Source organism: Quadrisphaera granulorum, assembly GCF_003149145.1.
GTDB lineage: Bacteria > Actinomycetota > Actinomycetes > Actinomycetales > Quadrisphaeraceae > Quadrisphaera > Quadrisphaera granulorum.
In genome coordinates this window covers 1-56,895 of sequence record NZ_QGDQ01000013.1, presented here as the reverse complement: position 1 = coordinate 56,895, position 56,895 = coordinate 1, and the positions used below count along the sequence as shown (strand labels likewise).

General features: G+C 72.8%; 57 protein-coding genes. 40 read left to right on the top strand and 17 right to left on the bottom strand.

Annotation, left to right across the window (positions count from 1 at the left end; translation table 11 throughout):
- The first annotated feature begins 118 nt into the window (after positions 1–118).
- The 4 genes from BXY45_RS11560 to BXY45_RS11545 all read left to right on the top strand — a co-directional run bounded on the left by BXY45_RS11560 (position 119) and on the right by BXY45_RS11545 (position 4,073).
- Complete coding sequence (locus BXY45_RS11560; protein WP_211319480.1) at positions 119–1,090, top strand: ABC transporter substrate-binding protein; 972 nt, start codon at positions 119–121, stop codon at positions 1,088–1,090.
- Between the two features lie 239 nt (positions 1,091–1,329).
- Positions 1,330–2,100 (top strand): hypothetical protein, encoded by a 771-nt coding sequence (locus BXY45_RS11555; RefSeq protein WP_109774652.1) that lies wholly within the window; start codon positions 1,330–1,332, stop codon positions 2,098–2,100.
- Between the two features lie 51 nt (positions 2,101–2,151).
- On the top strand, positions 2,152–2,637 hold the full coding sequence (locus tag BXY45_RS11550; protein WP_109774651.1) for a PH domain-containing protein: 486 nt from the start codon (positions 2,152–2,154) through the stop codon (positions 2,635–2,637).
- Complete coding sequence (locus BXY45_RS11545) at positions 2,634–4,073, top strand: PH domain-containing protein (protein WP_109774650.1); 1,440 nt, start codon at positions 2,634–2,636, stop codon at positions 4,071–4,073. Before BXY45_RS11550 ends, BXY45_RS11545 begins: the two co-directional genes overlap by 4 nt.
- A 6-nt stretch (positions 4,074–4,079) precedes the next feature.
- Here BXY45_RS11545 and BXY45_RS11540 read toward each other — a convergent pair whose 3' ends face one another.
- Entirely contained in the window at positions 4,080–4,829 is a 750-nt protein-coding gene (locus tag BXY45_RS11540) for a methyltransferase domain-containing protein (protein ID WP_109774649.1), read from the bottom strand.
- Between the two features lie 55 nt (positions 4,830–4,884).
- On the opposite strand from BXY45_RS11540, the gene BXY45_RS11535 reads away from it, so the two are divergent.
- Both BXY45_RS11535 and panC read left to right on the top strand, forming a co-directional pair.
- Complete coding sequence (locus tag BXY45_RS11535; protein ID WP_109774648.1) at positions 4,885–5,826, top strand: Rossmann-like and DUF2520 domain-containing protein; 942 nt, start codon at positions 4,885–4,887, stop codon at positions 5,824–5,826.
- Positions 5,823–6,752 carry a pantoate--beta-alanine ligase gene (gene panC / locus BXY45_RS11530; protein ID WP_109774647.1) on the top strand — a complete coding sequence of 310 codons (930 nt, stop codon included), beginning with the start codon at positions 5,823–5,825 and terminating at the stop codon, positions 6,750–6,752. Before BXY45_RS11535 ends, panC begins: the two co-directional genes overlap by 4 nt.
- A gap of 57 nt (positions 6,753–6,809) precedes the next feature.
- Here the strand turns inward: panC and BXY45_RS11525 are convergent, their stop codons facing one another.
- On the bottom strand, positions 6,810–7,682 hold the full coding sequence (locus BXY45_RS11525; RefSeq protein ID WP_245961767.1) for a class I SAM-dependent methyltransferase: 873 nt from the start codon (positions 7,680–7,682) through the stop codon (positions 6,810–6,812).
- Between the two features lie 149 nt (positions 7,683–7,831).
- On the opposite strand from BXY45_RS11525, the gene lysS reads away from it, so the two are divergent.
- The 3 genes from lysS to BXY45_RS11515 are packed head-to-tail and all read left to right on the top strand — an operon-like array spanning position 7,832 to position 9,869.
- Entirely contained in the window at positions 7,832–9,316 is a 1,485-nt protein-coding gene (lysS, locus tag BXY45_RS11520; RefSeq protein WP_211319495.1) for a lysine--tRNA ligase, read from the top strand.
- 48 nt (positions 9,317–9,364) lie between these two features.
- Positions 9,365–9,538, top strand: a complete 174-nt coding sequence (locus BXY45_RS23265) for a hypothetical protein (RefSeq protein ID WP_170131459.1) — start codon at positions 9,365–9,367, stop codon at positions 9,536–9,538.
- A 1-nt stretch (position 9,539) separates the two neighbouring features.
- Entirely contained in the window at positions 9,540–9,869 is a 330-nt protein-coding gene (locus BXY45_RS11515) for a histone-like nucleoid-structuring protein Lsr2 (RefSeq protein ID WP_109774645.1), read from the top strand.
- On the opposite strand, the gene BXY45_RS11510 is transcribed toward BXY45_RS11515, so the two are convergent.
- Positions 9,845–10,864 (bottom strand): GGDEF domain-containing protein, encoded by a 1,020-nt coding sequence (locus BXY45_RS11510; RefSeq protein WP_109774644.1) that lies wholly within the window; start codon positions 10,862–10,864, stop codon positions 9,845–9,847. The genes BXY45_RS11515 and BXY45_RS11510 overlap by 25 nt on opposite strands.
- Before the next feature lie 269 nt (positions 10,865–11,133).
- Here BXY45_RS11510 and BXY45_RS11505 point away from each other — a divergent pair, with 269 nt between their 5' ends.
- Together BXY45_RS11505 and BXY45_RS11500 are read left to right on the top strand one after the other, a co-directional pair.
- Positions 11,134–13,662, top strand: coding sequence for an ATP-dependent Clp protease ATP-binding subunit (locus BXY45_RS11505; RefSeq protein WP_109774643.1), 2,529 nt, complete (start codon positions 11,134–11,136; stop codon positions 13,660–13,662).
- A gap of 244 nt (positions 13,663–13,906) precedes the next feature.
- On the top strand, positions 13,907–14,401 hold the full coding sequence (locus tag BXY45_RS11500) for an amino-acid N-acetyltransferase (RefSeq protein WP_109774712.1): 495 nt from the start codon (positions 13,907–13,909) through the stop codon (positions 14,399–14,401).
- 192 nt (positions 14,402–14,593) lie between these two features.
- Here BXY45_RS11500 and BXY45_RS11495 read toward each other — a convergent pair whose 3' ends face one another.
- On the bottom strand, positions 14,594–15,511 hold the full coding sequence (locus BXY45_RS11495) for an A/G-specific adenine glycosylase (RefSeq protein WP_172601948.1): 918 nt from the start codon (positions 15,509–15,511) through the stop codon (positions 14,594–14,596).
- Between the two features lie 277 nt (positions 15,512–15,788).
- Here BXY45_RS11495 and chvE point away from each other — a divergent pair, with 277 nt between their 5' ends.
- From chvE to mmsB, 3 genes are all read left to right on the top strand, one after another.
- Entirely contained in the window at positions 15,789–16,937 is a 1,149-nt protein-coding gene (gene chvE / locus BXY45_RS11490) for a multiple monosaccharide ABC transporter substrate-binding protein (RefSeq protein WP_109774642.1), read from the top strand.
- Positions 16,938–17,097: 160 nt separating this feature from the next.
- Positions 17,098–18,750 (top strand): multiple monosaccharide ABC transporter ATP-binding protein, encoded by a 1,653-nt coding sequence (gene mmsA / locus BXY45_RS11485; protein ID WP_109774710.1) that lies wholly within the window; start codon positions 17,098–17,100, stop codon positions 18,748–18,750.
- Positions 18,747–19,976: a multiple monosaccharide ABC transporter permease gene (gene mmsB, locus BXY45_RS11480; RefSeq protein ID WP_109774641.1), complete on the top strand. Its 1,230-nt coding sequence runs from the start codon at positions 18,747–18,749 to the stop codon at positions 19,974–19,976. Before mmsA ends, mmsB begins: the two co-directional genes overlap by 4 nt.
- A gap of 67 nt (positions 19,977–20,043) precedes the next feature.
- Here mmsB and BXY45_RS11475 read toward each other — a convergent pair whose 3' ends face one another.
- From BXY45_RS11475 to BXY45_RS11445, 7 genes are all read right to left on the bottom strand, one after another.
- Entirely contained in the window at positions 20,044–21,882 is a 1,839-nt protein-coding gene (locus BXY45_RS11475; RefSeq protein WP_211319479.1) for a DUF7800 domain-containing protein, read from the bottom strand.
- A gap of 100 nt (positions 21,883–21,982) precedes the next feature.
- On the bottom strand, positions 21,983–22,333 hold the full coding sequence (locus tag BXY45_RS11470) for a DUF1801 domain-containing protein (RefSeq protein WP_109774640.1): 351 nt from the start codon (positions 22,331–22,333) through the stop codon (positions 21,983–21,985).
- Positions 22,330–22,773 (bottom strand): VOC family protein, encoded by a 444-nt coding sequence (locus tag BXY45_RS23260; RefSeq protein WP_170131463.1) that lies wholly within the window; start codon positions 22,771–22,773, stop codon positions 22,330–22,332. Before BXY45_RS23260 ends, BXY45_RS11470 begins: the two co-directional genes overlap by 4 nt.
- 5 nt (positions 22,774–22,778) lie before the next feature.
- A complete protein-coding gene (locus BXY45_RS11460; RefSeq protein ID WP_109774639.1) occupies positions 22,779–23,591 on the bottom strand; it encodes an AraC family transcriptional regulator in 813 nt (270 codons plus the stop codon).
- Positions 23,592–23,701: 110 nt separating this feature from the next.
- Positions 23,702–24,802 carry a DNA integrity scanning diadenylate cyclase DisA gene (disA, locus tag BXY45_RS11455; protein WP_109774638.1) on the bottom strand — a complete coding sequence of 367 codons (1,101 nt, stop codon included), beginning with the start codon at positions 24,800–24,802 and terminating at the stop codon, positions 23,702–23,704.
- Positions 24,803–24,877: 75 nt separating this feature from the next.
- A complete protein-coding gene (gene radA / locus BXY45_RS11450; protein ID WP_109774637.1) occupies positions 24,878–26,314 on the bottom strand; it encodes a DNA repair protein RadA in 1,437 nt (478 codons plus the stop codon).
- 101 nt (positions 26,315–26,415) lie between these two features.
- On the bottom strand, positions 26,416–26,793 hold the full coding sequence (locus BXY45_RS11445) for a hypothetical protein (protein WP_146211164.1): 378 nt from the start codon (positions 26,791–26,793) through the stop codon (positions 26,416–26,418).
- A gap of 132 nt (positions 26,794–26,925) precedes the next feature.
- Here BXY45_RS11445 and BXY45_RS11440 point away from each other — a divergent pair, with 132 nt between their 5' ends.
- The 15 genes from BXY45_RS11440 (at position 26,926) to BXY45_RS11370 (ending at position 41,330) form a co-directional block, all read left to right on the top strand.
- The gene (locus BXY45_RS11440; protein WP_211319478.1) at positions 26,926–27,999 is read left to right on the top strand and encodes a LacI family DNA-binding transcriptional regulator; all 1,074 of its coding nucleotides are present in this window, start codon (positions 26,926–26,928) and stop codon (positions 27,997–27,999) included.
- A gap of 82 nt (positions 28,000–28,081) precedes the next feature.
- Entirely contained in the window at positions 28,082–28,762 is a 681-nt protein-coding gene (locus BXY45_RS11435; RefSeq protein WP_109774635.1) for an L-ribulose-5-phosphate 4-epimerase, read from the top strand.
- A gap of 64 nt (positions 28,763–28,826) precedes the next feature.
- On the top strand, positions 28,827–30,365 hold the full coding sequence (gene araA, locus BXY45_RS11430) for an L-arabinose isomerase (RefSeq protein ID WP_109774634.1): 1,539 nt from the start codon (positions 28,827–28,829) through the stop codon (positions 30,363–30,365).
- 107 nt (positions 30,366–30,472) lie between these two features.
- Positions 30,473–31,063, top strand: coding sequence for a hypothetical protein (locus BXY45_RS11425; protein ID WP_109774633.1), 591 nt, complete (start codon positions 30,473–30,475; stop codon positions 31,061–31,063).
- An 84-nt stretch (positions 31,064–31,147) separates the two neighbouring features.
- A complete protein-coding gene (locus BXY45_RS11420) occupies positions 31,148–31,933 on the top strand; it encodes a sugar phosphate isomerase/epimerase family protein (protein ID WP_109774632.1) in 786 nt (261 codons plus the stop codon).
- 106 nt (positions 31,934–32,039) lie between these two features.
- Positions 32,040–33,221, top strand: coding sequence for an acetoin utilization protein AcuC (locus BXY45_RS11415; RefSeq protein ID WP_245961765.1), 1,182 nt, complete (start codon positions 32,040–32,042; stop codon positions 33,219–33,221).
- 387 nt (positions 33,222–33,608) lie between these two features.
- The gene (locus tag BXY45_RS11410) at positions 33,609–33,815 is read left to right on the top strand and encodes a helix-turn-helix domain-containing protein (protein WP_109774631.1); all 207 of its coding nucleotides are present in this window, start codon (positions 33,609–33,611) and stop codon (positions 33,813–33,815) included.
- 103 nt (positions 33,816–33,918) lie between these two features.
- Positions 33,919–34,017, top strand: coding sequence for a 30S ribosomal protein bS22 (locus tag BXY45_RS11405; protein WP_003792170.1), 99 nt, complete (start codon positions 33,919–33,921; stop codon positions 34,015–34,017).
- 113 nt (positions 34,018–34,130) lie between these two features.
- Positions 34,131–34,373 (top strand): glutaredoxin family protein, encoded by a 243-nt coding sequence (locus BXY45_RS11400; RefSeq protein ID WP_245961764.1) that lies wholly within the window; start codon positions 34,131–34,133, stop codon positions 34,371–34,373.
- A 253-nt stretch (positions 34,374–34,626) separates the two neighbouring features.
- A complete protein-coding gene (locus BXY45_RS11395) occupies positions 34,627–35,400 on the top strand; it encodes a redox-sensing transcriptional repressor Rex (RefSeq protein ID WP_245961763.1) in 774 nt (257 codons plus the stop codon).
- A complete protein-coding gene (locus BXY45_RS11390; protein ID WP_109774629.1) occupies positions 35,397–36,887 on the top strand; it encodes a glutamyl-tRNA reductase in 1,491 nt (496 codons plus the stop codon). Before BXY45_RS11395 ends, BXY45_RS11390 begins: the two co-directional genes overlap by 4 nt.
- Positions 36,884–37,957 carry a hydroxymethylbilane synthase gene (gene hemC / locus BXY45_RS11385; protein WP_218566920.1) on the top strand — a complete coding sequence of 358 codons (1,074 nt, stop codon included), beginning with the start codon at positions 36,884–36,886 and terminating at the stop codon, positions 37,955–37,957. The genes BXY45_RS11390 and hemC overlap by 4 nt, the downstream gene beginning before the upstream one ends.
- On the top strand, positions 37,954–39,708 hold the full coding sequence (locus BXY45_RS11380; protein WP_218566919.1) for a bifunctional uroporphyrinogen-III C-methyltransferase/uroporphyrinogen-III synthase: 1,755 nt from the start codon (positions 37,954–37,956) through the stop codon (positions 39,706–39,708). Before hemC ends, BXY45_RS11380 begins: the two co-directional genes overlap by 4 nt.
- Positions 39,709–39,728: 20 nt before the next feature.
- Positions 39,729–40,709 carry a porphobilinogen synthase gene (gene hemB, locus BXY45_RS11375; RefSeq protein WP_109774628.1) on the top strand — a complete coding sequence of 327 codons (981 nt, stop codon included), beginning with the start codon at positions 39,729–39,731 and terminating at the stop codon, positions 40,707–40,709.
- 141 nt (positions 40,710–40,850) lie between these two features.
- The gene (locus BXY45_RS11370) at positions 40,851–41,330 is read left to right on the top strand and encodes an Hsp20/alpha crystallin family protein (RefSeq protein WP_109774702.1); all 480 of its coding nucleotides are present in this window, start codon (positions 40,851–40,853) and stop codon (positions 41,328–41,330) included.
- A 70-nt stretch (positions 41,331–41,400) separates the two neighbouring features.
- Here the strand turns inward: BXY45_RS11370 and BXY45_RS23255 are convergent, their stop codons facing one another.
- Positions 41,401–41,922 carry a M15 family metallopeptidase gene (locus BXY45_RS23255; protein ID WP_170131462.1) on the bottom strand — a complete coding sequence of 174 codons (522 nt, stop codon included), beginning with the start codon at positions 41,920–41,922 and terminating at the stop codon, positions 41,401–41,403.
- 13 nt (positions 41,923–41,935) lie between these two features.
- On the opposite strand from BXY45_RS23255, the gene BXY45_RS23250 reads away from it, so the two are divergent.
- Positions 41,936–42,118 carry a hypothetical protein gene (locus tag BXY45_RS23250; protein ID WP_170131461.1) on the top strand — a complete coding sequence of 61 codons (183 nt, stop codon included), beginning with the start codon at positions 41,936–41,938 and terminating at the stop codon, positions 42,116–42,118.
- Between the two features lie 282 nt (positions 42,119–42,400).
- Here the strand turns inward: BXY45_RS23250 and BXY45_RS23245 are convergent, their stop codons facing one another.
- Positions 42,401–43,192, bottom strand: a complete 792-nt coding sequence (locus BXY45_RS23245; RefSeq protein ID WP_170131460.1) for a TetR/AcrR family transcriptional regulator — start codon at positions 43,190–43,192, stop codon at positions 42,401–42,403.
- A gap of 87 nt (positions 43,193–43,279) precedes the next feature.
- On the opposite strand from BXY45_RS23245, the gene BXY45_RS11355 reads away from it, so the two are divergent.
- Entirely contained in the window at positions 43,280–43,801 is a 522-nt protein-coding gene (locus tag BXY45_RS11355; protein WP_109774626.1) for a nitroreductase family deazaflavin-dependent oxidoreductase, read from the top strand.
- 126 nt (positions 43,802–43,927) lie between these two features.
- On the opposite strand, the gene BXY45_RS11350 is transcribed toward BXY45_RS11355, so the two are convergent.
- The gene (locus tag BXY45_RS11350; RefSeq protein ID WP_109774625.1) at positions 43,928–44,479 is read right to left on the bottom strand and encodes a YceI family protein; all 552 of its coding nucleotides are present in this window, start codon (positions 44,477–44,479) and stop codon (positions 43,928–43,930) included.
- 120 nt (positions 44,480–44,599) lie between these two features.
- On the opposite strand from BXY45_RS11350, the gene BXY45_RS11345 reads away from it, so the two are divergent.
- Positions 44,600–45,100 (top strand): MarR family winged helix-turn-helix transcriptional regulator, encoded by a 501-nt coding sequence (locus tag BXY45_RS11345; RefSeq protein WP_109774624.1) that lies wholly within the window; start codon positions 44,600–44,602, stop codon positions 45,098–45,100.
- An 18-nt stretch (positions 45,101–45,118) separates the two neighbouring features.
- Here BXY45_RS11345 and BXY45_RS11340 read toward each other — a convergent pair whose 3' ends face one another.
- Positions 45,119–46,246: a VIT1/CCC1 transporter family protein gene (locus BXY45_RS11340; RefSeq protein WP_109774623.1), complete on the bottom strand. Its 1,128-nt coding sequence runs from the start codon at positions 46,244–46,246 to the stop codon at positions 45,119–45,121.
- A gap of 37 nt (positions 46,247–46,283) precedes the next feature.
- Positions 46,284–47,036, bottom strand: a complete 753-nt coding sequence (locus BXY45_RS11335) for a hypothetical protein (protein WP_109774622.1) — start codon at positions 47,034–47,036, stop codon at positions 46,284–46,286.
- A 54-nt stretch (positions 47,037–47,090) separates the two neighbouring features.
- Here BXY45_RS11335 and hemL point away from each other — a divergent pair, with 54 nt between their 5' ends.
- The 7 genes from hemL to ccsB all read left to right on the top strand — a co-directional run bounded on the left by hemL (position 47,091) and on the right by ccsB (position 54,439).
- Positions 47,091–48,470 carry a glutamate-1-semialdehyde 2,1-aminomutase gene (gene hemL / locus BXY45_RS11330; RefSeq protein WP_109774621.1) on the top strand — a complete coding sequence of 460 codons (1,380 nt, stop codon included), beginning with the start codon at positions 47,091–47,093 and terminating at the stop codon, positions 48,468–48,470.
- A 155-nt stretch (positions 48,471–48,625) separates the two neighbouring features.
- Positions 48,626–49,540 carry a transglutaminase family protein gene (locus tag BXY45_RS11325; RefSeq protein ID WP_109774701.1) on the top strand — a complete coding sequence of 305 codons (915 nt, stop codon included), beginning with the start codon at positions 48,626–48,628 and terminating at the stop codon, positions 49,538–49,540.
- Positions 49,541–49,644: 104 nt separating this feature from the next.
- A complete protein-coding gene (locus BXY45_RS11320; RefSeq protein WP_109774620.1) occupies positions 49,645–50,292 on the top strand; it encodes a histidine phosphatase family protein in 648 nt (215 codons plus the stop codon).
- The gene (locus tag BXY45_RS11315; RefSeq protein ID WP_109774619.1) at positions 50,289–50,951 is read left to right on the top strand and encodes a TlpA family protein disulfide reductase; all 663 of its coding nucleotides are present in this window, start codon (positions 50,289–50,291) and stop codon (positions 50,949–50,951) included. The genes BXY45_RS11320 and BXY45_RS11315 overlap by 4 nt, the downstream gene beginning before the upstream one ends.
- Positions 50,948–51,700 (top strand): cytochrome c biogenesis CcdA family protein, encoded by a 753-nt coding sequence (locus BXY45_RS11310; RefSeq protein WP_109774618.1) that lies wholly within the window; start codon positions 50,948–50,950, stop codon positions 51,698–51,700. Before BXY45_RS11315 ends, BXY45_RS11310 begins: the two co-directional genes overlap by 4 nt.
- 28 nt (positions 51,701–51,728) lie before the next feature.
- Positions 51,729–53,423 (top strand): cytochrome c biogenesis protein ResB, encoded by a 1,695-nt coding sequence (gene resB, locus BXY45_RS11305; RefSeq protein ID WP_109774617.1) that lies wholly within the window; start codon positions 51,729–51,731, stop codon positions 53,421–53,423.
- Positions 53,420–54,439 (top strand): c-type cytochrome biogenesis protein CcsB, encoded by a 1,020-nt coding sequence (gene ccsB / locus BXY45_RS11300; RefSeq protein WP_211319475.1) that lies wholly within the window; start codon positions 53,420–53,422, stop codon positions 54,437–54,439. The genes resB and ccsB overlap by 4 nt, the downstream gene beginning before the upstream one ends.
- A 194-nt stretch (positions 54,440–54,633) precedes the next feature.
- On the opposite strand, the gene BXY45_RS11295 is transcribed toward ccsB, so the two are convergent.
- Positions 54,634–56,439, bottom strand: coding sequence for a PucR family transcriptional regulator (locus BXY45_RS11295; protein ID WP_109774616.1), 1,806 nt, complete (start codon positions 56,437–56,439; stop codon positions 54,634–54,636).
- Positions 56,440–56,644: 205 nt separating this feature from the next.
- Between BXY45_RS11295 and BXY45_RS11290 the strand changes: the two genes are divergently transcribed.
- The coding region (locus BXY45_RS11290; RefSeq protein WP_119700377.1) for an aldehyde dehydrogenase family protein at positions 56,645–56,895 on the top strand (251 nt) is incomplete at its 3' end.

Genomic DNA, 56,895 nt, shown 5'->3' with positions numbered 1-56,895 from the left:
GCGCGGGCTGCGGGGGCTCACGCCGCCGGATCGCCGAGCACCTCGGCGGCCGTCGGGCATGCTTCCGCCCGACACGCGCGGCCCATCCCGGGTCGCGGGACACAGAAGGCGGTCACCCGTGACCTCGTTCCGCACGCGCTCGCGCGCGTCCCTCCTGCTCGCCGGTGTCGCCAGTGCGGTCCTCGCGCTGAGTTCGTGCGCCGCGAACGACGTCCAGCAGGGGTCGACGGCGACGTCCACCAGCGGTGGCGCCACGCAAACAATTGTCGTTGGGGGTCCCGACTTCACCGAGGCCTCGATCATGGAGCAGCTCTATGCGCAGCTGCTGCAGGGCGCCGGGTACAAGACCCAGCTCGTGACCTCGAAGAACCGCGAGGTGTATTTCGGTGAGCTGGCCAAGGGCAACATCGACGTCGTCCCCGAGTACGCCGCGACGCTCGCCGAGTACCTCAACCAGCAGAAGAACGGCAAGAGCGCTGCGCCCATCGCCACCAACGACGCTGCCGCGACCGTGGCCGCGGCGCAACCGCTGGCCAACGCGCAGGGCGTCACCCTCCTCGAGCCCGCGAAGGCGGCCGACCAGAACGCCTTCGCGGTCACCCAGAAGTACGCGAGCCAGAACAACCTCAAGACCCTGTCCGACCTCGGCGCGCTGGGGCAGCCGGTGGTGCTGGCCGCCACCGAGGAGTGCCCACAGCGCCCGTTCTGCCAGCCCGGCCTCCAGGGCACCTACGGCATCAAGATCTCGTCCGTCCTGCCGACGGACTTCGACTCACCCGCTACCAAGCAGGCCGTTCAGAACGGCGAGGCCCAGCTGGGACTGGTCGCGTCGACCTCTGGGACGCTCGACCAGTACGGCCTCGTGGTGCTGGAGGACGACAAGAAGCTCCAGCTTGCCGACAACCTCGTGCCGGCGGTGAGCAAGGAGGTCGTCAATGACCCCCGGCTCACGGAGGCGCTCAACAAGCTGGCGTCGGTGCTGACCACGGCCGACCTCAAGGCCCTCAATGGCCAGGTCGACGGCGAGCGTCTGCTCCCGGCCGACGTCGCCAAGACGTACCTGCAGGACAAGGGCCTCATCAAGGGCTGACCGGGCTTCCCTCGGTCGCTCCGTCTCCCTCCCTTGAAGGGCACGGGGTGGCCCTGTGCCACTCCTACTGGCACGGGGCCACCCGGTGCCATTGAGGGAGTGGCGTGGGTCTACCCAGTCGGGTCGCCGGAGCGCAGAATCCGACGCGCCCGACCGCGTTGCGGATGTGACTCATGAGATGTCAGTGACGCGTGGCGTGTCGTGAGCCTTGCGGGGCGCACGAGTCCTATGTTTCACACATGGCCTCCACCGCCCGCCACCGCGCATCCACCGCCCCCCTCACCTGGGCCGCGCGCAGCCTTGTCACCGCCACCACGGTCCCCGTGGGCGCTCTCGCCGGCTGCGTCGTCGCAGCCGTCGCCGCCACCGCTCAGAACCCCGTCCTCGGTGTCGCCGGCCTCGCTGCCGCCGGCGTGCCGCTGACCCTTTCCGGTCTGCGGGCCCGCCACCGCGCGCGCAGCGGCCGTGTCCGCGGCCGCCACGTCGCCGGGTTCGAGCAGCTCTGGCCCGCTGCTCCGATCGATGCCCGCACCGCCTCGGGTGACGACGTCCTTGTCCTCCACGACGACGACGCCCTGGTCAGACTCGACCCCGCCGTCGACGCCGCCGCACCCTCGCCCGCAGCGTTCCGCGCCCTGGCGGTGGCGCCGGTGGCGCGCGCCGAGGCCACCCTGACCGGCCCCGCGGCGGCCGCCGCCATCCTGCCCGCCCTCATCCCGGCGCCGCGCAGCGCCGCCGAGGCCGAGGCGGACCACCAGGATGACGGCGACGACGACGAGCGCGTGGCAGCCGTCGCCGACACCCGCCACCTCGACGTCGTCGTCGGTCGTCCCGAGGTGCTGGTCCGGATCGGTGCGCAGGACGGCGAGGTGGAGGTCCACGTCAGCTCGCCGACCTCCCTCGTCGCTCCGGAGCAGAGAGCCCTGGAGATCGCCCAGCTGCAGCGGCTGTGGAGCGTGGGCACCGGCCCGGACACCGGGTCCTTTCGGGCGACGGCGCCTGCCGCCTGACGGGGGGCACCCGTCTGGCGTCCTCGAACGAACGGGGAGGACGCTGGTGGGGTGAGCAGCCCGTTCGACCTGCCCGGCGTGGAGTGGACGTCGGTGTCCCCGCGGTTGGTCGTCGCTCGTCGCGTCGTCTCGACCGCGGGGACTGTGGTGTCTCTGGTGGTTGTCGCGGTGGTGGCCACGCTGTGGTGGTCACCGTGGTGGATCGCGGCGGGCGCGGCGCTGTTCGCGCTGGGCGCCTGGCAGTGGTGGTTGGTGGGGCGTCAGGTGAGAGCCATCGGCTACGCCGAACGCGAGGACGATCTGCTCGTCCGGCGCGGCATCCTCTTCCGCTCCCTGTCGGTGGTGCCCTATGGGCGGATGCAGTACGTCGACGTGTCCGCGGGGCCGCTGGAGCGGTGGCTGCGCATCGCCACCGTGCAGTTGCACACGGCGTCGGCCAGCAGCGATGCCACGATCCCGGGGCTGCCGCCCGAGGAGGCGGCGCGCCTGCGCGACAGGCTCTCCCGCCGCGGCGAGGCGCGCCTGGCGGGGCTGTGAGCAGCCCTGAGACGTCCCGCTGGGAGCGTCTCCACCCGATCACGCCGGTCCTGCGGAGCTGGCGTGTGCTCGTTCTGCTGCTGTTCCTCTACGCCCAGGAGCGCGGCCGTAGCGCCTTCGCGGACCGGGGGCTTCCCGGCCACGTCGAGCTGCTCATCGCGGTGGGGGCTCTGGCGGCGTGCGTCGTCCTGGCGGTGGCCCTGTCGGCGCTGTCCTGGCGCGCGACCCGCTTCACGGTGGACGACGAAGCGGTGCGCCTGCACAGCGGCGTCATCGCCAAGCGGCAGCGGGTCGCGAGGCTCGACAGGCTGCAGGCCGTCGACGTCGTGCAGCCGCTCGTGGCCCGGCTACTGGGCTTCGCGGAGCTGCGCGTGGAGGTGGCCGGCGGCGCGGGCTCCCAGGTGCGGCTCGCGTACCTGCGCGAGGCGGACGCCCAGCGACTGCGCAACCTCCTCCTGGCGCGCTCGGCGGGGCTGGACTTCGAGGGCGACGCCGCCCCCGAGGCCCCCGAGCAGCAGGTGGTGGAGGTGCCCTTCGGGAGGGTCGCCGGTTCGGTGGCACTGTCCGGCGCCACGGTGACGCTCGTCGTGCTGGCCGTCGGCGTCGTCGTCGGGGTGGTGACCACGCAGGAACTCGGCGTGGCCTTCGGGGCCGCGGCACCCCTGATCGGCGTTGCCGGCAGCGTGTGGACGTCGCTGTCCCGGAGCGCCAACTGGCGGGTGGCCACCTCGCCGGACGGGGTCCGGCTGCGCTCGGGGCTGCTGGAGAGCCGCACCCAGACCGTGCCCCCCGGGCGCGTGCAAGCGGTACGCCTCAGCCAGCCGCTGCTGTGGCGCGCCTTCGGGTGGTGGCGGGTGCAGGTCAACGTCGCGGGCTTCGCGGGGGAGGGCGAGCAGAGCCAGGACGCCAGCACCCTGCTGCCGGTGGCCAGCGTCGACGAGGTGCGCCGCGTGCTGTCCCTCGTCCTACCGGCCCTCCATGACGATCTCCACGCCCCCGGCCTCAACGCTGGCCTGAGTGTGGGCCAGAACTCGGGCCAGAACTGGGGCCTCGACGAGGGCCTGCGCGGCACGTCCCCCGACGGCGGCTGGCTCGTCGCGCCGCGCGCCGCCCGCTGGGTCGACCCCGTCTCCTGGCGGCGCCGCGGTGCGCTGGTCACCGAGCACGCGCTGCTCCTGCGCAGCGGCCGGCTGCGCCGCGAGCTCGACGTCGTCCCGCATGCGCGCACGCAGTCGCTCGCGGTGGAGCAGGGCCCTCTGCAGCGGCGCCTGGGCCTGGCCACGCTGGCGCTGCACTCGACGCCGGGGCCGGTCCGCCCGCGTGCGGAGCACCTCACCCAGGAGCAGGCGGTCGCGCTGCTCGACGAGCAGGCCCTCCGCGCCCGCACCGCCCGTGCCGCGGCTGGCCCGGAGCGGTGGATGGAGCAGGCGGGCTAGCTCGGGCTAGCTGTCGTCGCGGCGCAGGACGACGGCGACGTCGGTCACCGTGAATAGGAACTGGCCCGCCGCCGCCAGCCCCCGCAGCTCTTCCATCCAGCCCGCGGCGCGCGCGGCGAGCACCGGGTCGCTCTGAGCGGAGGCCAGGACGCCGGTGGCGACCTTCCACGCCAGCGACCCCTGGTCGAACCGCCGGTGCGGGTCAGCCCACGACGTCGCGGTCTCCACGGTCCACCCCGCTCCGCGGCGCGCGGCGGTCGCCGCGAGCGCCAGCAGCTTGCGGCCCATGAAGCCGTCGGAGCGGCCTGGCCCGTGCGCGGCGGCGGTGAACCTGTCCACGAGGGTGCGGGTGAGCTGGTCATCGGTGCTGGTGAACAGCGCGGTGTCCCAGTCGGAGTGCGCGAGCACGCACAGGCCTCCGGGGCGCAGCACGCGGTGCACCTCGGCGAGGTGAGCGACCGGGTCGCCCAGGTGCTCGGCGGTGTTGAGCGAGACCACCCGGTCGAGTTCGCCGTCGCGCCACGGCAGCGGCCCGTCGAGGTCGGTGATGCGGCTGCGCACGCGGGCGTCGGCGAGCAGGTCGTCGTCGAGGGCGGAGACGTGGTCGAGCGCGTGGACGAGTCTCGGGGCATGCCGGCCCGGCGCCGCGTCGAGCAGCGCCCGCACCGTGCGGCCGCTGCCGCAGCCGATGTCGGCCACGACGAGCCCCTCGACGTCCAGGCGTGCCAGCTCGGCCACGCGCTCGTGCCGTCCCACGTCGGCGACCCTAGCCGCAGCAGGCCCGCCGCTGGCCCGACCGTAGGCTCGAGGGGTGCTCGACGACGACGACGCAGGTCGCCGCGCCCGCCGCCGTCCTGCCCCGGGCCGCCTGGGCGTCGGCGTCGTGGGTGCCGGTCGGGTCGGTGCCGTGCTGGGCGCGGCCCTGCGCGCCGCCGGCCACGCGGTGGTCGGGGTCTCGGCGGTGTCCGAGGCCAGCCGCGAGCGCGCCGCGGTGCTGCTGCCGGGGGTGCCGGTGCTGGAGGTGCCGGAGGTGGTTGAGCGCGCGGAGCTCGTGCTGCTCGCCGTCCCGGACGACGTCCTGGGTGACCTGGTCGCGGGCCTGGCGGCCACCGGCAGCTGGCAGGCGGGACAGCTCGTGGTGCACACCAGCGGCCGGCACGGCACCGCGGTGCTCGAGCCCGCGCGCGCCGCGGGGGCGATCCCGCTGGCCCTGCACCCGGCCATGACGTTCAGCGGCACCAGCCTCGACCTGGCGCGCCTGGCCGATGCCGTGGTGGGCGTGACGGCCGCGGCGCCGGTGCTGCCGGTGGCGCAGGCGCTCGTGGTGGAGATCGGCGCCGAGCCGGTGGTGGTCGAGGAGGCCGACCGTGGTCTCTACCACGCGGCCCTGTCCCACGGCAGCAACCACCTCGTGACGCTCGTGGCGCAGGCCGCCGAGGTCCTGCGCGCGGCAGGGCTGGAGCGCCCCGACCGGGTGCTCGGCCCCCTCCTGCAGGCGGCGCTCGACGGCGCCCTGCGCTCCGGCGACGGTGCGCTCACCGGCCCCGTGGCGCGCGGCGACGCCGGCACCCTGCGCACCCACCGCGCCGTGCTGGCGGAGGCCGCCAGCGAGGGCGCCATCGGGTTCGACGTGCCCGCCACCCACCTCGCCCTGGCCCAGGCCACCGCAGCGCGCGCCCGCGCCGACGGCCGGCTGACCGGCCTGGCCGCCGACGACGTCGCCGACGCCCTCGAGAGCGGAGAGACCCGATGACCACACCCGCAGCGGCCCGCGCAACCGACCACACGGCCCAGCACACGGCCCAGCCCGGCGCCGTCTCCCGCGACGGCGCCCCCCTGCTCGTGCGCACGCGCGCCGAGCTGGCGGCGGCCCGGGCCGAGCTGCCCGGGCCGGTCGCCGTCGTCATGACCATGGGGGCACTGCACGCCGGCCACGCGGCGCTCGTGGAGGTCGCCCGCGAGCGTGCGGCGAGCGTCGTCGTGACGATCTTCCTCAATCCGCTGCAGTTCGGGGCCGGCGCCGACCTCGCGCGCTACCCGCGCACGCTCGACGCCGACCTGGCCCTGCTCGGCGACGTCGGCGCCGACGTCGTGTTCGCGCCGTCGCCCGACGTGGTCTACCCCGACGGCGACCCGGCGGTCCGGGTGTCCTCCGGGGAGCTGGGCACCGTGCTCGAGGGTGCCGCGCGGCCGGGGCACTTCGACGGGGTGCTCACGGTGGTGGCCAAGCTCATGCACCTGGTCCGCCCCGACGTCGCGCTGTTCGGGCAGAAGGACGCCCAGCAGCTGCTGCTCGTGCGGCGCATGGTGCGCGACCTCGACCTGGGGGTGGAGGTGGTGTCCGTGCCGACCGTGCGCGACCCCGACGGGCTGGCCCTGTCGAGTCGCAACGCGCACCTGTCTCCGCTCGACCGGGAGGTGGCCCTGGTGCTGTCACGGGCGCTGGCCGCGGGGGAGCGGGCCGCACCGGAGGGCGCCAGCGCCGTGCGCCGCGCCGCCCGCGACGTGCTGGTGCGCGAGCCGCTGGCGCGTGTCGACTACCTGGCGCTCGTCGACCCCGACACCCTCGCCGACGTGCCGGAGCACTTCCGCGGCCCGGCGCTGCTGGCGGTGGCCGCGCGGGTCGGGCCCACCCGGCTCATCGACAACGCGCCGCTGGTGGTCGGCGCGTCCCGCTGACCAGCCTGGTGACGGCCCGCTGACCCGCAGGCCGGCCCGTGGCAACCCCGGGCCGGATCAGGGGATCCGGTAGCGGAAGCAGTGGCACACCTGCGGCAGCAGCACCGACCCGTCGGGCTGGGCCGCCGCGGTCGCCAGCTCCCGGACCTGCCGCAGCAGCCCTTCCCGGCGGTCGCTGACCGCCAGCCCCGAGTACGTCGAGGCCAGGTCGACGACGTCGTCCACCGACGCCAGGTGCTGCACCGCAGGGAACGACGCGCGCTCGCGCACGGCGTGCTGTCCCCCGCGGTGCAGCGGAACCCGCGGCCACCAGTCGGTGTCGGCGAGATCACGGATGCTGGCACCGTGGGTCGCCTCGTCGGCTCCGGTGGCCTCCCCGAGGCCCTCGCCGCCCAGCAGGGTCTCCAGCTGCGCGGCCCACGGCACGCGCAGGTCACGCACCACCCACGACAGGCCGAGCACCCCGCCCGGACGCAGCACCCGCGCCACCTCCGCGGCCGCGGCCGCGGGCCGCAGCCAGTGCCATGCCTGGCCCACGACGACGGCGTCGACGGAGCCGTCCGGCAGGGGGACGTGCTCGGCGGTGCCCACCCGCAGCTCCACCCGGGCGTTCGGGATGGAGGCCAGGGACTGGCGCAGCACCGCGAGCATGCCTTCGCTCGGATCGACGGCCACTACCCGGTGGCCCTGGCGGGCCAGGGCCCGCGAGACCTTGCCGGTGCCGGCGGCCAGATCCAGCACGTCCAGGGGCCGCTCGCTGGGCTGTCCGGGTAGTTGTCCGGGGCCCGCGGAGCTGCCGGTGAGCCACGCGACGGCCTCGTCGGGATGGTCGGGGCGCAGCCTGTCGTACCGCTCGGCGTCCACGAGCGTGCCGAAGGAGGTGCGCCGTGCCTCGTCGTCGGCCTCGGGCCTGTCCTCGGGAGGTGCCACCACCCGATCCCAGCAGACCCGCCGCCGCGGCGGGAAGCCCCCAGGCCCCAGGGATACCCTCGACCACCGTGCCCGAGGTCCCGCCCACCACGCCCAGCAGCAGCCCGCTCGCCGACGACGCCGTCGCAGCAGCCGAGGCCGAGGCCCAGCTGGAGCGGGAGCAGCTCCCCGAGCAGCTCCGGGTGCGTCGCGAGAAGCGCCAGCGGCTGCTGGACGCCGGGGTCGAGCCGTACCCGATCTCGGTGCCGCGCACCGCGTCGCTGGCGGAGGTGCGTGAGGCGCACGCCGGGCTGGCCGCGGGGGAGGAGACCGACGTCGTCGTCTCCATCGCCGGTCGCGTCGTGTTCCAGCGCGGCACCGGCAAGCTCGCGTTCGCCACGCTGCAGGACGGCGACGGCACGCGGCTGCAGCTGATGCTCAGCCTCGCCGAGGTGGGCGAAGAGGCGCTCGCGGCGTGGAAGGCCGACGTCGACCTGGGCGACGTCATCTCCGCGACCGGGCGGGTCATCCAGTCCAAGCGCGGTGAGCTGAGCGTGCTCGCCAGCTCCTGGACCATGGCCACCAAGGCGCTGCGGCCCTTGCCGGTGCTCCACAAGGGCACCAGTGAGGAGGTGCGGGTCCGCCAGCGCTACGTCGACCTCATCGTGCGGCCCGAGGCCCGGGCCGTGGTCCGCACCCGCGCCGCCGTCGTGAAGTCGCTGCGGAACACCTTCGACAGCCTGGACTACCTCGAGCTCGAGACCCCGATGCTCCAGACGCTGCACGGCGGCGCCGCGGCGCGGCCGTTCGTCACACACTCCAACGCCTTCGACATCGAGCTGTACCTGCGCATCGCGCCGGAGCTGTTCCTCAAGCGCGCCGTGGTCGGCGGCCTGGACCGGGTCTTCGAGATCAACCGCAACTTCCGCAACGAGGGCGCCGACTCCTCGCACTCCCCGGAGTTCGCGATGCTGGAGTTCTACGAGGCCTACGCCGACTACGACCTCATGGCCGAGCGCACCCGCAACCTCATCCAGACGGCCGCGCGTGACGCCGTCGGCTCCACCACGGTGCTCCTGGCCGACGGCTCCGAGTACGACCTCGGCGGCACGTGGGCGCAGCTGTCGATGTACCCGACGCTCTCGGAGGCCCTCGGCGAGCCGATCACTCCCGAGACGCCGCGCTCGCTGCTCGCGGAGCGCTGCGACCGCGTCGGCGTGGGCGTTGCTCCGTCGGCCACTGCAGGCAAGCTCGTCGAGGAGCTCTGGGAGCACCTCGTGGGTGACCACCTGGTGGCTCCCACCTTCGTGCGTGACTTCCCCCTGGAGACCTCCCCGCTGGTCAAGTCGCACCGGTCCGTGCCCGGCGTGGTGGAGAAGTGGGACCTGTACGTGCGCGGCTTCGAGCTGGCCACCGGCTACTCCGAGCTCAACGACCCGGTGGTCCAGCGCGAGCGCCTGGAGGCGCAGGCCCGCCTGGGCGCCGCCGGCGACGACGAGGCGATGCCCGTCGACGAGGACTTCCTGCGCGCCATGGAGGTCGGCATGCCCCCCGCCGGCGGCGTCGGCATGGGGATCGACAGGCTGCTCATGGCCCTGACCGGCCTGGGCATCCGCGAGACCATCCTGTTCCCGCTAGTCAAGCCCGAGGCCTGACGCTCGCGGGCGGAGACTGCCTCGCGACCTCGGGGTAGCGTTCCTCCCGTGATGGCCGCCGTCGCCGCGCTGACGCCCCCCATCGGGGTGGCGCTGCTGTTCTGGTTCGTCATGCGCGCGGTGCTCCGGGCCGACCGCAACGAGCGTGAGGCGATGGCCGCCCTCGACCGCGCCGAGGCCGAGCGTGCCGCCGCTGAACGTGCCGCGGGCGAGGGAAGCTGACGTGGCCCGCACGATGCAGGTGGTGCTCGTCGACGATCTCGACGGTGGCCCCGCCGACCAGACCGTCGCGTTCTCCCTCGACGGCGCCGACTACGAGATCGACCTGTCCGCCGAGCACGCCGCGCAGCTGCGCGACGCCTTCGCCGTGTGGGTGGGGCATGCCCGCAGGACGACGACGACGGCGAGCCGCCCCGCCCGGGCCGCCTCCGGCGCAGGCATCGACGTCGCCGCGGTCCGGGTCTGGGCCCGCGAGAACGGCCACACCGTCAACGAGCGCGGCCGGGTGCCGGCCGCCCTCATCCAGGCCTACCGGGCGGCGACGGGCGCCTGAGCAGCGCGCTTGCGCGCCTGCTTGGCGGCGTACATCGCGGCGTCGGCCCGCTGCAGGAGGGCGTCGGCGGTCTCGTAGGGCAGCGCGCGGACCCCGCCGCAGCTCCCGGCCACGGGCAGGGCCTGCCCGGCGACGTGCACCGGCCTGGCCCACACCTGGTGCACCGCGGCACGGGCCCGGTCGAGGTCGCCGTCGGCGACCAGCACCACGAACTCGTCTCCGCCGAACCGCGAGGGGACGTCGTCGGCCGACAAGGCGTCGCGCAGTCGCTCGGCGACCGCCCGCAGCACGGCGTCCCCGGCGTGGTGGCCGTGGGTGTCGTTGATGGCCTTGAAGCCGTCGAGGTCCACGAACAGCACCGCAGGTGGAGTGGCAGACCCTGCAGCCAGCGCTCCCTCGAGCACCTCGACCAGGTGGGCGCGTCCCGCCAGGCCGGTGAGCGCGTCATGGGTGGCTCGGTGCCGCAGCTCCGCTTCGAGGCGGGCGCGCTCGCGGACACCGTGCGCGACCGTCTCGACGAGCGCGTTGAGCGAGGCGGGCACGGTGCCGAGTGCGTCGTCGGCGTCCTCGGCCAGGCGCAGGTGGCTGGCGCGCAGCGGTTCGTCGTCGCCGGTCGCGGTGGCCCACCCTGCCGCCTGCTCCACCAGCCGGGTATGGAGGGCGACCTCGCGCAGGTGCCTGACCAGCACGAGCCTGACCAGCGCGGCGTTGGCGCCTCCGACGAGCACGCCGGCGGCGATGCAGACCAGCATGAAGACGGGGGCCGATACTGCCGACCACGGAGCGGTGCCGGTGACCGCCACCACCGGCGGAAACGCGAAGCCGGTCGCCACACCCAGGCCGACCATCGCGGCCTCCAGCGCCCGCAGCGGGTGACGGCGCAGCCAGCCCGCCCGTGAGGGCGGGCTCGGATGGCGGGGCTGCTCCACGAGGTGATCTTCGGTGCTGCGGCCGTTCTCCTTGAGGGGGTCGTAAGCCGGTCGTGAGTCGGCCATGAGCTGGTCATGGGTCTGGCCGCAGCGTCCGCCACCAGCGAACAGCCGGTGCGCCCCACCCCGGAACAGGCCTCTGACCTGCCAGCGTTGCTCACTGTGACGGGAGGCCGACCCGGTCCTCCCCACCCGCACCGACCAGGTGGTGGCCGCGAGCCCCCACCGGCGTCGCACCCCGGGGATAGCATCGTCAGGGTCAGTGAGGTCGTTCCGTCCCCGGTGGCAGCCGGTGGACAGGGCTCCGCACCGCCCACGCTCGCGAGGAGCGCAGCATGTTCGAGAGGTTTACCGACCGCGCCCGCCGCGTCGTCGTCCTGGCTCAAGAAGAAGCCAGGATGCTCAACCACAACTACATCGGTACCGAGCACATCCTGCTCGGGCTGATCCACGAGGGTGAGGGCGTCGCCGCCAAGGCGATGGAGTCCCTCGGTATCTCGCTCGACTCTGTGCGCGAGCAGGTGCAGGAGATCATCGGTCAGGGCCAGCAGGCTCCGTCCGGGCACATCCCCTTCACCCCCCGCGCCAAGAAGGTGCTCGAGCTGTCCCTGCGCGAGGCGCTGCAGCTCGGTCACAACTACATCGGTACCGAGCACATCCTGCTCGGCCTGATCCGCGAGGGCGAGGGCGTCGCCGCCCAGGTGCTCGTGAAGCTCGGGGCAGACCTCAACCGCGTGCGCCAGCAGGTGCTGCAGTTGCTGTCCGGCTACCAGGGCAAGGAGCCCGCCACCGCCGGCGGCCCGCAGGAGGGCACGCCCTCCGGCTCGCTCGTGCTCGACCAGTTCGGTCGCAACCTCACCCAGGCGGCCCGCGAGGGCAAGCTCGACCCGGTGATCGGGCGCGCCAAGGAGGTCGAGCGGGTGATGCAGGTGCTGTCCCGCCGCACCAAGAACAACCCCGTCCTCATCGGTGAGCCGGGCGTCGGCAAGACCGCCGTCGTCGAGGGGCTGGCGCAGTCCATCGTCCGCGGCGAGGTGCCCGAGACGCTCAAGGACAAGCAGCTCTACACGCTCGACCTGGGCGCTCTGGTGGCGGGCAGCCGCTACCGCGGTGACTTCGAGGAGCGCCTCAAGAAGGTGCTCAAGGAGATCCGCACCCGCGGAGACATCATCCTGTTCATCGACGAGATCCACACTCTCGTCGGTGCTGGCGCCGCCGAAGGCGCGATCGACGCCGCGAGCATCCTCAAGCCGATGCTCGCCCGCGGTGAGCTCCAGACCATCGGCGCCACCACGCTGGACGAGTACCGCAAGCACATCGAGAAGGACCCGGCGCTCGAGCGCCGCTTCCAGCCGATCCTCGTGGCCGAGCCGAATCTGGCCCACGCCATCGAGATCCTCAAGGGCCTGCGTGACCGGTACGAGGCGCACCACCGCGTCTCCATCACCGACGGTGCCCTCGTGGCGGCCGCCACCCTGGCCGACCGGTACGTCAACGACCGGTACCTGCCGGACAAGGCGATCGACCTCATCGACGAGGCTGGCGCGCGCCTGCGCATCCGCCGCATGACGGCTCCGCCGGACCTGCGCGAGTTCGACGAGAAGATCGCCGAGGTTCGGCGCGAGAAGGAGAGCGCGATCGACGCGCAGGACTTCGAGAAGGCCGCCTCGCTGCGTGACTCCGAGAAGAAGCTGCTCGCGGCCAAGGCCGAGCGTGAGAAGCAGTGGAAGGCCGGCGACATGGACGTCGTCGCCGAGGTCGACGAGGAGCTGATCGCCGAGGTCCTCGCCACGGCCACCGGCATCCCGCTGGTCCGCCTCACGGAGGAGGAGTCCAGCCGCCTGCTCAACATGGAGGCGGAGCTCCACCGCCGCGTCATCGGCCAGAACGACGCCATCAAGGCGCTGTCGCAGGCCATCCGGCGCACCCGCGCCGGTCTGAAGGACCCCAAGCGTCCCGGCGGGTCGTTCATCTTCGCCGGCCCCACCGGTGTCGGTAAGACCGAGCTGGCCAAGGCCCTGGCGGAGTTCCTCTTCGGTGAGGAAGACGCGCTCATCCAGCTCGACATGAGCGAGTTCTCCGAGAAGCACACCGTGTCGCGGCTGTTCGGCTCGCCCCCCGGCTACGTCGGGTACGAGGAGGGCGGCCAGCTCACGGAGAAGGTGCGGCGGCGCCCGTTCTCGGTGGTCCTGTTCGACGAGGTGGAGAAGGCCCACGCCGACATCTTCAACTCGCTGCTGCAGATCCTCGAAGACGGTCGACTCACCGACTCCCAGGGCCGCACGGTCGACTTCAAGAACACCGTGATCATCATGACGACGAACCTGGGCACCCGGGACATCGCCAAGGGCCTGCAGATGGGCTTCCAGGCCGGCGGTGACCTGAGCACCTCGTACGACCGCATGAAGATCAAGGTCAACGAGGAGCTGAAGACCCACTTCCGCCCCGAGTTCCTCAACCGCGTCGATGACGTGGTGGTCTTCCCGCAGCTCACGCAGGACGAGATCATCCAGATCGTCGACCTGATGATCGCCAAGGTCGACCTTCGCATGAAGGACCGCGACATGGGCCTGGAGCTGACCCAGCCCGCCAAGGACCTGCTCGCCGTCCGCGGCTACGACCCCGTGCTCGGTGCGCGCCCGCTGCGCCGCACCATCCAGCGCGAGATCGAGGACGCCCTGTCCGAGAAGATCCTCTACGGCGAACTGACCGCCGGCGAGATCGTCCTGGTCGACGTCGAGGGTGAGGGCCCAGCCGCGCGGTTCACCTTCAAGGGCACCCGCAAGTCGCCCATCCCCGAGGTGGCTGCGGTCGGCGCGAGCTCCGCGTCGTCCCCGACCGCCACCGCGGAGGACGTGTCCTGATCGCAGGCCGTCGCCGCACGGGCCCCGTCACCAGCTGAGGCCCAGCCCACGGCGAAGAGCCCCCGACCCGCCCGGGTCGGGGGCTCTTCGCCGTCCCGGGGGTCCTGTCGGGCACGATGGGGCGGTGCCAGCACCGCACCACGGCGTGACGTCTTCCGCGGCCGGCAGCGCCGACGGCGAGGCTGCCGGTACGGCTGCTGCCGGCGAGGAGGCTCGCAGCGCCCTACAGGAGGCCTCTGGGCGGGTGCATGTGCGACGGGCACGCGCCAGCGACGTGCGGGCCGTGAGGGCCCTCACGGAGCCGCTGGCCGAGCGCGGGGTGCTCGTGGCCAAGCACGCTGTGGCGACCTACGAGAGCGTCCCGGAGATGCGCGTGGCCGAGCTCGACGGCGTCGTCGTCGGGTGCGGTGCGCTTCACGTCATGTGGGAGGACCTCGCCGAGGTCCGCACGCTCGCCGTCGCACCCTCGGCACGGGGACACGGCGTGGGCTCGGCCATCGTGTCGGCGCTGCTCGACGACGCGCGCGAGACCGGCGTCTCTCGCGTCTTCTGCCTCACCTTTGAGGTGCCCTTCTTCGCGCGGATGGGGTTCGAGGTCATCGAGGGAACGCCCGTGGCGCCGGAGGTCTACGCCGAGCTGCTGCGCTCCCACGACGACGGCGTGGCCGAGTTCCTCGACCTCGCGCGCGTGAAGCCCAACACCCTCGGCAACACGAGGATGCTGCTGCGCCTGCGCTGACCTCCCAGCGTTCGCCTCTCTCTTCCCGCCCCCGCTTCTCTAGCCCCCGCTCTTCCCGCCCCGCCCTTCCCGCACTTTCCTCGGCAAGTGCGCCACCGACGGCTCGGGAACCGCACTTTCCTCGGCAAGTGCGGAATGGGGGGCGGGTGGGTGGGAGCGCTCACACCGGGCGGAGGCATGTTTGCCCCGCGTTCAGCCCGGCAGGGCCCACCCACCCTCGGCGGGGACGACGAGCCCGTCGGTCACGAGAGAGGCCAGGCAGCGCTCGCGCTGGGCGTCGTCGTCCCAAGCGACCGAGAGGGCCGCGGCGTCGAGGGGACCGGGCGCCTCCCGCAACAGGGCGAGCAGCCGGCCCCGCACCTGCCGGTCGGTGCCATGCCAGGCTTGACCGCGCCGCGCCGGCCCGTCGTCCGGGGGCGCCCCGGCGCGTTGCCAGGCACACAGGTCGACGACGGGGCACGCGCCGCATCGCGGCGCCCGCGCGGTGCAGACCAGGGCTCCCAGTTCCATCACGGCGACAGACCAGCGGGCCGGCAGGACGGGGTCGTCCGAGGGCGCCTCAGGCAGCACCGCGACCGCCAGGGCCGTCTCGGCGGCGGTCAGCGCCGGCGCCGGCTGCGCCTTGCCCTGCACGGTACGCGCGAGCACGCGGCGGACGTTGGTGTCGACCACCGCTACCCGCTGGTCGAAGGCGAATGCGCCCACCGCGGCGGCGGTGTACGCGCCGACCCCCGGCAGCGCCCGCAGCTCTGCCTGGTCCGACGGCACCCGCCCGCCGTGCCGCTCGACGACGGCGCCTGCTGCCGCGTGCAGGCGCAGGGCCCGGCGGGGATAGCCCAGCCGGCCCCACGCCCGCACGGCTTCGCCGGCGGGCTCGGCGGCCAGCGCAGCAGGCTCTGGCCAGCGGTGCAGCCACGCACGCCACACGGGTTCCACTCGGGCGACGGGCGTCTGCTGGAGCATCACCTCGCTGACGAGCACCGGCCACGCCCTCTTCTCGGGCGGCCCCGGCCGGCGCCAGGGCAGGTCGCGCGCGTGCTCGGCATACCAGGCGAGCACGCGCGCGACGAGATCCGCACGGTCCGGCGCGCTGGGGCGGAGCGAAGGCACGCCCCATGGTCACCCGGCGCTCTGCGCCGCTCCTGCGCCGGTCCCCGACCGGACTGTGTGGGGCGTGACCGGATCGTGACCTACCGAGTGGCTGAGAGCCCTTGACCGCCCTGGGTTGTGAGCGTTCACAATCGACCCTGCGCAGGAAACGACAGTGCGGTGCAGCAAAGGCGCCCCGCTCGAGGTCAACTGCGATCACCGGCTCCTCGGAGCCGGTGCCAAGGCCACGTCCGGGCGCTGGAGCCAGGGCGGGCCTCGAGGCACAGAGAGGTACCGCGTGAACAAGCGTTTCGCACTCGTGGCCGTCGGAGCAGCCCTGGCCCTGGGCCTGTCGGCCTGTGGTGGCGGCGGCGCCGGTTCCCCCGCCGCTGGTGAGACCAGCGGCGGCACCGCCGCCCCGGCTGATGTGACCGTCGGTGTCGCGATGCCCACCCAGACCTCCCAGCGCTGGATCGATGACGGCAACAACGTCAAGGCCGGCCTCGAGAAGCTCGGCTACAAGGTCGACCTGCAGTACGCCAACGACGACATCCCCACCCAGGCGTCGCAGCTCACCACGATGATCAACAATGGGGACAAGGTCCTCATCATCGCCTCGATCGACGGCACCGCGCTGAGCAGCCAGCTCGCCGACGCCGCGGCCGCCGGCATCAAGGTCATCTCCTACGACCGCCTCATCCGCGGCAGTGCGAACGTCGACTTCTACGTCTCGTTCGACAACTTCAAGGTCGGCGTCCAGCAGGGCACGTCGCTGCTGACCGGCCTGGGCGTCCTCAACGCCGACGGGTCGGAGAACGCCTCCGCGGCTGGTCCGTTCAACGTGGAGCTCTTCGCTGGCTCCCTGGACGACAACAACGCCAAGTTCTTCTACGACGGCGCCATGTCCGTCCTCAAGCCCTACATCGACAAGGGCACGATCAAGATCCCGTCCGGCCAGACGGACATCAACCAGATCGCCACGCAGCAGTGGAAGACGGACGTCGCGCAGCGGCGCATGGAAACCCTGCTGACGTCGTCCGACGCCAACATCACCCTGAATGGCGTGCTGGCCCCGGCCGACATCATCAGCCGCGGCGTGATCACGGCCCTGACCAACGCCGGCTACGGCAGCGGCGGCAAGGCGTTCCCGATCGTCACCGGGCAGGACGCCGACATCGACAACGTCAAGCTCATCAACGACGGCAAGCAGTACTCCACGATCTTCAAGGACACGCGCAAGCTCGCCGACGAGGCCATCAAGGTCACCGGTGACTACCTGTCCGGCAAGGAGCCGGAGGCCAACAACACGAAGGACTACGACAACGGCAACAAGGTCGTGCCGTCGTACCTCCTCGAGTCGACCGTCGTCACCAAGGACAACGTCAAGTCCGTGCTGGTCGACAGCGGCTACTACACCCAGGCCCAGGTCGACAAGGGCCAGAAGTAACCCGACCTCCTGCGCAGCCGGCTGCTCCGCGCCCCGCACGGGGGCGCGGAGCGGTCGGCTGCCGTGAGGCCCGGACCGTGCGCCGCACAGGCGTGGAAACCACGAGGTGGGCACAGTGACGACGACCAGCAGCACTCCCTCCAGTGACGTCATCCTGGAGATGCGCTCTATCACCAAGACGTTCCCCGGCGTCAAGGCCCTGTCCGACGTGACGCTCAAGGTCCGTCGTGGAGAGGTCCACGCCATCTGCGGCGAGAACGGCGCCGGCAAGTCGACCCTCATGAAGGTGCTCTCGGGCGTCTACCCGTACGGCACCTACGACGGGGAGATCGTCTTCGAGGGCCAGGTTGCGCGATTCAGCAACATCAACGAGTCAGAGCACGCGGGCATCGTGATCATCCACCAGGAGCTCGCCCTGGTGCCCTACCTGTCCATCGCCGAGAACATCTTCCTCGGGAACGAGATCAAGGGCCGCGGCGGGCTCATCGACTGGAACCGCGCCAACGGCGAGGCCGGCAAGCTGCTGCGGCGCGTCGGGCTCAAGGAGAACCCCACCACTCCGGTGGGGCAGCTCGGCGTGGGCAAGCAGCAGCTCATCGAGATCGCGAAGGCGCTCACCAAGGACGTCAAGCTGCTCATCCTCGACGAGCCGACGGCCGCCCTCAACGACAACGACTCCGAGCACCTGCTCGGCCTGCTGCGTCAGCTGCAGGCCGAGGGCATCACCTGCATCATCATCAGCCACAAGCTGAACGAGATCATCTCGATTGCCCAGTCGACGACGATCATCCGCGACGGCAGGACGATCGAGACGCTCGACATCGCCGCCGGTGAGGTGACGCAGGAGCGCATCATTCGCGGCATGGTCGGCCGCGACCTCGAGAGTCGCTACCCCGAGCGCGAGAGTCACCCCGGCGAGGAGGTGCTGCGCGTGGAGGACTGGACGGTCGGCCACGCCACCCAGGACCGTCTCGTCGTCGAGGGCGCCAACCTCTCCGTCCGGGCCGGCGAGGTCATCGGCATCGCCGGCCTCATGGGTGCCGGCCGCACGGAGCTGGCCATGAGCATCTTCGGCCGCTCCTACGGGCGCTACCTCGGCGGCCGCCTCTACAAGCGCGGCGAGGAGATCCAGGCGCGCAACGTGCGAGAGGCCATCAAGCACGGCATCGCCTACGCCACCGAGGACCGCAAGAAGTACGGCCTCAACCTCATCGACGACATCAAGCGGAACGTCTCCGCCGCGGCGCTGGAGAAGCTGGCCGGAGGCGGGGGGCTGGTGAATTCCCAGGAGGAGATCGCCGTCGCCGAGCAGTCCCGTCGGGACATGAACATCAAGGCGCCGACCGTGATGTCCGTGACCGGCAAGCTCTCGGGCGGCAACCAGCAGAAGGTCGTGCTCTCAAAGTGGATCTTCGCTGACCCCGACGTCCTCATCCTCGACGAGCCGACCCGCGGGATCGACGTGGGCGCCAAGTACGAGATCTACGTGATCATCAACAAGCTGGTCGCGGCAGGCAAGGCCGTCATCGTCATCTCCTCGGAGCTGCCGGAGCTGCTGGGCATCTGCGACCGCATCTACACCCTGTCGCAGGGCCGGATCACCGGTGACGTCCCGATCGCCGAGGCCACCCAGGAGCGCCTCATGGCACTGATGACCCTCGAACGCATTCCCGTGCGTTCCGGCGCTCCGGTCGCTTCCGGCGGCGCCACGGTGGGCACCTCCGCCGAGGCGCCCGCCGTACCCGGCGCCCCGCAGCAGTCCGAGCAGTCGCGCTCGCCCCTGTCCAGCCAGAACCCCGAGGACCTCGCATGAGCACCCAGGCCACCGCGCCCGCACCGGCGTCGCAGGCGCCCCAACCCAAGACCGGCAGCGCCAACCCCCTGGTGGCTCTCACGGCCAATCTGCGTCAGAGCGGCATCTACATCGCTTTCGTCCTGGTCGTGGCGCTGTTCGCCATCCTCACCGACGGCCAGAGCCTGGCCGCGCGCAACGTCTCCACGATCGTCACCCAGTACGCCTACGTGCTGGTCCTGGCCATCGGCATGCTCATCGTCATCGTTGCCGGGCACATCGACCTGTCGGTCGGCTCCGTGCTGGCGGTGGTCGGTGCCGTAGCCGCCCGACTCGCCATCACCTATGAGCAGCCCTGGTGGGTTGCCGCGCTCGCCGGTCTCGCCGTGGGCATCGTCATCGGAGCCTGGCAGGGCTTTTGGGTGGCCTACGTCGGTGTCCCGGCGTTCATCGTGACGCTCGCGGGCATGCTGCTCTTCCGGGGTCTGGACTACCTGGTCCTGGAGAACATCTCGCTGTCAGGGTTCCCGCAGTCGTACCAGGACCTCGCCACCGGGTATCTCAATGGCCTCATGGGCGGCTACGGATACGACGCCTTCACCCTGCTCATCGGTGCGGTAGCCGTCGCCGGGTTCGTCGCACAGCAGCTGCGCACCCGCCGAGCGCGCATCAAGTACCAGCAGGTGGTCGAGGCGCTGCCCGTGCTGCTGCTGAAGATCGTGGTTGTCGGCGCCGTCGTCATGTGGTTCGCCTGGCAGCTCGCCACCGCCCGCGGTCTGCCGATCGTCCTCATCACGCTGGCATTCCTGATCATGGCTTACGTCGTGATCACCAAGTCCACGGTGTTCGGGCGCCAGGTCTACGCCATCGGCGGCAACCTCTCCGCGGCCATGCTGTCCGGTGTCAACGTCCGGAAGGTCAACTTCTGGATCTTCGTGAACATGGGCTTCCTTGCCGGTGTCGCGGGTGTCATCTTCTCCGCGTACACCAACGGCGCCCAGCCCGCCGCCGGCACCGGCGCCGAGCTCGACGCCATCGCCGCTGCCTTCATCGGCGGCGCAGCTGTCACCGGCGGCGTCGGCACCATCGTCGGCGCCATGGTCGGTGGTCTGCTCGTCGCTGTCATCAACAACGGCATGATCATCCTGAGCCTCGGCCAGGAGTGGCAGTTCATCATCCGCGGCCTCGTGCTGCTGCTGGCCGTCGCCTTCGACGTCTACAACAAGCGCCGTTCCGGCACCCGCTGATAGCTGGCGCTGAGCTGTGTCACGAAGGGCCCCGGCACTCCGCCGGGGCCCTTCGCTGTGCCTGCCGTCAGGCGAGCGTGCGGTGGTGCGTGCGCCGCTGCCAGCGTCCGTCACGGTCGACCCTGACGTGGTCGACCTCGAGACGGGCGCTGCGCCCGTCGAGCACCACCGTCATCACCCCGTTGTCGAACCACGGCCCCTCCTCCACCTCCCAGGTGGCCGGCGGCCGCTCCACGCCCGCCGTGCGGGCCAGCAGGCCCGCCAGGGCCCGCACGGGAGCGATGTCGGCGAGCCGGTTGGCCACCCGCAGCGCGGGCTTGAGGGGGTTGCGGAACGGCGACATCACCAGCTGGTGGACGGCGGTAGGGCTCCCGACCACACCGTCGAGCTGCGCCCGCGCCGTGTAGCTGCAGTGCACGTCGCCGGAGAGCATGAGGATCGACGACGGCGGGCGCGTGGTCCCGGCGACGCCGGCGAGCAGCCGCAGGAGGTCGTGCAGGGACGTCCCGAACGCCGGCCAGTGCTCCAGGTCGATCGCCTGGCGCAGCGCCTCCGCGGGCCGGCGCAGCCATCGCCCCCACCGCCCCGCCACGAGGGCCTCGTTCCACGCCTCGATGTCGGAGAACGCCGGCACCATGAGCACCGGCAGCGTGCTGGCCAGCAGCAGGTGGTCGACCGGGGCGCCGGGCTGCGCCTGCTCCTGGACCCACGCCCACTCGGCGTCGTCGAGGATCGCCCGGTTTCCCGGGTCCAGGCGGCGTGAGCAGCGGCAGTCGACGGCCACCAGCCGCACCCCGCCGCCTGCTTCTCCGCCTTCTCCGCCGTGCGTCCCGGTGCGCCCGAAGTCGCGTACGTAGCTCCAGCGCGCGGCGTCCGGGTCGGTGTCGGCGCGCTCGGCGTAGTCGTCGAGGAGCGCGGTGCGCGCGTCGTCGTCCTCAGCTGCCGTGACGGCCGCGAGCAGCTGCTCGCGGTCGAGCTCGGCGGGGCTGAGGTTGCCCAGGTGCTGGTAGACCCAGTAGCTGCCGAGGGCGCCGCGCACCCTGTCGTCGAACCAGGGCTTGCGACGCATTTCCTCGCGCCAGGCCTGGGAGGTGTTCCAGTCGTCGCGCAGGTCGTGGTCGTCCAGGAGCATGCACGTGGGCATCGTGGAGAGCAGCCACCGCACCGGAGGGGCGCTCCAGCTCTCGGTGTACAGCCACGTGTACTCCTCGAAGGTGCAGATCTCCTCGGCGACCTCGGGGTGATCGGCCACGTCGGGGTCGCGGCGGGCGCGCTCTAACCGCTCCTTGATCGGCTCGGAGGGCTCGTCGGCGTAGAGCTGGTCACCCAGCATGAGCAGCACGTCGGGCCGCTCGAAGGAGCCCTCGCTGCGGGCGGCCTCAGCCGTGCGGTGGGCCAGCTCTACGAGGGCGTCAGGTCCCACCGCGGCCACACCGGCGGCATCGAGGGGTTCCGAGCGTCGGCAGGAGCCGAACGCCAGCCGCAGCTTGCCGTCGGAGCGCGCGGTACGGAGGGTGCTCGGGGGGAACGCCGCGAACGCCGCGGCGTCGTCGTCCTCGGTGGGCGGCCAGACGCACCGCATCTGAGGCGCGTCTGCCGCTCCCGACGGACTGCTCGACAGCCCCGCCGAGCCCAGCAGCACGCGGTAGGGCAGCTCGCTGCCCTCGGGAAGCCCGTGCACCACGAGGATCGCGTAGTGGTGGCCGTGGACACCCCAGGTCGCCCCGGAGGCTGTGACGGGGACGTCGAGCACACCCGCCCCCACCTCGACGCACACCGTGCAGGGGCCGCTCGTCTCCACCCACACGGTGGCGCTCGTCGCGTCGACGTGGCGGAGCATGGGTCCGAGCACCAGCTCGGGGGCGTCCGCGCTCCGGAGGTCGGTCGCGGGGCGGTTGTCGCTCACGCAGGGATCATCCCCCGGAGCGCGCCGAACCACCCGCTCTGAGACGCCTCCGGTGGCCTGGGCCACACCGCAGCAGTCTCGGTCTGGCTGACAGGTGTCATCAGTGACTGATGTTTGCTGCCTGGCGACTCAGCTCTTGAATCTGGACCACGGGGAGGGGCGCGTCACGCTCGAGGCGAAGCCGTCGCATGCCGCTGGTTCCCCCGTTGCTGAGGAGGTGGTCTGGGTCGTTGAGCTCCGCGCCTCGGTAGAAGAAGATGTTGATCCAGCCACGGGCCACATGGAGCTTCAGGACAGCGCGCCCTGAGCAGGCAAAGTATGGATGACTCCACTTGATCGCCTCCTCAAACTTGCCGCCGGTACGGATAGCGGCGACCGCGGCCTTAGCCGCTTCTGCTGGCCATGGCGTCGTCAGGCCGGCGAGATACCGATCGACGTCGGCGCTTGTCATGCGTCCTGGCTGAGGTGGATGCGGTTTCCTGAGACGTCGTGGAGTGTCACCGCTGTTCCCCAGGGCTGCGACTCGGGTGGTCCCTCGAACTTCACGCCCTTCGCGGTCATGACTTCGTGGTCTCTGCGGCAATCGTCTGTGGCGATGCTGAACAGCGGCAGTCCGGCGGCCTGGCGTCCGACGAGATCCTTCTCGACGTTGCTGGTCGCGAGATCTAGGTTGATCCCGAACCCGGGCTGTTGCGAGTAACCGACCAAGACCCAGCGGTAGTCGCCGAGTCGCTCATCCTCAATAACGTCCATGCCGAGCTTGCCGGTGTAAAAGTCGACTGCCTCATCAAGATCGTGAACCAGGACTTTGAAGAGTGGGATCGACGGCACTGGGGGCTCTCCCTGACTGTGAGTCGCAATCACTGAGGAGGCAAGCTTCGCGTCGCCCACCGCGCTCAGTCTTGGACCAGTGCGACGATTCCGTCCTGGCCGGTCGCGCGCTGGAACTGCCTGCGGTAATCGCGCGGTGTGAGCTGGGCGAACCTCGCGAAGGCGCGATTCAAGTGCGGTTGGTCCACGTAACCGGCTTCCGCTGCCACGCGAGCAATCGGGAGGGTCTCGTCCATGAGTAGGCGGCGGGCTCGCTCGAATTTGACACGCGCAATCATCTGCGCGGGAGTCGCGTCTAGTGTCTTCCGGAAGTCCCGCTGGAGCGTGCGCTGTGATGCCGCGCACGCTAGGGCGAGCTGTTCCACGGTCAATGTCGCTGCGTTGTTCGTGATGTGGCGTCCGGCGTTTCGCGCAGCGTCAGCACTAATCGGCCAAGCCAGGAGGTGTGCGAGCAGAACCCGGTTGAGCTCGTCCACCGGATGCGCGGAGCCGGCGGCAGCGACAACGCCGGCGACGAGGCCGGCATCGAAAACCTCGCTCGCAGGGGCCCACTGTCGCCCGTCGAAGGCACCGACATCTCCGAAAGGCGCCAGACCCCACCAGGGAAACCGCACGGACCAACACCTCACAAGGCCCTTGGCCGTCAATGCCAACGGATGGTCGAGTGTGCCAATCGCCGCACAGGCAGGCAGCTCACCTTGTTGGTCCCGGTAAGGGGCGCCGAGCTGCACGACAAGCTCGACCCAGCCGTCGGGAAGGATGGCCTCGACGTCATCGATCTCATACTGCCGCTCATAGGTCCACACGCAGGAGACCCACTCGGCCAATGTGGGGTGAACCCGTTCCTCCCGGTAAACGATCGGGTTTTCGCCGGACATCGTGCTTTGCCCTCCGATGCCTCTCGGCGTGTTCTCCTGTCAGGCCCCAGCGCGGTGGCGCCGGCATGGAGTGACTGACGTCCTCTTAATCATCTTCATGCCGGTGGTAGTTAGACGTAGCGCTCGAGGATGCTCGACTCCGCCAGGCGACTCAGACCCTCACGGACCGCCCGCGCGCGATGCTCGCCGACCCCGCCGACGCCCATCAGGTCGTCCGTGCTGGCGGCCAGCAGCTTCTGCAGGCCGTCGTAGTGGGTCACGAGGCGCTCGACGACGACGGCGGGCAGGCGCGGCACCTTCGACAGCAGGCGGTAGCCGCGCGGGGACGCGGGGGAGTCCAGGGTGTCTCCGTCGCCCAGCAGGCCCAGCACTCGCGAGAGCGCTTCGAGGTCGACCAGGCGCGAGTCCGTGAGAGCGGACAGGTCTTCCAGCACCCCCTCGACGGTGCGGCCGGTGCGCACGGTGGTCTCACTGCCGGCGGGGCCGGTCAGGTAGTCGCGCACCACGAGCTCTCGGTCTCCGCCGATGCCGCTGACCAGCTCGTCGAGCTGCAGCGACAGCAGGCGCCCGTCGGCGCCGAGCTCCACCACGTAGCCGGAGATCTCCGCGGAGATCCGCCGCACCATCTCCAGGCGCTGCAGCACGCTGGCGACGTCGCGCAGGGTCACGAGGTCTTCGATCTCCAGCGCCGAGAGCGTGCCGGTGACCTCGTCGAGGCGGGAGCGGTACCGCTCCAGGGTGGCCAGGGCCTGGTTGGCGCGGGCGAGGATCGAGTCGGAGCCCTCCACGACGTGACGGCGGGAGCCCACGTAGAGCGCGACGATGTTCATCGAGGCGCTCACGGAGACCACCGGCAGCCCCGTCTGCTTGGCCGTGCGCTCGGCGGTGCGGTGCCTGGTGCCGGACTCGCTGGTCTCGATGGAGGGGTCCGGCACGAGCTGCACGGCGGCGCGCACGATGCGGGTGACGGCGCGGTCGCACACGATGGCGCCGTCCATCTTGGCCAGCTCGCGCAGGCGAGTGGCGGAGAAGTCGACGTCGAGGTTGAACCCGCCGGTGCAGAGCTGCTCGACGGTGGCGTCGTGACCGAGGACGACGAGGGCGCCCGTACGGCCGCGCAGGATGCGCTCCAGACCGTCACGCAGGGCCGTGCCCGGCGCGACGACGGCCAATGTGGCCCGCAGGAGGGCTTCCTCCTCGCGTTCGTCCACGCCGCGATCCTAGTGGAGCGCCACCGGAAGGCCGTCCCGAGCGCAGCGCTGTCCCCCAGCTAGCCCGCACATCGGCTACGTCGTCGATGGGTCTGACAGGAGGAGGCGCACCGCGTCACCGAGGGAGGCGACCACCTCCAGCCGGGCCGCGGCCCGCGTGCGCGTATCGAGGAGGTCGGCGGCGCCCGGGGGCACGAGCAGGCGGGTGTGGCCCAGGCGCACCGCCTCGGCGGCGCGGGCCTGCAGGCCCGGCACGGGCCGTACGTCGCCCGCGAGCGCCACCTCGCCGAGGGCGGCGACGTCGAGGGGCAGCGGCCGCTCCATGCCCGCGGACGCGACCGCGAGGCACACGGCGAGGTCGGTGGCGGGGTCTGCCAGGCGCATTCCGCCGGCGGCGGCGACGTAGAGCTCCTTGGCGTGGAGAGTGAGGGTGGTGTTCTTCTCGGTGACGGCGGTGAGCATGGCGGTGCGGGCGGTGTCCAGACCGGAGACGGCCCGCCGGGGAATCGGGGCCTGCGTGCCGGAGACCAGCGCCTGGACCTCGGCGAGCAGGGCCCGCCGGCCCTCGAGGGTGACGGTGGTGCAGGTGCCGGGGACGGCGACCTCGCGGGTGCCCCGGAACAGGGAGCTGGGGTCGGGCACCTCGCGCAGGCCCGTGTCGGTCTGCTCGAAGCAGGCGACCTCGTCGGCGGGGCCGTAGCGGTTCTTCACCGCGCGCAGCAGGCGCAGCGCGGTGTGGCGGTCTCCCTCGAGGGTGAGGGTGGTGTCGACGAGGTGCTCCAGCGACCGCGGGCCCGCCACGGTGGTCTCCTTGGTGACCTGCCCGACCAGGCACACGGGCAGGCCGCGCTCCTTAGCGAGCCGGGTCAGGGCGCTCGCCACGGCCATCACCTGGGCCACGCCGCCCGGGCGCCCCTCCACCTCGGAGGAGGACACCGTCTGCACCGAGTCGACCACGAGCAGGGCCAGCCGCTCGGAGGAGGCCGCGAGCTGCTCGACGTGGCCGAGGACGGCGCCGAGGTCGGTGTCGTCAGCGAGCAGGAGCGTCTCGGAGCGGGCGCCGGTGCGGCGGGCACGCACGGCGATCTGCTCGACGGACTCCTCGGCCGAGACGTAGAGCACGACGGCTCCGGGGCCCGCCGCCGCGGCGACGGCGTCGGCCACGGCGAGCAGCAGGGTGCTCTTGCCGGCGCCCGGCTCTCCGGCGAGCAGCAGCACCTGACCGGGCACCAGGCCCCCGCCGACCACCCTGTCGACCTCGGCCAACCCCGTGGGCAGCCGCTCCAGGCGGCCTTGCGCCACCACCTCGGAGGCCCGCCGGGCGGCCCGGGCGGGAGCGGCGGGCGCCGGTGCACCGGCACCCCGGGGTGCGCCGGCCAGCAGCGGGGTCGCCTCGGTGAGCGAGCCCCACGCCTGGCACTGCCCGCACCGCCCGACCCAGCGCGGGGTGGACCAGCCGCATTCCGCGCAGCGGTGCTCGGCGCGAGGGGCTCGGGCGGTGCGGGTGCTCACGACGACGACGCTAGGCGCTGCCACCGACAGCCGGCCGAGGGCTGACCGCCAGCCGGCCGACAGCCGGGCTGGCGGTCACCTGTCGGTCAGCTGGCGGGTCGTCAGTACGCGTCGGGGTACGCGGCGGCGAACCCGTGCATCGCCAGCAGGACGACGGCGCCCACGAAGCCGGCCGTGGTCGGCGCGATCGCGAGGACGAGCATCGCGATCTCCTTGGTGCGGGCGTAGAGGAACCCGGAGGCGATGGCCATGATCAGCAGGCCGACCACGGACACCCCGAACGCCTGCCAGGCCTCGGTGAGGGTGCTGCCGGCGAGGTCCTCCGGCGGGGCGATGCCCGCGGGGACGATCGTCGCGAGGACGGCGCCGCCGAGGAACAGCAGGAAGAGCGCCACGGAGGCGGGGGAGAGGATCGGCTTGCGGATGGCGCCGCGGCCCGGGGGCCCGGGGCGCCGCGTCTCGGCGTGCGTCGTGCTCATGGTCGACACTGTGCTCTGCGCGCGTGCTGCGCGCCAGCCCCCACGCCCTACCATCACAGCTCGCCGCGGCTCCGCGTCGCTGTGAACAGCAGAGGCGCTGGTGGGAGGTCGGAGCAGGCGCGGGAGGTGATGGTGACCGGTCCGTCTCGACAGGCCACCGAGGCAGAGCCCGGACCGGGGCGCGTCCCCGTCATGGCCGACGTCGCGGCGCGCGCCGGAGTCTCGCTGCAGACGGTCTCCCGCGTGGTCAACGGCCACCCCAGCGTCCGCGACGAGACCCGCCGGCGCGTGGAGCAGGCCATCGCCGAGCTCGACTACCGCGTGAACACCGCGGCCCGGGCCCTGGTGACCCGCTCGACGCGGACGATCGGCCTCATCAGCGCGAGTACGGCGGAGTTCGGCCCCACGAGTGCGCTGCTCGGGGTCGAGCACGCCGCGCGGGCCGCGGGGTACTCCACCTCGGTGGTCCTGTTGCCGACCGTGGGGCGCCGGGAGGTGCGCGACGCGGTGGACCACCTGCGCGACCTCGGCGTCGACGGGCTCGTGGTGATCGCTCCGGACGACGCGGCCGTGGCCGCGGTGGAGGCGCTGGACGCCGCCGTCCCCGTCGTCACGCTGGAGGCACCGCTCGCGGACCCACGTCCGGGGGGTGACGCCGCAGGACTACCGTCCGCCAGCGTCGACCAGGAAGAGGGCGCCCGGCGCGCCGTCCGTCACCTGCTCGACCTCGGTCACGCCACGGTGCACCACGTGAGCGGTCCGAGCGACTGGCTCGAGGCCCGCGCCCGGGAGGCGGGCTGGCGGGCCGAGCTGCTCGCGGCGGGGGTCTCAGCGCCGCCGGTGGTGCCGGGTGACTGGGGCGCCGCCGCCGGGTACCGCGCTGCGGCGGTGCTGGTCGAGCGCGGGGCGACGGCGGTCTTCACCGGCAACGACCAGCTGGCCATCGGCCTGATGGGCGCCCTGTGGCAGCGGGGGCTGCGGATTCCCGACGACGTCAGCGTCGTCGGATTCGACGACGTCCCCGAGGCGGCCTACCTCGTGCCTCCTCTCACCACCGTCCGTCAGGACTTCGACGCTCTCGGCCGGCGGTGCCTGGAGGTGCTGCTGGCACGCCTGCGGGGCGAGCCGGCCCGGGTGGGCCGGGTCGAGCCGGAGCTCGTGCTGCGCGCGAGCACGGCGCCACCCAGGCGGACTCGGCAGGGTTGACCCAGCGTGATGTGAGCGCTCACAATCGCGGTGGCCGCCGGCGTCCACGACGGGCCGGAGTCCGCCCGACGAGGAGCACCCCATGAGCACCCCTGCCCGTAGTGAGCGCGGCACGCACCGCCGCCTGCGCGAGGAGGTGGCCGCGCTGCACGGCCACCTGGTCCGCTACCAGCTGGTCACCTGGACCGCCGGCAACGTCTCGGCCCGCGTCCCGGGCGAGGACCTCTTTGTCATCAAGGCCTCCGGCGTCGACTACGAGAGCCTCGACTGGCGCGGCGTCGTCGTCTGTGACCTCGACGGCAACCTCGTCGACGGCGAGCACGCGCCCAGCTCCGACACCGCCGCCCACGCCTTCGTGTACCGCTCCCGCGCCGACGTCGGCGGCCAGGTGCACACCCACAGCCCCTACGCCACGGCGTGGGCCGCCCGCGGCGAGCCGATCCCGTGCGTGCTCACGGCGATGGCCGACGAGTTCGGCGGTCCGATCCCCGTGGGGCCGTTCGCGATCATCGGTGACGACTCCATCGGTCGCGGGGTCGTCGCGACCCTCCAGGGCTCCCGCAGCCCGGCCGTCCTCATGCAGAACCACGGCGTCTTCACCATCGGCAAGGACGCCCGCTCCGCGGTCAAGGCCGCCGTCATGACCGAGGACGTCGCCCGCACGGTCCACCTGTCGCGCCAGCACGGCGAGCCGCTGCCGATCCCGACCGACGCCGTCGACAAGCTCTACAACCGCTACCAGAACGTTTACGGCCAGCGCTGACCGCGACGACGCGGACCCAGAACCTGCAGCGCCACCCCACCCCGGAAGGCTGAGCACACCGCCCATGACCAGCACGACCAGCACCTCACCCCTGCTCGACCCGTTCTCCGGCCGCGAGGTCTGGTTCCTCACCGGCAGCCAGGACCTCTACGGCGAGGAGACCCTCGCCCAGGTGGCCGAGCAGAGCCAGCGCGTCGCCGCCCTCCTCGACGGCGCGGACGCGGTGCCCGTCCGCGTGGTGTGGAAGCCCGTGGTGAAGAGCTCCGACGCCATCCGTCGCGTCATGCTCGAGGCCAGCGCCGACGACTCCGTGGCCGGTGTCATCACCTGGATGCACACCTTCAGTCCGGCGCGGATGTGGATCGCCGGCCTGTCCGTGCTGTCCAAGCCGCTGCTGCACCTGCACACCCAGGCCGACCCGGCGCTGCCGTGGGCGACCATCGACATGGACTTCATGAACCTCAACCAGGCCGCCCATGGCGACCGGGAGTTCGGGTACGTCCTGTCGCGGCTGCGTTCCAGCCGCACGACGGTGGCCGGCTACGCCGGTGACCCCGGCGTCCAGCAGCGCGTGGGGGAGTGGGCCCGCGCCGCCGTCGCCGCGTCCGTGGCGCGCTCGCTGAAGCTCGTGCGCTTTGGCGACACCATGCGCAACGTCGCCGTGACCGAGGGCGACAAGGTGGAGGCCCAGATCCGCTGGGGCGTCGATGTCGAGGCCCTCGGCGTGAACGCTCTCGCGGACGTCGTCCTTCAGGTCTCCGACGCCGAGGCCGACGCCGTGGTGGCCGAGTACGCCGACCGCTACGAGGTGGCCCCCGAGCTGCTGCCCGGCGCCGAGCGTGCCGAGTCGCTGCACTACGGCGCCAAGATCGAGGTGGCGCTGCGTCGCGTGCTGGAGGCCAACGGCGCCGAGGCGTTCACCACCAACTTCGAAGACCTCGGCTCCCTGCGCCAGCTGCCCGGCCTGGCCGTGCAGCGCCTCCTGGGTGACGGCTACGGCTTCGCCGGGGAGGGCGACTGGAAGACCGCGGCCCTGACGCGTGTGCTCAAGGCCGCGGGCGCCGGCCTGCCCGGTGGCACGGCGTTCATGGAGGACTACACCTACGACCTCGCGCCCGGGGCGCCCCAGAGGATCCTGGGCGCGCACATGCTCGAGGTCTGCCCGACCATCACCACCGCCACGACGCGCATCGAGGTGCACCCGCTCGGCATCGGTGGCCGTGAGGACCCGGTCCGCATGGTCCACACCGCTGACCCGGGCGACGCCGTCATCGTCGGCTGGTGCGACCTGGGCGAGCGGTTCCGCCTCGTGGCCAACGAGGTGCGCGTGGTGACCCCGCCGCAGGACCTGCCCAACCTGCCCGTCGCCCGCGCCGTCTGGGAGCCCCTGCCCGACTGGCGCACCTCCACCGAGTGCTGGCTGGAGGCCGGCGGCCCCCACCACACGGTGATGACGACGCAGTTCGGTGTGGAGGTCCTCGAAGACCTGGCCGACGTCGTCGGCACGGAGCTCGCGGTCATCGGCACGGGGACGACGACGCGCTCCTTCAAGCGCGAGCTCCGCTGGGAGAGCGCCTACCGCGTGCTGCAGCGCGGCGTCTGACGGCGGTTCGCTGCGCGCCCGGCGCGTCGCCTGTCTCCCTGATGGGGGACGACGGCGCGCCGGGCGCACGCTCAGGTCGGGGCGGGTCTGACGCCGATCCATGACAGGTGAGCGAGAGAGCCGCGGTGCTGGTCGACGAGTTCCTCGCGCCCCTGCCCTGGCGCCGCCCCAAGACCGGGCTGCTCACGCCCCTCGTGGAGCTGCTGCTCGACGACGACGTCGAGTTCTGGGACGTGCGCTTCGACCCGGACCCGCGCGTCTACGCGTCCCTGTTCGTCGTCTTCACCCCCGAGCGCGTCATCACGCACCGGATCGAGCACGCCCGCGGTGACCGGCGGGCATCCACCCGCACCGAGGTGGCCCTGCGCAGCGAGCTGCTCGAGGTCGCCTCGGCGATGGAGCCTGAGACGCCGTACAGCTGGCTCGAGATGCTCTGCGACTGGCTCACCGACGGCTGGCGCCCGGCCGGGCGGATCCTCGAGCGCACCTGCGCGTGGTTCGCCCAGCACAGCGCCTGGTTCGAGCGGACCCTGTTCTCCCTGGAGGACATCGTCGCTCCCAGCAGCCGCTACGTGGACCTGACGTACCAGCGGTTCAGCGAGCCGATCACCCTGCCCATGAGCTGGGACGACGTGTCCCACCAGCGCAACCGCAGGTTCGACCTCTTCTACCCGGTCCTCCTGCGCGACCTGCCCTGACAGCTGCTGGGACGGCTGCTGGTTGGCGAGCCAACCCTCCGCAGGGTGGACTCGACGGCCCGCCCGTAGGGTGATCCGGTGCCTATGGCCGTGACGCTGTCGACGGCGTCGGTGTACCCCCAGGGGGTCGCCGACGCGTTCGAGATGGCTGCCCGGATCGGTTATGACGGTGTCGAGGTCATGGTCTGGACAGATCCCGTCAGCCAGGACGAGGACGCCATCGCCGAGCTCTCCGACCACTTCGGTGTGCCGGTGACGTCCGTGCACGCCCCCACCCTGCTGCTGACGCAGCGAGTGTGGGGCAAGGAGCCGTGGCCGAAGGTCGAGCGGGCCGCGCAGATGGCCAAGCGACTGGGAGCACGCACGGTGGTGGTGCATCCGCCGTTTCGCTGGCAGAAGGACTACGCCACCGGCTTCGAGGCGGGCGTGCGGCGCATCGCGCAGGCCGAGGGCGTGACGCTCGCCGTCGAGAACATGTATCCCTGGCGTGCCGGCGGGCGCGAGTTCGCCGCCTATCTGCCGGGGTGGGACCCCTGCGAGCTCGACTACGACGCTCTGCTCCTCGACGTCTCCCATGCAGCCACCTCGGGCCTGAGCTGCCTGGAGCTGGCACAGCGCATGGGCGATCGGCTCGTCCACCTGCACCTCACCGACGGCAACGGCTCCCCGAAGGACGAGCACCTGCTGCCCGGCCAGGGCTCCCAGCCGGTGGCCGAGCTGCTCGCCTACCTGGCCGCGAAGGACTGGCAGGGTGACGCCTGCGTCGAGGTGACCACCCGCCGTAGCCGCGGCCCCGACGAGCGGCGCGCTGCCCTCGCGGCGGCGCTGGCGTTCGCCCGCGAGCATCTGGGTGGCGTCGCCGTGCGGTGAGCGGTCGAGCAGGCCGGTCGATGAGGCCAGTCGAGTGGGCCAGTCGAGTAGGCCACCGGGTGAGCCTGGCGCTGGTGATCCTCGCCGGTGCCGCTAGCGTGCACGGGTGGTGGATCGCACCCTGGTGGTCTGGGACGACGCCCTCGCGGCGCACGACTTCGGCCCGGGACACCCGATGGCGCCGCTGCGACTGGAGCTGACGGCGCGGCTTGCCCGCGAGCTCGGGCTTCTCGATGCCCCCGGCGTTCGCGTCGCCGGGGTCCGGATCGCCCCCGACGAGCTCATCTCCACCGTGCACTCACCGGCCTACGTCGCCGCGGTGCGCCGGGTCTCGGCCGACCCGCGCCTCGTCGACGTCGCCCACGGTCTCGGCACCGATGACGACCCGGTCTTCGCGGGGATGCACGAGACGTCCGCGCGGGTGGTGGCCGCCAGCGTCGACTGCGCCGAGGCCGTGTGGTCCGGCGCAGCCGAGCACGCCGTCAACGTCAGCGGCGGCATGCACCATGCGATGCCCGATCGCGCCAGCGGCTTCTGCATCTACAACGACGTTGCGGTGGCCATCAACCACCTGCTGGACCAGGGGGCGCGCCGCGTCGCCTACGTCGACCTCGACGTGCACCACGGCGACGGCGTCGAGGCGGCCTTCTGGGACGACCCCCGCGTCATGACGATGTCCCTGCACGAATCGGGCCGCACGCTGTTCCCCGGCACGGGCTGGCCCGAGGAGACCGGCGGCGCCGGCGCGGAGGGCAGCGCCGTCAACGTGGCGCTCCCCGCGGGCACACAGGACGCCGGCTGGCTGCGGGCGCTGCACGCCGTGGTGCCTCCGCTCCTGCGCGCGTTCGCCCCCGACGTCCTCGTCACCCAGCACGGAGCCGACGCCCACGCTCAGGACCCGCTGGCCAACCTCGCGGTGAGCGTCGACGCCCAGCGCTCCGCCGCGCGGTCCCTGCACGACCTCGCCCACGAGGTGTGCGGGGGCCGCTGGGTGGCCACCGGCGGCGGTGGCTACGACCTGGTCGACGTCGTCCCCCGCGTCTGGGCCCACCTGCTGGGCATCGCGGCTCACGCCCCGGTGCCGCCCGCGACGCTGGTGCCCGAGGCGTGGCGGGAGGACGTCATCGCCCGAGGCTGGGACCCGCCGGCGTCGATGACCGACGGCAGTCCGGCCTGGTACTCCCCGTGGGAGGCCGGCGCGGACCCCTCGGACCCCGTCGACCGGGCCGTTCTGGCCACGCGCCGGGCCGTTTTTCCCAACCACGGGCTCGATCCCTGGTTCGGCTGAGGCCCCGCGCGTTGCCGTCACCGACTCGTGACCAACATTTTTCCGGGTCATCGTCCGGTCTCGAGGGGTCGTGAAGGGGGTCATCGCCGACCCTGCGGCACGGATCTCGTCAGGGGGGCGTTTCCCGCGCGGCGCAGCGACACGCCGTGGTATTGCTCGCCGGTCGAAGCATCTTGCCGCGCGCGGCGCTGCCGGTCAGCACCATGGCCTCGCAGACGTCTAGGCAGAGGTCTGGGTGGAGGTCTGGCTGGTGCTGGACACGCCGCCACCAGGGTGTCTTCCACGCTTGTAACTCTCGCAACGACTTCCCCAGAAGTCACACGTGCCACTACTGTGAGTTGACAGAGGCCCCTGGAGCTCAGGGTCCAGGGACGACCGGGAGGAACCATGGCGATGGACCGCGACTTCAGCGGAGTGCGCTTCCTCACCGTGGCCGAGGTCGCCACGATGATGCGCGTGTCGAAGATGACGGTGTACCGCCTGGTGCACTCCGGAGAGATGCCCGCCGTGCGCGTGGGCCGCTCCTTCCGTGTGCCGGAGACGGCCGTCGACCAGTACCTGTCGCACTCCTTCGTGGAGACCGAGGCGATGTGACCCCCCGATGACCGTTCCGGGCGTCGTGCGTGCAGTCGGTACGCTGGGGCGCAGGAGCATCCGCAGGCAGCGCGCACCGCTGCCCCGAGCGATCTGAGGCACCATGGGTTCGGTCATCAAGAAGCGCCGCAAGCGCATGGCGAAGAAGAAGCACCGCAAGCTGCTGCGCAAGACGCGCCACCAGCGCCGCAACAAGAAGTAGGCGCACTCGCTGCAGACCCGCACCGCCCTCGCGGTGCGGGTCTTCTGCGTGTCCGGGGGCTCAGGCGAGGGTCACCGGAGGGCCGGCTGAGGGCCCTGGGTAGCCTCGCGGCCGTGGACTCCGAGCGCGTGGTGCTGTACGGCCGCCGCGGCTGCCACCTGTGTGACATCGCCCGCGAGCAGGTCGCGCGGGCCTGCGCGAGCGCGGGTGCCACCTGGCGGGAGGTCGACGTCGACGACGACGCCGAGCTCGTCGCCCGCTACAGCGACCTCGTGCCGGTGGTCACGGTTGACGGGCGCCACCACGCGCACTGGCGCGTCGACGAGGCGGAGCTGCTCACCGCGCTGCGCAACTGAGCGGAGCTTCCCCGGGGGCCCGGAGCGGGCCTGGAGTGGGCACTGAGTGGGCCCGGGGCGGACACGGGGTGCGCAGTCAGCGGGCGCTGAGCCAGCTCTGAGGGGCTGCGGCGCGCGTGAACTTTGTTCTGCCCTTCACAAGTGCCTAGTCTGGGCTGCCCGCACCACCGCGTGGTGGGGGCAACGGGGAGCCTGGTAGTGCCGGGTTCCCTGCCGCACGCCAGCAGACTGCCAGCAGGAGCCCTGCCCCACCGTGACAGACCCGCACCCCGCTCCGCCGCTGCGCGCTCCGCGCGACGGCACCAGGGGAGTCCCCGACGCCACGGTGGCCCGGCTACCCGTGTACCTGCGCGTGCTCACCGGCCTCGGTGAGCGCGGGGTCACCACGGTGTCCAGCGAGGAGCTCGCCCTGGCGGCCGGGGTCGGTTCGGCCACGCTCCGCAAGGATCTCTCGCACCTCGGCAGCTACGGCGTCCGGGGGGTCGGGTATGACGTCGGGCACCTCGTCCAGCACGTGGGTCGCTGCCTGGGCCTGGCCGAGGAGTGGCGCGTCGTCATCGTCGGGATCGGCAGCCTCGGGCACGCCCTGGCCAACTACGGAGGCTTCGCCCCCCTGGGCACCCGGGTCGTCGCTCTCGTCGACAGTGACCCGTCCGTGGTGGGCGAGCAGGTCGCCGGCCTCGAGGTCCAGCCTGCCGAGCGCATCGTGCGCCTCGTCAGCGAGCTGGGCGTGCGCATCGCCGTCCTCGCGGTGCCCGCCGCGTCCGCGCAGGCCGCCTGCGACGCCGTCGTCGCCGCCGGCATCACCAGCGTGCTGTCGTTCGCGCCCGTGGAGCTGCAGGTGCCGGCCGGCGTCGAGCTGCGCCGGGTCGACCTGTCCACCGAACTGGGCATCCTCGCCTTCCGCGAACGCCGCCGCGCGGCAGCCGACGGCGAGGAGCCTGTCGTGGTGCTGCCTGAAACGCTTGTCGCCGCGGGAGTCGGTGGGCGTGGAGCCCGCGGCGTGCACGCGGAGGTGGCTCGGTGAGCCTGCTCTTCGTCGGGATGTCCCACCGGACAGCGCCGATCAGCCTGCTGGAGCGCGCCGCGCTGGACGCGGAGGGCGCCCGGGCGCTGGCTCGCGATCTGTGCGGCGGGACGGTGCTGGAGGCGGCGGTGCTGGCCACCTGCAATCGCGTCGAGGTGTACGCGGTGGTGCCTTCCTTCCACCTCGGCGTGCAGGACCTCTCCGGCGCCCTCGCGCAGCGTTCCGGCCTGCCGCTGGCCGAGCTCGCCGAGTCGCTGATCTTCGCCTACGGCGACCGCGCCGTGGAGCACCTGTTCAATGTTTCCGCCGGGCTCGACTCGATGGCGCTCGGCGAGTCCCAGGTGCTCGGGCAGGTGCGGACCTCCCTGCGCCGCGGCCAGGAAGACGGCACCGTCGGCCGCGTGCTCGACCAGCTGGTCCAGCGGGCGCTGCGGGTCGGTAAGCGCGTCCACAGCGAGACCGGCCTCGACAAGGCGGGGCGCTCCCTCGTGGAAGCTGCGCTGGAAGGCGCCGAGAGCGTCGTCGGGCCGCTGGCCGACGCACGCGCCCTCGTCATCGGGGCGGGCTCGATGAGCGCGCTCGCCGCAACCACCCTGCAGCGCCTGGGCGTCGGCTCGATCGCCGTCGCCAACCGCACCCCGGCGCGCGCCGAGCGGCTGGCGGCAGCTGTGGGCGGCACCTGGCTGGGCCTCGACGACGATGCCGCCCTGCGCGCCGTGCTCGCCACGGCCGACGTCGTGGTCTCGTGCACCGGCGCGGTCGGCACCGTGCTGGACGCCGCGGACATCGCCGCCGCGCGCGCCGAGCGCAGCGTTGACGGTGAGGCAGCTCCGCAGCTCCTGGTCGACCTCGCTCTCCCGCACGACGTCGACCTTGCCGCCGGTGACCTGCCCGGTGTGGAGCTCGTCGGACTCGACGCGCTGCGCCGTCGGCTCGCCGAAGGTCCCGGAGACGACCCGGCCCTGTCCGGGGTCGCCGGGAGCGTCAGCGCCGCCCGCGCCGTCGTCGCCGACGAGGTCGCCGGGTACCTCGGCGAGCAGCGCGCAGCCGCCGTGGCGCCCACCGTCGCCGCCCTGCGCTCCCTCGCCCGCGACGTCGTCGAGGGGGAGGTCGCCCGCCTGCGCGGACGCCTCGGGCCCGAGGTCGATCCGCGGGTCGTCGCGGAGGCCGAACTGGCCGTGCACCGCGTGACCGAGAAGCTCCTCCACACGCCCACCGTGCGTGTGAAGGCGCTGGCGGCCGACGGCGCGGACGGCGCCGGGTACGCCGCGGTGCTGCGCGAGCTGTTCGACCTCGACGGCCCGACCTCTGGCCTGGGCGGCCTCGCCGGCCTGGGCGCCGGGTCGGTCGCCCCGACGGTGTCCAGCGCCGGCAGCGCCTCCACCGGGGGCGGCAGCGTGGCCGAGGTGCTGCGGGCCGTCGCGGCTCAGACGCCTGCCCAGACTTCTGCGCAGGATGTCGTGCCGGTCGAGGGGGGCACCTCGTGAGCGGCGCCTTGGACAGCGCGGTGGGTGGCGCGGTGCTGCGTCTCGGTACCCGCCGCAGCGCGCTGGCCCGCACCCAGTCCGAGCACGTCGCGCAGGCGCTGCGCGAGCGCACCGGCCGCGCCGTCGAGCTCGTCGAGGTCACCACCGAGGGCGACGTCTCGCGCGCCCCGCTGTCCAGCCTCGGTGGCACCGGCGTCTTCGCGACGGCGCTGCGCGACGCATTGCTCGCGGGCCGCGTGGACCTTGCCGTCCACTCCCTCAAGGATCTGCCCACCGCACCGGCGGACGGGCTGGTCGTGGCGGCCGTCCCGCCGCGGGAAGACCCGCGCGACGTCCTCGTCGCTTCCGGGGGACGGTCCCTGGACGGCCTGCCCGCCGGCGCCCGTGTCGGCACCGGGTCGCCCCGGCGTGCCGCCCAGCTGCGGGCCCTGCGTCCTGACCTGGAGGTCGTCGACGTGCGCGGCAACGTCGACACGCGCCTGCGCTTCGTGGCCGACGGCCAGCTCGACGCCGTCGTGCTCGCGCGGGCGGGCCTGCTGCGCCTGGGCCGTGCCGACGAGGCCACCGACGTGCTCGACACCGACCGGCTGCTGCCCGCCCCCGGGCAGGGCGCGCTGGCGGTGGAGTGCCGCTCCGACGACGCGGACGTCCGCGCGGTCTGCGCGCTCCTGGACGACGCCTCCAGCCGTGCCGCCACCATCGCCGAGCGGGCACTGCTCGCCGCGCTGGAGGCCGGCTGCGCCGCCCCCGTGGGAGCCCTCGCCGTGACCGACGCCGACGGCGAGCTCCGGCTCACCGGGCTCGTCGCGGCCCTCGACGGTTCGGCGACCGTTGTCCGCACGGGCTCCGGCCCCCGCGAACAGGCCGCTGACCTCGGCCGCCGCGTGGCCGAGCAGTTGCTCGCCTCCGGATCCCCGGCCCTGGCGCCGCTCGCGCCCTCCAGCAGCTCCACCAGCTCCGCAGACCCCGTCCATCCCGAGACCCCGCGCACCAGCAGCGCAGCACCGCAGCCAGCCTCGAACGCTCACGACACGGCGGCCACCGCGCCGCCGGAGAGGGTGCATCTGTGACCCCGCCAACCTCCGCCCCGACGCTCCCCGACGCAGCACCTGACGCTGCGGTCCGCGCCGGCGCCACCTCCACCACCAGCAGTGCGCCCGCCTCGACGACGGGCAGCACCCACGTGTCGTCCGTCTCGACGCCCGTGCCCGCCATCGCCTTCGTGGGTGCCGGCCCGGGCGATCCCGGCCTGCTCACCCTGCGCGCGGCGGAGCTGCTCGCCGCGGCCGACGTCGTCGTCCTCGACCGCGGGGCAGAGGCCGAGAGCACCGGTGCTCCCGAGTCCGCGGCGCTGGCCGCGGTGCACCGGCACTGCCGCGACGGCGTCGAGGTCCTCGCGACCGCCGCGCCCGAGGGGAGCGCCCCCCTGACGGGCGCCGCGCGCGCCAAGCTCTCGCTCTCCGCCGCCCGCGCGGGCCGCGCCGTGGTGCGGCTGTTCAGCGGTGACGCCGCGAGCTCTCCGCAGCTGGCCGACGAGCTGGCCGCCGTGCGCCGCGCCGGTGTCGCCGTCGAGGTGGTGCCCGGGGTGTCCGTGGCCACTGCCGTGCCGCTGTACGCCGGGATCGCCACCAGCACCTCCCGCGCCAGCGACGTCCACGTGCTCGACGCCACGCAGGGTGAGGCCGCTGTCGACGCGGTGTCCGGTGTGCCCGGCACCGTGATCGTCACCGGCTCGGCCGAGGACGTCGTCGGTGCCGCCAAGGCGCTGCTGGCCTCCGGGCGTACGGGCTCGCAGGAGGTCGTCGTCACCGCCGGCGGCACCACCACCGCGCAGCGGTCGGTCTCCGCGACCCTTGCGACGCTGCCCGATGTGCTGGCCGCCGAGGGCGACCACCTGCCCGAGCCGCTCGTGGCCGTGCTCGGCCCTGGTGTGGCCAAGCGCGACAAGCTCGCCTGGTTCGAGTCCCGCCCGCTGTTCGGCTGGCGCGTGCTGGTGCCCCGCACGCAGGCGCAGTCCTCGACCACGGTCGAGCGGCTGGCCGCTGTCGGCGCCGTCAGCGAGGTCGTGCCGACCATCGCCGTCGAGCCGCCGCGCAGCCCCCACCAGATGGAGAAGGCTGTCCGCGGGCTGGTCACCGGTCGCTACGAGTGGGTCGGCTTCACCTCGGTGAACGCCGTCCGCGCCGTCAAGGACAAGTTCGCCGAGTACGGCCTGGACGCTCGCGCGTTCTCCGGGCTCAAGGTCGCGGCGGTGGGCGGCGTCACGGCCGCCGAGCTGCGCGCCTGGGGCATCGAGCCCGACCTCGTGCCGGAGGGCGAGCAGTCTGCCGCGGGCCTGCTGGCCGAGTGGCCGCCCTACGACGAGGTGCTCGACCCGATCGACAGGGTCTTCCTGCCCCGCGCCGACATCGCCACCGACACCCTCGTCGAGGGGCTGCAGCAGATCGGGTGGCAGGTCGACGACGTCACCGCCTACCGCACCGTCCGGGCGGCTCCGCCGCCCGCGCCCGTGCGTGACGCGATCAAGACGGGCGCCTTCGACGCCGTCGTGTTCACGTCGTCCTCGACCGTGCGCAACCTCGTCGGCATCGCCGGCAAGCCGCACCCGAGCACCGTGGTGGCCTGCATCGGCCCGGCGACGTGTGCCACGGCCACCGAGCTGGGGCTGCGCGTCGACGTGCAGGCCGAGCACGCCAGCACCGCCTCGCTGGTCGACGCCCTCGCCGCCTACGGCGCGCAGCTGCGTGCCCAGGCGGAGGAAGCCGGCGAGCCCGTGCTGCGTCCCAGCGAGCGCCGCGCCGGCGCCCGCCGTCGTCGCTGAGGCACGGGGGATCACGCCCCATGCCGTTCCCTGCTGAGCGACCGCGGCGCCTGCGCGCCACGCCGGCGCTGCGGTCGCTCAGCGCCGGCGAGCACCTGGCCCGCCAGCGCCTCGTGCTGCCGGTGTTCGTCAAGGAGGGCCTGCGCGAGCCCTCGCCCATGCAGTCGATGCCGGGCGTGGTGCAGCACACCATGACGTCCCTGGTCGACGCCGCGCACGAGGCCGTGGCCGCCGGCGTCGGCGGGATCATGGTCTTCGGCGTGCCGGCCGTGCGCGACGCGCGCGGTTCGGGCGCCGACGACCCGGAGGGCATCCTCAACACTGCCCTGCGCGCGCTCGACGAGGCCGTCGGCTCCGACTGCGTGGTCATGGCCGACCTCTGCCTCGACGAGTTCACCGATCACGGCCACTGCGGTGTCCTTGACGAGGCGGGCCGCGTCGACAACGACGCCACACTCGAGCGGTACGCGTCGATGGCGCTGGCCCAGGCGGAGGCGGGAGCCTCGCTGCTGGGCCTGAGCGGGATGATGGATGGCCAGACCGGCGTCGTGCGCTCCGCGCTGGACGCTGTGGGGCGCAGCGACGTCGTCCTGCTGGCCTACGCGGCCAAGTACGCCTCGGCTTTCTACGGGCCGTTCCGGGAGGCCGTCGAGTCGACCCTGCAGGGAGATCGGCGCGCGTACCAGATGGACCCGGGCAACCGCCGCGAAGCGCTGCGCGAGGTTCGCCTGGACATCGCCGAGGGCGCTGACGTCGTCATGGTCAAGCCCGCGCTGCCCTACCTCGACGTGCTGTCGGACGTGGCCGCCGCCGTGGACGTGCCGGTGTGGGCATACCAGGTCTCCGGGGAGTACGCGATGGTCGAGGCTGCTGCGGCCGCCGGGATGATCGACCGACAGCGCGCGATCCTCGAGTCGCTCACCGCCATCCAGCGTGCAGGCGCCACAGCGACCCTCACCTACTGGGCCACGGAGGTTGCGGACCTGCTGCGCCGGGGCTGACGAGAGTTGACTGGATTCGACTCAACTGTGGTTTAGGTCGTCGCGCCGCGGGGTACATCACGGGTGGCACCGCAGAGGGTGCCCACGGGCCGCGAACCCGGTCCGTGCTCCCGATCCGGTGAGGAGGATCCCGTGACCGTCATGCAGTTCGACCCCTTCGGTGACCCCTTCCGCCAGCTCGACCGCATGGCTCAGCAGCTGGTCAGTGGCGCCCGTACCCCGATGCGCATGCCGATGGACGTCTGGAAGGACGACGCCGGCTACCACGTCGAGCTCGACCTGCCCGGTGTCGACCCGTCCAGCGTGGACGTGACCACCGAGCGCAACGTCATCACCGTCCGCGCCGACCGCGCCACGCGCGCCGCGGGTTCACGCGAGGTGATCATCGCCGAGCGCCCGCACGGCCAGTTCATCCGGCAGCTGCAGATCGGTGACGGTCTCGACGCCGCAGGCGTCAGCGCCGACTACCGCGACGGTGTGCTGCACCTGCTGGTGCCGGTGGCGCCCTCGGCGCAGCCGCGTCGCGTAGAGGTCAGCCGCACGAGCGACTCGACCCATCACGAGGTGGTGCAGGGCTCGCCGCAGTCGCGCGAGGCCGTGGGCTCCTCGGCTACGTCCTGATCAAGACCCTGACCTGAGGTTCAGCCCGCCCGGCCCGCGCCGGGCGGGCTCTGCTCACGTCACGTGGGGCTCATGCGTACTGGGCGCCGCCGCTGACCCCGAAGAACTCCTCCAGCGTGGCCACGCCCGCCTGCGCCATCGCCGTGGTGAGCTCGACACCCACCCAGCGGAAGTGCCACGGCTCGGGGTTGTACCCGGTGACCGCCTGGTCGGCTTCGGTGTACCGCAGCAACCAGCCGTGGCCGCCCGCATGCTCGGCCAGCCATAGGCCCTCGTCGGTGCGGGCGAAGCGCGGGCTCAGGGTTGCCCTGCCGTCGGCGGAGGAGAAGTCGACGGCGAGGCCCGTCTGGTGCTCGCTGTGCCCAGCGCGGGCGCTGTACCTGTCGGCGCCGGCCTGGCCGTTGCGTGCTACCGAGCGGCGGTGGACCTGGGCCTGGTACTCGTAGTCCCGGAAGCCGCTGACCAGCGTCAGCGCGACGCCGTCGTCGCGGCTGTGCTGCAGCAGTGCCTCCAGGTCCGGTGCCGCCGCGGCGCTGACGCGCTCCCCGGCGACCTTCACGATCTGTGCCGGCTCGTAGTCGAGGGGCGTCACGGGATGCTGCTTGTTGACCACCACCCAGGGGCTGGCCGCGTCCGTCGTGGAGTGGGCCGACCTGTCGAGCGCCGTCGTGCTCGATGCCGCGTTCGTCGCGTTGGGTGTCGGGCTGGTTGTTGCGCTGGGCGTCTGGCTGGGGCTGGGAGGCGCTTCGGTCGCCGACGTGGTCGGCGGCGCCGTGGCTGACAGCTGACCGCTCGCCGGCGGAGGGTCTTGAACCTGGACCGCCGTGAGCTGTTCCGATGACGCGCTCAGGGGAGTCGCGGTGGACGGTGGGCGGGCGCCGACTCCCGACGAGGCTGCGAACGCACCGGCCACCCAGGCGGCGCCAGCCACCAGCGCGCCGCGGCGCGTCACGGGCGACGGAGCGCGGTGCCGGCTCACGGAACCACCACCTCCGGAGCGCACAGGACCGGACCCGGTGCCGGGGCCGTCCTTCCGAGGGTAAGGCCGCGAGGGGTGGCCGACGGGCGGATCAGAGCCCGAGATCGTCGGCGAGTCCGGCGAAGGTGACCTCGGAGAAGTCATCGGCCGGGTCGAACGTGTTGCCCAGCTGCCCGAACAGCTCGCTGCTCACCAGCCCCAGGAGCGCCGTCCAGGCGCGTGCACCGGCCACCACCACCTCGGGAGTCATCCCGTGCAGGCGCTCACCCCCCTCCGCGACCACCAGTCCGGCCTGCTCCTCCAGGAGCGCAGACAGGGGGCGGCTGCCCGTGGGTGCGAGGCCGGCCGGTTGCTCGGACTTCTTCGGCTTCTCGCCCTTCTTGGCCTTCTTGGGCTTCTCGCCTGCGTCGCTGTCGCTGCCGGTGTGCCCGGCGGAGTGGGGCGCCCTGTCGGCAAGGACGGCCAGCAACGCCAGGGGTGAGCGCGAGCCGGCCGCCGTCGTCTTCTCGTTGCCCCGGTACCCGGGCACCGGGGAGCCGTAGACGAGGGCGTACTCGTGCGGGTGGGTGCGGGCCCAGTCCCGCAGGGCGCGGCACCCGGCGACGAACCGGTCTCGGGGGGTGCGCTCGCCTCCTGCCGCGCAGGCGCGCTCCACGGCGTCTCCGCTGCTGTCGTAGGCCTCGACGATGAGTGCGGTGAGCAGCTCGTCGCGAGTGGCGAAGTAGCGGTAGACGGCTGACGACGCCAGTCCGAGTTCACGGGCCACGGCCCGCACCGACAGCGCGGCGGCGCCGACCTCCCCCAGTTGGCGCCGTGCGGCTGCCAGGATTTCGGAGGTCACCTCTCGGCGGGCCCGCTCGCGGGCGGTGAGGACGACGGACACCCCTCCATGGTTGCACAGACGTGAGCGCCGCCCCTCTGTGAGAGCACTGCTCTTGACGCTGGCGCGCGCCGCTGGGACGCTCGCGCCATGAAGAGATCAGCGCTCTCGAATCGATCCGGTGCTCGCGAGAAGGGCTCGGGCGAGAAGGGGCGTTCTGTCGGATCGACGCGCTACCTGGCCCCCGGGTGGTTCACGGTGCGCGTGGGCAACCCGCTGGTCGAGCGCCTGACTCGCTGGGGTCTGCCGCTGGCTGGGTCGCGGGTGCTCGCGGTGCGCGGGCGGGCCAGTGGTGAGTGGCGCACGGTGCCGGTCAACCCGCTGCGGGCCGGAGGGCAGGTCTACCTCGTCGCTCCCCGGGGCACCACGCAGTGGGTGCGGAACCTGCGGGCTGCCGGCGGTGGCGAGCTGCGGCTCGGGCGTCGCGTCGAGGTGTTCGAGGCGGTGGAGCTGGCGGATGCCGAGAAGGTGGCCGTGCTGCGGGAGTACCTGCGGCGATGGGCGTGGGAGGTGGGGGCGTTCTTCGACGGCGTCAGCGCGGACGCCACTGATGAGGCGCTTCTCGCGGCGGCTCCGAAGCACCCGGTGTTCCGGGCCGTCGTCATTGGCTGAGCGCGCGTCGTCGTCCCCCGGCCCAGCTCTGTTCCCTCTCGCACTTGCCGAGGAAAGTGCGCCAAAGGCCACTCCCTTCCCGCACTTGCCGAGGAAAGTGCGGGAAGGAAGGGGCTGGCGGGAGGGTCAGGCCTGCTTGATGGCCGAGATGTCGAGCGTGATCTTGATCTTCTCGCTGACGAGCACGCCGCCGGTCTCCAGGGCCGCGTTCCAGGTCAGCCCGAAGTCCTTGCGGTTGATCTCGGCCTCGGCGGAGAAGCCGGCGCGGGAGTTGCCGAACGGGTCGGTGGCCACCCCCTCGGCGGTCACCTCGAGCTGCACGGGCTTGGTCACGCCGTGGAGGGTGAGCTCGCCGTCGACGACGAAGCCGTCACCGGTCACCTGTACCGCGCTGGAGCGGTAGGTCATGGTCGGGTAGGTCTCGACGTCGAAGAAGTCGGCGCTCTTGAGGTGGCCGTCGCGGTCGGCGCTGCGCGTGTCGATGCTCGCGACCTGGATCGTGGCCTCGACGGAGATCAGGGAGGCGTCCTCGGCCAGCACCACGGTGCCCGCGACGTCGGAGAAGCGGCCGCGCACCTTGGTCACCATCGCGTGGCGGGCGGTGAAGCCGACCTCGGAGTGCGACGGGTCGACGGTGTAGGTACCAGCGACGAGACCGGCGGGCAGGGTGGTGGTCATGGGTCCTCCAGGTGGTGGTGTCGATCTGCGGTTCGTGCGTCGCAGGTCGCGCTGCACGTCCACTGTGACGCACAATGCTTCAACATTCAACTTTGTTCCCGGTCTGGAAGGCTTTCCCCCGTGACCCCCACCTCTGAGGACACCGCTGAGGCCACCTCTGAGCATCAGGCCCACACCCGCTGGCTCGACGCCGACGAGCAACGCATCTGGCGCCTCTACCTCGAAGCCACGCAGCTGCTGAGCCGCCGGCTCGGCCAGGAGCTGGACGAGTCCGAGCACGACCTGTCCCTGGCCGACTACGAGCTGCTCGTCAGGCTCTCGGAGTCACCCGACCGGTCCCTGCGGATGTCCGACCTCGCCGATGACCTGGTGCACTCCCGGAGCCGCCTCACGCACGCCATCTCGCGCCTGGAGGCCCGCGGGCTCGTCGAGCGTCGCGCCTGCCCGGAGGACCGCCGCGGCGTGCTCGCCGTCATGACCCCTGCGGGCTTCGCTGCCCTGGAAGCCGCGGCGCCCCTGCATGTCGCCGGAGTGCGGGAGCACCTGTTCGACAGGCTCTCGCCCAAGGACGTCGCGGCACTCGGCCGGATCTGCGCCACGCTGGCCGAGCACCTGCGCTGACGCTGCTCTGGAGCGGGCTCAGCCGAGGGTCGTGCCGAAGGCCAACCCGAGCAGGTAGGTCACGGCGGCGGCGCCCAGCCCGATGGCCAGCTGGCGCAGCCCCCGCAGCAGCAGCGGGCCGCCGGACAGCACGCCCACGACGGCGCCGGTGCTCATCAGCGCCAGCGAGACCAGCACGAGCGCGGTGACCAGCGCCGCAGCCTCCTCCAGCCCCACGAGGAACGGCAGCACGGGCACCAGCGCCCCACTGGCGAAGAAGACGAACGAGGAGCCCGCGGCGGCCCAGGCGCTGCCGACGACGTCGTCGCCGTCGTCCTGCTGAACCCCCAGGGACGGCGACAGCGACCGCGCCCCCGAGCCTCGCGGCTGACCGCCGGACAGCGCCGCCAGCTGCTCGGCGGCGTGGCGCTCGGCTTCCGCCTCCTCCATGCCGCGGGCCCGGTAGACCAGGGCGAGTTCGTTAGCGTCGACGTCGAGGGCGCCCACCACCGACGCCGAGCTCGGGGCCGGCGCGGAGGCGGCGATGAGCTCACGCTGGGAGCGCACCGAGACGTACTCACCGGCCGCCATCGACAGGGCCCCGGCCAGCAGCCCCGAGATGCCGGTGAGCAGCACCACCTGGGTGCTCGTGCCTGCTCCGGCGACGCCGAGCACGAGCGCGAGGTTGGAGACCAGGCCGTCGTTGGCGCCGAACACCGCGGCGCGGAAGGTCCCCGAGACCCTGGCCCGCCCCCGGGCCGCCAGTCCGCGGACCACCTCGCCGTGCACCTGCTCGTCGGCGGCCATCGCGGCTGTCGCGTGCGGGTCGCGGCCGTACGTCGAGCGGCCCTCGGCCTGCTGCGCCAGCGCCAGCACGAACACCGAGCCGAACCGCTGCGCCAGCAGGGCCAGCAGCCGCAACCCGATGCTGGGCCGACCGGGCCGCGGGGGAGCGCCCGTGCTCTGCTCGATGAGCGCCGCCCAGTGCGCCGCGTGGCGACCCTCGGCCTCGGCGAGGGCCAGCAGCACCTCGCGGTCTTCCCCGCCGCGCCGCGCGGCGAGGCGCCGGTACACGGTGGCCTCGTACTGCTCGTCGGCGAGCAGCCGCCGCCACCGCCGGACGTCGCGCGACGACGTCGGGCTGGGGTTGCCGGTCACGGCGCTCATGATGGCCGCGGGGGCACCGGATCGCTCGCGGGCACGATCAGAAGCTCGGGTCGAGCACGAGGAAGTGCCCCGTGGCCGCGTACCAGGCGGCATCCAGCAGCAGCCCCGCGCCCAGCAGGGCCAGCGCCGCCGTCACGAGGTGACGCACGGCAGGGCGTACCCGTGCCCACCAGCGGGTGAACAGCGCCGACGCCCGGTCGTGCCCACCGCGCACTACTGCCACGAGCAGCAGCACCAGCGGCGCCTGGCTCACCACCGACCAGACCACGTGCGCCGCCACGACCTCCGCCAGGGGCTCGCCACGACCGGCCAGCACCACGACGCCGACGAAGGACGGGTCGAGGACCGACCCGGCCGAGAAGGCGACGGCGGCGCCCACCAGGCCCGCTCCGCCCGCCAGTAGCGCGCCGGGGCCACGCCGCGCGCCCGCGGCGGCGTCCTCGGTCGCCTCGCCCGCCGGGTCGGCTCGGCGTCGCAGCCGCGCGACCGCCCACCCCAGCGCGAGTACGCCCGCGAGCGCTTCGAGCCCGGCGGTCAGCGGGCCGCCGGGCAGCGCGCCAGCCCAGTCGACACCGGCCAGCGAAGCACCCGCCGTGAGGGAAAGCACCACGCCGAGGGCCGTCGACAGGCCCACGATGAGCCCGCCGAAGAGGAGGACGGCGCGGCGGCGCGCACCCGCAGCCAGCGCTGCCACGGCGAGCAGGGCACCGGTGGGGTCGAGGCCGGCCACGCCCAGGCCCGCGGCGGCGAGCAGCAGGCCGGCGGCCCCGTTCAGCGCGCCGTCGATCACACCCGCACGCTAGGCCCGGTCGTCGTCGAAATCGCCCGCGGGGAGGATGGCGGGGTGACCGCGACCAGCTCGACCGGCGTCCCCTCCGACCTCACGCCCGCTCCCGCTTCCCAGGCGCTCTTCGACCGCGCGAGCGCGGTGCTGCCCGGCGGGGTCAACTCCCCCGTGCGTGCGTTCCGCGCGGTCGGGGGCACGCCGCGGTTCACCGCGTCGGCGTCCGGGCCGTGGCTCACCGATGCCGACGGCGTGCGCCGGGTCGACCTCATCGGCTCGTGGGGCCCGATGATCCTGGGGCACGGCCACCCGGCGGTCCGCGAGGCCGTGGTGGCCGCGGCCGAGAAGGGGTTCAGCTTCGGCACGCCCAGCGAGGGCGAGGTGCTGCTCGCGGAGGAGCTGGTGGCCCGCGTGGAGCCGCTGGAGAAGGTGCGCCTGGTCAGCTCCGGCACCGAGGCGACCATGAGCGCCATCCGCCTCGCCCGCGGCTTCACCGGCCGGCCCGTGGTGGTGAAGTTCGCCGGTTGCTACCACGGCCACGTCGACGCCCTGCTCGCCTCCGCCGGCTCCGGGCTGGCCACGTTCGCCCTGCCCGACACCCCCGGTGTCACCCCGGAGAGCGCCGCCGAGACGCTCGTGCTGCCCTTCAACGACGTCCCTGCCCTGGAGCAGGCGTTCGCCGTTCACGGTGACCGGATCGCGTGCGTCATCACCGAGGCCGCCGCCGGCAACATGGGCGTGGTGCCCCCGGCTCCGGGGTGGACGGCGGCGCTGCTGCGCGAGACCCGCCGCGCCGGCGCGCTGCTCATCAGCGACGAGGTGATGACCGGCTTCCGCCTCTCCCGCGCCGGCTGGTTCGGACTGGAGGGCCGCCAGCGCGTCGACCTCGGCGACGGGGCGGGGGAGCAGGCACTGGCGCCGGACCTGTTCACCTTCGGCAAGGTCATGGGCGGTGGGTTCCCCGTGGCCGCGTTCGGCGGCCGGGCTGACGTCATGGCCCACCTGGCGCCGGCCGGACCCGTCTACCAGGCGGGCACGCTCTCGGGGAATCCGGTGGCCTCGGCGGCGGGTCTCGCGACACTGCAGCACTGCACCGACGAGGTCTACGCCCGCGTCGACGCCGTCGCCGCGACCATCCGCGACGCCGCCTCCGCCGCGCTGGCGGCCGAGGGTGTGCCCCACACCCTGGGGGTGGCGGGCAGCATGTTCAGCGTCTTCTTCACCGATGTCGACGTGGTCGACTACGACACCGCCCGCACCCAGGACGCCGGCGCGTTCGCGGCGTTCTTCCACGCCATGCTCGACGCCGGGGTGCACCTGCCGCCGTCCTGCTACGAGTCGTGGTTCTGCTCGGCTTCCCACGACGACGACGCCGTCAACGTCGTCCTGGAGGCCCTTCCGGTGGCCGCTCGAGCTGCGGCCGCGGCGCAGGGAGGGTAAGAACGGACCCCCTGAATCACTCAGGGGGACGGATCTTCGACCGATCGACGGACTGTGCCGGTGCGGCGCAACACCGCGGAAACGGAAGACGTGCAGGATCCGTGCATGACGGCGTCGGTCGCTGGGTGCGGCCCTGCTGAAGGGGCCCTCCTGTGATGCTCGACGCCCTCTCCGCTCCACTGCTCACCGCGCAGACTGCTGAGCTGGACGCCGCGTCCCGCGTGACGTACCGCCTCGCGCAGACGTTCCGATACACGTACGACGCTCCGGTCGCCGACCTGCGCCAGCGCCTCGTGGTGCTGCCGCCGGTCCTCCACGGTGACGTGCACCGTCGCGTGGCCAGCCTGAGCGTGAGCGGCCTGGAGGACGGCGCCGCCCGTCGCACCGACCGACGCGACGCCTTCGGCAACATCGTCACCCGGGTCCGGGCCGACGCCGTGGCCGAGCACGTGGAGTTCGCCCTCACCGCCGTGCTCGAGCGCGTGGTGCCCGCGGCCCCCCACGAGGCCCACGCGGTGGTGTCCAAGGCGGCCCTGCGTGACCCGCGTCTCCTGGCGCCCACGTCCCTCACCGCCCCCGACGCCGCGATCATCGAACTCGCCGAGTCGCTGCGCCGCCCCGAGAACCCCGTGGAGACGGCCGAACGCGTCTGCTCCGCCGTGCACGCCCGGTTCCGCTACGAGTTCGGGACGACGACGACGCGCACCACGGCCGCGCAGGCCCTCGCCGGAGGCGTCGGCGTCTGCCAGGACTACGCGCACGTGATGATCTCGGTGATGCGTCACCTCGGGATCCCCACCCGGTACGTCTCCGGTCACCTCATCGGGCAGGGCGGGACGCACGCGTGGGTCGACGTCGTCGTCCCCGGCCTCGTCGAGGGGCAGCCCGGCGCGGTGGCCGTGGCCTTCGACCCCTGCAACGACAAGCGCGCCGGCGCCGGGCACCTCACCATCGCCGTCGGGCGTGACTACGCCGACGTCGCTCCCACCTCGGGCAGCTACACCGGCGAGGGCGTGCGCGGGGTGCTGACCTCCACCCGCGACCTGGGAGTCGTCAGCATCCAGGCCTGACACGCCGGGATGCCGCGCCGGCGCCACGCCGACGGGTGTGACGTCGCGCGCAGCGCTCTGGCGTGCGGCCTCCGGCACCCAGGTGTGGATGGGATGCTGGGCGCATGGCCCTCACCGCCGTCCACCTGCTGCGCCACGGGGAGGTCCACAACCCTCAACGCGTGCTCTACGGCCGGCTCCCGGGCTACCGCCTCTCCGAACGCGGCCAGCAGATGGCCCGGCTCGTGGCCACCACGCTGCGCGAGGAGGGCGCCGACGTCGTCGAGGTGATCGCCTCCCCGCTGCAGCGCGCACAGGAGACCGCCGCGCCCCTCGGTGAGGCGTTCGGTCTGACCGTCGGCACCGACGAGCGGCTGATCGAGGCCGCCAACCATTTCGAGGGCCTGACGTTCGGGGTCGGCGACGGCGCGCTGACCCGCCCCCGCCACTGGTGGGTGCTGCGCAACCCGCTGCGGCCCTCCTGGGGCGAGCCGTACGCCGAGCAGGCCGAGCGTGTGCTGGCTGTGGCCCGCGAGGCCGCCGCGCGCAACGCCGGCCACGAGACCGTGCTGGTCGCCCACCAGCTGCCCATCTACAGCGCGCGCCGCCGCGCCGAGGGCCGTCGCCTCTGGCACGACCCCCGCAAACGCCAGTGCACCCTCGCCAGCCTCACCACCCTGCGCTTCGACGGCACGGCGCTGGTGGGGGTGGACTACCGCGAGCCTGCCGCCTCGCTGCTGCCGGGCGCCGTCGACACGGCGGGCGCAGCGTGAGCGAGTTCTCTGGGCAGCACGGCGCTGCGCGACAGCACGGCCCTTCGCGGCGCGCACTGCTGGCGGGCGCTCTCGCGCTGCCCGCGGCCGCCGCGCTCGCGGCCTGCGACGGCCTGGGCCAGGCGGGCGGCGATACCGGCAACCAGCAGGGCTACGTCTCGGGCACCGGAGACCTGACCATCCTGGCCGCCTCACAGCGATCAGCGCCGGTGGTGCTCTCGGGGCCGACGTCCCACGGCCCCACCCTCGACATCGCCGACTGGCGTGGCCAGGTGGTGGTCATCAACGTCTGGTGGGCCGCCTGCGCCCCGTGCCGGGTCGAGGCGCCCGAGCTGGCCGCTGTCGCGAACGACACCCCCGGTGTCCAATGGCTCGGCATCAACACCCGCGACGACGCCGCTGTGGCCCAGACGTTCGAGCGGGAGTTCGGGATCCCTTACCCGAGCGTCCTCGATGCTGGCTCCGGGCAGGGGCTGCTGGCGCTGCGCGGCACCATCCCGCCGCAGGCCGTTCCGTCCACGGTGGTCCTCGACACCGAGGGCCGCCCCGCGGCGCGCATCGTCGGTCGCGCCCAGAAGAGTGTGCTGCGCGGGGTCATCGATGACGTGGTGAGCGGCCGCGCCGACAACGGCGACTCCGGGGCCGGGGGCAGCGCGTGAGCGCCGCCGCGACCTTCCAGCAGCTTGCCGGGGGAGGGCCCCTCCTCGTCGGGGCGCTCGTGGCCGCGGTGGCGGGCGTGGTGAGCTTCGCCTCGCCGTGCGTGCTGCCGCTGGTGCCCGGGTATCTCGGCTACGTCACGGGGCTCACCGGTGTCGACCTCGAGCGGCAGCGCCGAGGGCGGCTGCTGCTCGGGTCGGTGCTCTTCGTCCTCGGGTTCACGGCCGTGTTCGTGGCCTACGGGTACGCCTTCGGCTCGCTGGGGGCCTTCCTCGTGGGGCACCAGGTCGAGTTGACCCGCTGGATGGGCGTCGTCGTCGTCCTCATGGGGCTGGCCTTCCTCGGTGTCGTGCCCGGTTTGCGGGGCGAAGCCAAGGTGCGCTGGCGCCCTGCCGCCGGTCTGGTTGGCGCGCCGCTGCTCGGCGCGACCTTCGGCCTGGGGTGGACCCCCTGCATCGGCCCGACGCTCGCCGTCGTCCTGGCGCTCGCCACCGACGCCGGCACCGCCACGCGCGGGGTGCTGCTGAGCCTGGCCTACTGCCTGGGTCTCGGGCTGCCGTTCGTGCTCGTGGCCCTCGGGCTAGGGCGCTCGGCCCGCGCCCTGGAGTGGGTGCGCCACCGTCGGCTGGTCATCGCGCGTGCGGGCGGCGTCGCCCTGGTCGTCGTCGGGGTACTGCTCGTGAGCGGCCTGTGGAACCAGTGGCTCGGCGCGCTGCAGGGCAGCATCGCCGGGTGGGAGACCCCGGTCTGATGGGGCAGCGCAAGGAGGTCGGGGGCGCGTGACCACCGTCGAGGAGCAGCGCACGGCCGCTGAGCCGCCGCCGGAGAGCCCGCAGCCCGTGGGGCTCGGCCTCATCGGGTGGCTGCGCTGGATGTGGCGCCAGCTGACGAGCATGAGGACGGCGCTGCTGCTGCTCCTGCTGCTCGCCGTGCTGGCCGTGCCGGGATCGCTGTTCCCGCAGCGCAACATCGACCAGGTCGCCGTCGCCCGGTACTTCGAGGACAACCCCGCGAGCGCCCCCTGGCTCGACCGGCTCAGCCTCTTCGACGTCTACTCCTCACCCTGGTTCTCCGCGGTCTACCTGCTGCTGTTCATCAGCCTGGTCGGCTGCGTGCTGCCGCGGACCAAGGTGCACCTGGCCAACCTGCGCCAGGCGCCGCCGCGCACCCCCGCCCGTCTCGCTCGGCTGCCCGAGCACCGCGCGGTGCAGGTCGACGCCCCGCCCGCGGCGGTGCTGGAGGCGGCCCGCGCGGTGCTCCGCGCGCGCCGGTACCGCACGGCGGACTTCACCGATGCCCGCGGCGCTTCGCTCGCCGGGCAGCGCGGGGAGCTGCGCGAGACCGGCAACCTGCTGTTCCACCTGTCGCTGGTGGGCGTGCTCATCGCGATCGGCGTCGGCGGGTTGTACGGGTACCGCGCGCAGATGATCGTTCAACAGGGGAAGGCCTACGCCAACTCCGTCGCCGCGTACGACAGCTGGGACCCGGGCGCCCTTGTCGACAGCGCGGCCCTCCCGCCGTTCGCCTTCACGCTCGACGCTCTGCACGTCGCCTTCGACGAGGACGCCACGGGCAACCAGTTCGGCGCGCCGCGCAGCTTCTCCGCCGACGTAACCCTCATCGACGCTCCGGGTGACGCGCCGCAGCAACGCCAGATCCGCGTCAACGAGCCGCTGCGCGCCGGGGGTGCTTCGGTCTACCTCGCGGGCAACGGGTACGCCCCCGTGGTCACCGTGCGTGACGCGGCAGGCAACGTCGTCTTCTCCCAGGGCACGCCGTTCCTCGTGCAGGACGCCGACTACACCTCCACCGGGGTCATCAAGATCCCCGGGCCCGGGGACGACCTCGGCCTCCAAGGGCTGCTCCTTCCCACAGTCTCCGCGGACCCCGCCGGAGTGCCGGTCTCGACCTTCCCCGACCTCCGCAACCCGGAGGTGCTGTTCTTCGCGTACACCGGAGACCTCGGCATCGACGACGGCGTGCCGCAGAACGTCTACGAGCTCGACACCTCGCGCATGCAGCGGGTGACCAGCCCCGACGGGCAGCCGCTGCGGTTCGCCATGAAGGTCGGCGAGACCTACCAGCTGCCCAACGGGCTCGGTTCGGTGACGCTCGACAGGATCGACAGGTACGCCGGCTTCACCGTCCGGCACGACCCCGCCCGTGCCGCCGCGTTGATCTCCTCGATGCTCGCCATCGTCGGACTCACCGCGTCGCTGTTCGTGCCGCGTCGCCGGTTGTGGGTCCGCGCCGCGCCCGCCAGTAGCGGATCTGGCGGAACTGCCGGTGGCACCCTCCTGGAGGTGGGAGCGCTGGCCCGCAGCGAAGACCACGGCTTGGCCGCCGAGGCTGATGCCGTGCTGGCGGCCGTCCTCGCGCGCCTGCCCAGCAGCTCCCCGGAACGGACCCCCGGGCAGCAGAGCTCCAGAGACACTGACAAGACCCAGTCACCCCCGCGACAGGAGGAGCCGTGAGCGTCGACGAGTCGCTGGCCTCGGCCAGCAACGCCCTCGTCTACTCGGCCATGGCCGTGTACACCCTGGCCCTCGGCGCCAGCACCATGGACCTGGCCGCCCTCGGCGACCGCGCCTCGGCGCGGATGCGCAAGAAGCAGCAGGGCAAGAGCCAGCAGATGAGTGCCGGGGTGGCCGGGGGCGGCGGCACCGCGACCGTGGTCCGCACCTCGGCCTCCGAGGAGCCGATCTCCCTGGCCGAGGACGGCGCCTCCCGCAAGGTCGCACGCATCGCCGTGTCACTCACCGTGCTCGCGCTGCTGCTGCACATCGGCGGTGTGGTGACGCGCGGGCTCTCGGCGCACCGGGCGCCCTGGGGCAACATGTACGAGTTCTCGGTGACGGGCACGTCCGTCGTCGTCCTCGTCTACCTGCTCGTGCTGACCCGGCGCGACGTGCGCTGGCTGTCGACGTTCGTGCTGGCGCCCGTGCTGCTGAGCCTGGGGCTCGCGGTCGCGGTGTTCTACACCGACTCGGCGCCGCTCGTGCCCGCGCTGCAGAGCTACTGGCTGGTCATCCACGTGTCGGTGGCGTTCATCAGCATCTCGCTGTTCGTGCTGGCGTTCTCCACCACGGTGCTGCAGCTCGTGCAGGAGCGGCGTGAGATCAAGCGGGCCGCGGGCGAGACTCTCGGCGCCGGACGCTTCATGGAGGCGCTGCCCACCTCCACCGATCTGGAGAAGCTCTCCTACCGCCTCATCGCCATCTCGTTCCCGCTGTGGGGCTTCACGCTGGTGGCGGGAGCCATCTGGGCCGAGGTCGCCTGGGGCCGGTACTGGAACTGGGACCCCAAGGAGGTGTGGACCTTCATCATCTGGGTGGTCTACGCCGCCTACCTGCACGCTCGCGCCACCGGCGGCTGGAACGGGCGCCGCGCCGCGTACCTTTCCATGGCCGGGTTCGCCTGCATCATCATCAACTACGTCGTGGTGAACGTGTTCTTCCCCGGCAACCACTCCTACGCCGGGATCGGCTGAGCGCGGCTGAGCTGGGCCCTCGTCACGGGGCGGTGACGAGGGGCCGCAGCGCGGCCCGCTCCTCCTCGGTGAGCTCGTCCTCGTCGTAGCGGTAGATGTTCGCCGTCGCGGCGCGCTGAGCGCCCAGCGCGTCACCAGCACGGACCAGGCGGGCCAGGGCGGCGGCGTCCCCGATCGTTGTACTTGTATTTGGATTACTGGTCAGACCAGTATCCGGAGTGTCCTCGGTTCCCTGGACTGTGCGACGCCGTCTCCAGGCCGCGGTACGCCAGGAGCGCCACCTGGAGCGACGTCCTGGTCTCCGGGTCGCCGAGGTCGCGGTCCAGTCGCTCGGAGAGGCGGCGAACCCTCGCGTAGAGCGACGGGCGGTTGGCGTCCAGTGCCGACGCCAGCTGCGTCATCGACCCGCCGCTGGCGAGGAACGCCTCCAGTAGGGCGAGGTCGTCGACGTCCCGCGGGGTGCCGTGGAGCAGGGGGGCGAGCTGGTCGTCCACGTAGGACTGCAGCTGGGGGTCCGAGCGCAACCGCCACAGGAGCCACCGCACGCCCAGGTCTTGCCGGCGGTACACGGTTCCCTGAGGCGCCGGAGGTGCTGAGGCCGCTGGGGGTGCCTCGGGCGACGCCGAGGCCACCTCCGCCACCTCGCACGCCTCGAGGAGTCCCTCACCTGCCTCCACCAGTGCCGACGTGACCGGGGCCACGGCAACAACAGGGACGACGACGGCGACGGCGGGAACCGTGCGAGCCGACCCGCTGGACGACGCGGTGGCCAGCGCGCGGGCCAGGCTCTCTGCCGCCCTGGCAGCGGCCGCGTGCACGCCGTCGTCGTCCCCGTCCCTGGCGCTGCCCTGACCGGCCGCTGCGGTGGCGTCCGAGGTGGCGCGCGCCGTCCCGGGCACCACGAGGAGCACGCCCGTCGTCCCCGGGCCGATGGTGGCCACCAGCCCCGTCTGCCCCGTCCGCTCCAGCGCCCGGCCCACGGCCTCGGCGTCCTCCGCGGATCGGTCGCCGCCGGATCGCTCGTTGCTCGATCGCCCCTCGGCGCTCGCGGGCCGCGGGTGCTTCACCGCGAGGGGTAGCAGTGCGCAGGGGACGGGCAGGCCGAGCGCGCGCGCCCGCGCCCGCAGCGTCGGCTCGTGCCGACGGTCGGCGCCGAGCAGGTCGGCCAGGAGTTCGCCGCTCGCCCTGCGTGCCGGGTCGGTGCAGTCACCGCTCACCAAGCGGATCACGGTCAGTGCCTCGGCGGCGCGCTCCAACACCATGAGCGTCCGTTGGTCATCGAGGGCGGCTCCGGGAACCACGACCCGGCCCCACCGCGACCCCGGCGGGCCGACCGGGCACGCCGTCCAGTCCTCCGGTCCCCCGGTGACCGTCGAGGTGGAGAACGGCAGCCGGCGCGACCGCTGAGCCCAGCTGGCCAGCACCTCCGCCGCGGCACCCCCCGCCAGCCCGAGAGCCCGGTGGGCCAGGTCCTCCAGCACCACGGCGCACCCGAGGAGCTCGCTGGCGCGGTCGAGCACCACCTGGGTGGTGTGGGGGCTCCCGCTCGTGGTGAGGGCGGAGAAGGCGGTCTGCACTTCCTCGCTGAACCGCAGTCGCTCGTACTGCTCGTGGAGCAACTGACCATGGACGGCCTCCGTGATCGCGACGAACCGCACCCCCCGGGTGAGTTCCACCAGGGCGAACTTCTGCTCGCGGGCGGCGTCGACGAGGCGGTCCGGGAGGGTGGGCAGCGACGGACTCAGCTCGACGACGAGACCGGCCACCCCCCGCTCGTGCAGGGAGCGGAGGTAGGCGGTCGTGTCGAGGCCTTCGTCGCGCAGGCGCATACCCGTCGACAGCAACAGCTCGCCGCCACGCAGTAGGCCCGCGACCTCGGTGAGCTCACTGATGTGCACCCAGCGGACGACGGCGTCCAGGGCGCGGCCGCCGACGCGGACCCGTGGCCGGCCCGCGGCGACCGCCGGGAGGGCAAGGACGTCAGCGACGGTGATGGCCACGAGCGGACGCTATCGGCGCGGCAACGTTATGACGCGTAGTGGCGGTAAAGAACGACGATCTGTCGCTGGATGGCCGAGGTGCGCGTCACGCACTGTGTCCCACGACGCCACCGGAGCCAGCCCCCGGGTCACCCCCACCTGGGCGGGCAATCCCCGGCAAGAACTTCCACCCCGACCCTCCGAGCAGGATTGAGGCGCGAGAGCCATGAGCGAGACCCAGCAGACGGTGCAGCACTGGATCGATGGGGTTGCCACCTCTGGTGCCTCTACCCGCACCGCCGACGTCTTCGACCCCGCCACCGGGCAGGTGGCCCGCCTGGTGGTGCTGGCCGAGCCTGCTGATGTGGACGCCGCGGTCGCCTCGGCGAAGGCGGCGTTCCCCGCCTGGCGTGACACGTCCCTGGCCAAGCGCACCCAGGTGCTGTTCGCCTTCCGGGAACTGCTCAACGCCCGCGC

What these genes read in the sequence shown, in the direction of transcription:
- BXY45_RS11555 (WP_109774652.1), top strand. Translation starts at nt 1,330, where the DNA reads ATGGCCTCCACCGCCCGCCACCGCGCATCCACCGCCCCCCTCACCTGG.
- panC (WP_109774647.1), top strand. Translation starts at nt 5,823, where the DNA reads ATGACCACACCCGCAGCGGCCCGCGCAACCGACCACACGGCCCAGCAC.
- BXY45_RS11510 (WP_109774644.1), bottom strand. Translation starts at nt 10,864, where the DNA reads ATGGCCGACTCACGACCGGCTTACGACCCCCTCAAGGAGAACGGCCGC.
- BXY45_RS11505 (WP_109774643.1), top strand. Translation starts at nt 11,134, where the DNA reads ATGTTCGAGAGGTTTACCGACCGCGCCCGCCGCGTCGTCGTCCTGGCT.
- mmsA (WP_109774710.1), top strand. Translation starts at nt 17,098, where the DNA reads ATGCGCTCTATCACCAAGACGTTCCCCGGCGTCAAGGCCCTGTCCGAC.
- mmsB (WP_109774641.1), top strand. Translation starts at nt 18,747, where the DNA reads ATGAGCACCCAGGCCACCGCGCCCGCACCGGCGTCGCAGGCGCCCCAA.
- BXY45_RS11470 (WP_109774640.1), bottom strand. Translation starts at nt 22,333, where the DNA reads ATGACAAGCGCCGACGTCGATCGGTATCTCGCCGGCCTGACGACGCCA.
- BXY45_RS11460 (WP_109774639.1), bottom strand. Translation starts at nt 23,591, where the DNA reads ATGTCCGGCGAAAACCCGATCGTTTACCGGGAGGAACGGGTTCACCCC.
- BXY45_RS11445 (WP_146211164.1), bottom strand. Translation starts at nt 26,793, where the DNA reads ATGAGCACGACGCACGCCGAGACGCGGCGCCCCGGGCCCCCGGGCCGC.
- BXY45_RS11435 (WP_109774635.1), top strand. Translation starts at nt 28,082, where the DNA reads ATGAGCACCCCTGCCCGTAGTGAGCGCGGCACGCACCGCCGCCTGCGC.
- araA (WP_109774634.1), top strand. Translation starts at nt 28,827, where the DNA reads ATGACCAGCACGACCAGCACCTCACCCCTGCTCGACCCGTTCTCCGGC.
- BXY45_RS11420 (WP_109774632.1), top strand. Translation starts at nt 31,148, where the DNA reads ATGGCCGTGACGCTGTCGACGGCGTCGGTGTACCCCCAGGGGGTCGCC.
- BXY45_RS11410 (WP_109774631.1), top strand. Translation starts at nt 33,609, where the DNA reads ATGGCGATGGACCGCGACTTCAGCGGAGTGCGCTTCCTCACCGTGGCC.
- BXY45_RS11405 (WP_003792170.1), top strand. Translation starts at nt 33,919, where the DNA reads ATGGGTTCGGTCATCAAGAAGCGCCGCAAGCGCATGGCGAAGAAGAAG.
- hemB (WP_109774628.1), top strand. Translation starts at nt 39,729, where the DNA reads ATGCCGTTCCCTGCTGAGCGACCGCGGCGCCTGCGCGCCACGCCGGCG.
- BXY45_RS11370 (WP_109774702.1), top strand. Translation starts at nt 40,851, where the DNA reads ATGCAGTTCGACCCCTTCGGTGACCCCTTCCGCCAGCTCGACCGCATG.
- BXY45_RS11355 (WP_109774626.1), top strand. Translation starts at nt 43,280, where the DNA reads ATGAAGAGATCAGCGCTCTCGAATCGATCCGGTGCTCGCGAGAAGGGC.
- BXY45_RS11350 (WP_109774625.1), bottom strand. Translation starts at nt 44,479, where the DNA reads ATGACCACCACCCTGCCCGCCGGTCTCGTCGCTGGTACCTACACCGTC.
- BXY45_RS11340 (WP_109774623.1), bottom strand. Translation starts at nt 46,246, where the DNA reads ATGAGCGCCGTGACCGGCAACCCCAGCCCGACGTCGTCGCGCGACGTC.
- BXY45_RS11325 (WP_109774701.1), top strand. Translation starts at nt 48,626, where the DNA reads ATGCTCGACGCCCTCTCCGCTCCACTGCTCACCGCGCAGACTGCTGAG.
- BXY45_RS11320 (WP_109774620.1), top strand. Translation starts at nt 49,645, where the DNA reads ATGGCCCTCACCGCCGTCCACCTGCTGCGCCACGGGGAGGTCCACAAC.